The organism is Salmonella sp. NW722, from assembly GCF_051702785.1.
In the GTDB taxonomy this organism is placed as follows: Bacteria; Pseudomonadota; Gammaproteobacteria; order Enterobacterales; family Enterobacteriaceae; genus Salmonella; species Salmonella enterica.
The window spans coordinates 346029-403699 of the sequence record NZ_JAMMIN010000003.1; the positions used below are offsets into that span (position 1 = coordinate 346029).

The window sequence follows — 57671 nt, forward strand, 5'->3', positions numbered from 1 at the left end:
TGCGGGTATCGGTTTGACGCGGCATCGGCGCGGGCGCCCACGCCACTAAACCATCCAGCATATGGTCAACGCCAAAGTTACCCAGCGCGGTACCGAAAAATACTGGGGTAATTTCCCCTGCCAGGAACAGCTCTTCATCAAACTCGTTAGATGCGCCCTGCACCAGTTCCAGCTCGTCGCGCAGTTGCTGCGCCAGGTCTTCACCGACGGCGGCGTCCAGATCCGGGTTATTCAGCCCTTTAACGATGCGCACTTCCTGAATGGTGTGGCCCTTACCGGTCTGATACAGATAAGTTTCATCTTTATAAAGGTGATAAACGCCCTTAAACAGCTTGCCGCAGCCAATCGGCCAGGTGATCGGCGCGCAGCCGATTTTCAGCTCATTTTCCACTTCATCCAGCAGCTCCATCGGGTCGCGGATGTCACGGTCGAGTTTGTTCATAAAGGTCAGGATCGGCGTATCACGCAGACGGGTAACTTCCATCAGCTTACGAGTCCTGTCTTCAACACCTTTTGCGGCGTCGATCACCATCAGACAGCAGTCCACCGCCGTCAGGGTACGGTAGGTATCTTCGGAGAAGTCTTCGTGCCCCGGGGTGTCCAGCAGGTTCACCAGACAGTCGTGATACGGGAACTGCATCACCGAGGTGGTGATAGAGATACCACGCTGTTTTTCCATCTCCATCCAGTCAGATTTTGCATGTTGGCTGGAGCCACGGCCTTTTACCGTACCGGCGGTCTGAATCGCCTGTCCGAACAGCAACACTTTTTCGGTAATGGTGGTTTTACCGGCGTCCGGGTGAGAAATAATGGCAAAAGTGCGGCGTTTGGCCACCTCTTGCAAATAAGGAGACAACGTCATAGTCAAATCTTCTTGAGTAAGCGCGGCGTTTGACCACGCATGTTGAATACGAAAAATGCGGCTATTTTACCCATCAACCTGGGGGAGGCAATCAGTGTTTACACAGGAGCTGCTCCAGTTCGCTTAATGACGCCACAGTCCAGGTTGGATGGATACCCGCGGGCTGCTCGCGATGATGCGCGTTAAGCCAGCAGGTCGACAGTCCGGCGTTAATGCCGCCAAGAATATCGGATTCCGCGGTATCGCCAACCATTAATACGCGCGAGCGGTCAGGATTCCCCGCCTGCTCCAGGGCGTAGTTAAAGATTTTCGGATCGGGCTTCGCGACGCCAACCTGCTCGGAAATCACCAGCAGATCGAAATACTCGCGCAGCCCGGTGCGCTCCAGACGAGTTTGTTGTAGCGCGGTAAAACCGTTAGTAATAATACCGATTTTAGCCTGCCCGCGAATCGCATTAAGTAGCGAAACGGCGCCCGGCAAAGGAGAACAGATCTCCGCCATCGCACTAATAAAAGCGTCATTCAGCAGCCCCGGCGCAACGTTTAGCCGTTCAGCCCAACTTTGAAAGCGCGCGTGCTGCAATTGTAATGAGGTAATCGCGCCGTTCTGATAATCCACCCATAGCGGCTTATTCACGGCCTGGTAATCCTGGAAATCCTCAGCGGTAAAGGTGACGCTATAGTCAAGGAACATCCGCTGTAAGCCGGTGAAAGAATCAAACGTAAACAGCGTTTCATCGGCATCAAAGAAAATCCAGTCCCACTTCATCATTACACCTTGCCTCTTTTATTACATGCTTATCGGTAACGCCATGATGATGGCGTCCTCATGCCCTTGTGCCGTGGGATAGTAATTGCGGCGAATCGTCGCCTCGTTAAACCCCAGACTTTCATACAGCGCGATGGCGGCAGCGTTAGAGGCGCGTACCTCCAGCCATAGCGTTACAACCCCACGTTTTTCCAGTTCATCAATCAGATGCTCAAGCAGCATACGCCCCAGCCCCCGACGCTGAAAATCCGGATCGACGGCAATATTGAACAGCGTCGCTTCGTCCAGCACCACCTGTGTAATGGCAAACGCGGCCATTCTGTCATCAGCGGTCAGCTTAAGGTTGAGATACCGTTCGCCCTGGTTGCCGAAAAACGTTTTTTCGCTCCACGGAAACGCATGAGCGCGTTGCTCAATCTGCCAGGCTGCGGGGAGATCGGTCGTGCTGAGGATAGAAATCGTGTTCATGTTCGCAGATTTGTTGCCATAGTGCGGCGCGTGCCGCCGGGTTTGCCCGGAGTTCATTAAACGCCGGCGTCGTGACCTGAGCGCCTTCGAGTTGGAGCGGCGCGTCAGTTCCTAACCGCCAGCTATTACAACGGCTGCCCTGCGGCAGCATGGCGACGCGCTCAGGCGCCAGGGGTAAAACCTGATCGGGACTCACGGTCAACGCGCGTAAAATATCGCGCATTAGCGGCTCGTTCAGCGCGGGTAATTCCTCTGCAACCACGATCAGACGAACGTGCGCGGGAAGGGAAATCGCAATCTCGCCCTGTAGCGCGCCAGGACGTCGCAGCGCCCACTGCGTAATACCCAGTTGCTGTAACTGCCAGTCTCGTCGGGATGTCATAGCGAAACGCTCCTGTAATCAGGGGCGCAAATATAGCAAATCTGTCGAATCTCCGCCATCAAACTACTATAATCGCCGCCAGTCTGAATTAAGGAGCATTCCATGTCTGCTTTTACCCCGGCAAGTGAAGTCTTGCTGCGCCACAGTGATGATTTCGAACAAAGCCGTATTCTTTTTGCCGGAGATTTGCAGGATGACCTGCCCGCGCGCTTTGAATGCGCCGCCAGCCGCGCGCATACGCAACAGTTTCACCACTGGCAGGCGTTAAGCCGCCAGATGGGCGATAACGTCCGTTTTAGCCTGGTCGCGCAAGCCAGCGATGTCGCTGACTGCGATACGCTGATCTACTACTGGCCGAAAAATAAACCCGAAGCGCAGTTCCAGTTGATGAATATTTTGTCGCTGATGCCGTCTGGCGTCGATGTTTTCGTCGTAGGGGAAAACCGTAGCGGCGTGCGTAGCGCCGAACCGATGCTGGCGGACTATGCGCCGCTGAACAAAGTAGATAGCGCGCGACGTTGCGGCCTTTACCATGGTCGTCTGGAAAAGCAGCCGCAGTTTAGTCTTGAATCCTGGTGGGCCGAGTACAACATCGACGGGCTGACCATCAAAACGTTGCCGGGCGTATTCAGCCGCGACGGACTGGATGTCGGTAGCCAACTGCTGCTGTCTACGCTGACGCCGCACACCAAAGGTAAAGTGCTGGATGTCGGCTGCGGCGCTGGCGTGCTTTCCGCCGCGCTGGCCAGCCATTCGCCGAAAGTGCGCCTGACGCTGTGTGACGTCAGCGCTCCGGCGGTGGAAGCCAGCCGCGCCACGCTTGCCGCTAATGGTCTTGAAGGCGAGGTATTCGCCAGCAACGTCTTTTCGGAAGTCAAAGGACGTTTTGACATGATCATCTCCAACCCGCCGTTCCACGACGGAATGCAAACCAGCCTCGATGCGGCGCAAACGCTCATTCGCGGCGCAGTGCGCCATCTGAACAGCGGCGGAGAGTTACGCATCGTGGCGAACGCCTTTCTGCCCTATCCTAAGATTCTGGATGAGACTTTTGGCTTCCATGAAGTCATCGCGCAAACCGGGCGCTTTAAGGTTTATCGTACCGTGATGACCCGTCAGGCGAAGAAATAGTTGGCCTGATAAGCGCAGCGCCATCTGGTTGCATGTGCCGGATGGCGACGCAAAGCGTCTTATCCAACCTACGTCTCGCGCCCATTTTTGCAGCAATCAATCTATCCCATGCAATTAACTATTGACGAATAGCTGAAAACCACTAGAATGCGCCTCCGTGGTAGTGATTCTTTTCAAGAATCGATGGTATGCGAAGGTGGCGGAATTGGTAGACGCGCTAGCTTCAGGTGTTAGTGTCCTTACGGACGTGGGGGTTCAAGTCCCCCCCCTCGCACCAAAACCACGTTGATATTGCTCGCACTGGGCGAAGGTGGCGGAATTGGTAGACGCGCTAGCTTCAGGTGTTAGTGTTCTTACGGACGTGGGGGTTCAAGTCCCCCCCCTCGCACCAACGAGGCGATATCAAAAAGTAAGATAACTGTGCGAAGGTGGCGGAATTGGTAGACGCGCTAGCTTCAGGTGTTAGTGTCCTTACGGACGTGGGGGTTCAAGTCCCCCCCCTCGCACCAATTATCTTATCCTTCCTTTGTCTCTTCATTTTCATCCCTGATTCCAGTTCATCATTGCCAACATCATGCCGCCAATAAGCGCCATACACGATGGCAGCAGTACAAAATGCCGTAATTGTTTGTGATACAACATCAGCGCAGACAGTAGCAATCCTGATACAATCAACAGCTTCAGCGCATCAGCTGACAGGCCGATAAACGCCAGTCCAACGATAATCACTCCAGGCAATAACACGCCCCATCCGCTGCCTAACGTCCGCTGCAACATGGTTTCACCTCTGGAATTGATAATGATAACCAATATCATATGATATATTTTCTCATTTGTCAGCCAGAGTGAAAGCTAAAGAGATGAGTTTTACTTAACGGTTGATGACACGTATTCAGTAAGGTGATAAATTGTCCGACTGTTAACGTAAAAACAACAACACCTCGCTTTAGGCGACCTTTTCTCATACGTTATTTTCATGTTGGCGCCCGATTCCGTGTATATCACCGATAAATAACGACAATTACCCATGACAACACCATCCTGGCGGTCGCTTCGTATTAAGAAGTATCAGTTTTCTTTACGTCTTTTCTTGTTTCTCAACGCCGTGTCGGCGCTATTTACTCTCATTTTCCCCCTTTATCAAATCAATGTATTTTGCACGCCAATGATCGGGATAGTGGTCCTGAGCGTATTACTGTTGATATGGCATGGGAAATATGGGCAAAAAAGAATTAATCTCCCCTTTATCTCCCTACTCTTTGGGGGAATATGGGCGGCGCATATTGCGCTAAAGTATCCGGCGTTAGGCCATTATGATTTCTCTTTTTTACTGATTTCCCTGCTTAGCGTTCTGTTTATCGGCTCGATAGCCTTTGCCGCGAATATCGTCGCGTTTACGCTCTATTCGCTACCGCCAGTCGCGGTCTGCCTGTGGCTGAACGGCAATGAACAAGGTTTGCGAATTCTCTATTTGCTGGCCCTGCCAATGGTGGGAATCGCTATTCAACATGTTATCCAGAAACGCTACGATAATTTTGCCCAACAGCTCATGTTTAAGCTGCTGGCCGAGCGGGAAACCCTCAATGGCCTGAGTATGCTTGATCCATTAACCGGCTTATATAACCGCCGTGGCCTGCAAAATCGGCTGGATACGTTACAGGCGCCGGGCAGCCATGAACACTACGTCCTGCTATTGGATATCGATCATTTCAAAGCGTACAACGATCACTACGGTCATATGATGGGCGATCAGGCGTTAATCCGCGTCTCAGCGGCAATTCGGGACGCCGTGCGATCGCGCGATGTCGTCTGCCGTTTTGGCGGGGAAGAATTTCTGGTGTTGCTGACCACCGCCGAACCACAGCAAGCCCGCGCTACCGCAGAACGTATCCGACAGGAAGTATACGATCTTAAAATCCCGCATATGTTTAACGAAAGCGTCGCCACCAATGTCACTGTCAGTATCGGCATTGCGCCCCTGACGGATCGCAATATCGGAGACGCTATCGAAAAAGCGGATAAAGCGCTCTACGAAGCCAAGCATCTTGGACGTAACCACATTCTGGTCAGCGACGACATGCGCGCCCTATGAATCCTGCTGACGTAATCGTGCTACGCCAACAGCGTTAACCATAAACCGCTTGCCATCGTTTATCGCTATCGATAGGATTAGCAATCATTATCATTTAGATTAACATCATTAAACTGCGCTATGGCCTACCGTTCCGCACCGATTGCTGACGATATTATCTGGCGAGCCGCTCCCCAGCCGGAAGACGCCTCGCTGGCGGACGCAGTACGCGAGACGATCGCCTCTACCCGTAAGCACCTGTTGGACTTCATCCGGCTGGATGAAACGCCGCCGCCAACGGCGATGACTCTTGCCCAGTGGACGCGCCCCGCGGCGTTTCGTTCATTGCTGGCCGCCTATTCCGATCACATCTATCGACACACGCCAGGCCTGCCACGTGAAAATAAGCCGTTACTCTCCCTGTGGGCGCAATGGTATATCGGGCTGATGACGCCGCCGCTGATGCTGGCATTACTGACGCAAGCGCGCGCTATCGATGTCTCGGCAGAACATATTCACGTTGAATTTCATGAAACCGGGCGCGCCGCGTGTTTCTGGCTTGATGTGCATCAGGATAACCTGGCGACGGGGCGTTCCCCTGAAGAACGAATGGAAACGCTGGTAGTCTCCGCACTACAGCCGGTCATTCAGGCGCTGGAGGCGACTGGCGACATCAACGCGAAACTTATCTGGAGCAATACCGGTTATTTAATCAACTGGTATCTGACTGAGATGAAACCGCTGCTTGGCGAAGCCCTGCTGGCAACGCTACGCCAGCGCTGTTTTTTTGAAAAGCAGCTATCCGACGGTCAGGATAACCCGCTGTGGCGGACCGTCGTAATGCGCGACGGTCTTCTGGTACGCAGAACCTGCTGCCAACGTTACCGCTTACCTGACGTACAGCAGTGCGGCGACTGCACGCTAAAGTAAACCGCTTTACGTTGCCTTCAGTTATCGTCACGGCTTACTGCTGCTGGCCTGTCACATTATTATATTTACAGCGGCGCTCTCCGTATGCCAAATTACGTTTTGCCATTTTTGGGTCTACCGTGGCTATTGGTAAGGTCTCAGGAGAGAAGAATGAGTCTGCAATCTGTACGGCAATTTCTGGCCGATCATGCTCCCGATATTGAAATTATCGAATTAAATCAAAGTACAGCGACTGTCGAGCTGGCAGCCAAAGCGCACAACGTAGAGCCAGGGCAGATAGCTAAGACGCTCTCGCTTAAAGTAAAAGACACCATTATCCTGGTGGTCGCGAAAGGCGATGCCCGCCTGGATAATAAGAAGCTTAAAACCACTTTCGGCGCAAAAGCGCGTATGTTGAGCAGCGATGAAGTGGTCAATGCAACCGGACATCCTGTCGGCGGCGTATGTCCTTTCGGGCTGGAGCACCCGCTGCCCGTTTATTGCGACATCTCTCTGAAGGGGTATAACGAAGTATTGCCTGCCGCAGGCGCCACGCACAGCGCGGTACGCATCACGCCGGAAAGAATGGCTGAACTGACATCGGCGACCTGGGTAGACGTGTGCCAATAACGTGCCTGGCACCCTGCTTCCCCGAACAAGCACGGCGCATCCGGCGCGGGCTATACCCGATGCTGGAGCGCGGTAGCATCGCCGGCGCGCAGATATAACAGAATATCCGCCGCATCGAGTAACCCGGCATCAGAACTCACGCCCAGCTTGGACATCACATTAAACTTATGCGCCCGGATAGTCTTAATGTTACGTTCTAACTGGACGGCAATTTGCGGCATTGAGTAGCCGTTCGACATGAAACGCAGAATCTCCCGCTCGGTTGGACTAAGCATACAATTCTGGTGAAGTTCCCAAAGATTGTCTGTACGCTCCGTTGTCCGCCGGGCGCTATTAAGCGATGTAAATAAGGCATCCTGTAAAACATCCAACGGCGACGCTTTGCTGATGACCCCATCCAGCGGCAGCGGGGATAATGCGCTGATTAAGCGGGCTTCAGCATCATCATCGGCAATCACCAGACGCCGCATATGGGGATAATTTATCGCCAGTTCCGTCAGGCTGGATAATCCTGTCCGGCGTTCAGTTCTTAACGCAGAAAGAGAAAAAATAACGGCAGAAAACGGCGTCTTTAGCGCAGCCTTATAAAACGCGGATGGTTTTGAAAAAATATGAAGCGTATGTCGGCAATCCGGCATTGCATCAAATAGCCCTTTAATACCAATGGTGCTCATCACGCATTTTTCTACGAGCGCAACATTTCTCTTGCTGATTCTGTTTTCCATTCCATGGTTTCTCCATATACCGAAGGTAGGTTCAATTCTCTGGCTCCCTGAGAACTGTTTATCCATGCATACATCTCTGCATTACTGTGTATTGATAAGCGTCGCATGGCGCTATTTTTTTGGGCGCTAATTGTTTTATTACTTTTTTTAAGTAACGCCGCAATTTGATTAATGCCCCACCCTTTTCCTAAAAGGCGTAATACTTTTCGTTCAGACAGCGTAAGGACAATCGGCCTGTCGTGGGACTGCTGAATTTCAGACGGTACCTGAGGCGATAATAATGTTTTGCTTATTCTTTCTGAGCGAGCGTTTCCCGCATGGATAACGCTAATAAGATTCTCGATTGGCTCTTCGTCTGAAAGCAAGGTGCTGACGGGGCCCATCAGGAGATCAACTGCATGTGGATAGCAGGATTTAGGAACCAGAAATATCCAATGTATGTCGCGATATTGCGAGATTAAGCTATAAAAATATTCGCAGATAGCGCGGGAAGAGGCATTGTTAACTGCTAAATCAGCAATAACTAAATTACTCCGGCGTAGCTGTAGCAGCGTTAGCTCTTCTATCGTACGGCAATACGCCAGTTTATAATCGGGGAAATTACCTGTTATAGCCCCTTTAAGACCTTCCTGTATAAGAGGGGTTTTACTGATAATAAGTCCATTTTTGCAGCATCCTGGCAGCATAATTCCTCCGCACCCACGCCGCCCCCTTTCATTGCCCCATTAATAAAAACACTATTAACAATGATCGCAAAGAAATATAGGCCGAGTGGATTAATTATCCTTGTTTTATTTTTAAATATCTAACATTGATTGCGCTACAATCCACATAGCACAAAAACATGAAATCACTATCGCATAGTTACTCATAAAACCAGAAGCAAGACAATTAAATTAACTAAATTTGCACATTAGCAATTCTAACGAAAACGCATCATATTAATAAATTTAAAATATGAGTTCGTCCTTCATTCATATTGCTGAGTCCTAAAACAAAAGCCCAACAATACTGTCTACCATCCATAAAACCCATGTAATATCTGCGAATTACACTAAGGTATGCCTATTTTTACGCCCGCTGCTCACGCCATTGTGGTTAAACCATTAATGCATATCGTTGATAAAATTCACCACATCATTGATTCAAAAATGAGCGGCCAGGCTGGCATAATGCCTCTATTCTGGAAACGGACATACGAGAACCGTCGCCCATAAGGATATCCTGTCTGTGACGAAGCGCACGTCTCAGGAAGCTTATGCGTTGCGTCTGGTAGTTGACGTTTTTATCAACAAGAAATTGATCTTAACCAACGCCATCATGCCTGCGCTTCGTGTTAAAAAGAAAGCCTCTGTCATAGTGGCGGCGCATAGAATGTCTTTTCGGACAGGACGAGTCATGCAAGAAGAGCAATCAATTCAACGAGCAGTAACACGGTTATGTATTCAATGCGGGCTGCTTTTATTGCAGCACGGGGCGGAAAGCGCACTGGTTGATGAGCTTTCCACCCGACTCGGTTTGGCGCTCGGTATGGATAGCGTCGAAAGCGCGATCTCCTCTAACGCCATTGTACTGACGACCATTAAAGACGGACAATGTCTGACATCGACACGTAAAAACCAGGATCGCGGCATTAATATGCACGTCGTCACGGAGGTTCAGCATATCGTTATCCTCGCGGAACATCGTCTGCTGGATTACAAAGGCGTGGAAAAACGCTTTAGCCAGCTCCGCCCGCTGCGCTATCCGCGCTGGCTGGTGGCGTTTATGGTCGGTCTTTCCTGCTCCTGCTTTTGTAAGCTGAATAATGGCGGCTGGGATGGCGCGGTTATCACCTTTTTCGCCAGTATGATAGCCATGTATATTCGCCAGATGCTGGCGCAGCGGCATTTACATCCGCAGATCAATTTTTGCATTACCGCCTTTGTCGCTACCACGATTTCCGGGCTGATGCTCACCCTTCCCGCCTTTAGCCAGACGCCCACTATCGCCATGGCGGCGAGCGTACTGCTACTGGTGCCGGGCTTTCCGCTGATTAATTCCGTCGCAGATATGTTTAAAGGACATATTAATACCGGGCTGGCGCGCTGGGCTATCGCCAGCCTGTTGACACTGGCCACCTGTGTGGGCGTAGTGATGTCAATGACAATATGGGGGCTACGAGGATGGGTATAATCGACTTTTTACTGGCGCTAATGCAGGACATGATCTTGTCTGCGATCCCCGCCGTCGGGTTTGCGATGGTCTTTAATGTTCCCCACCGGGCGCTTCCGTGGTGCGCGCTACTGGGGGCGCTGGGTCATGGCTCGCGTATGCTGATGATGAGCGCTGGCTTTAATATCGAATGGTCGACGTTTATGGCTTCGCTGCTGGTCGGCAGTATTGGTATTCAGTGGTCACGCTGGTATCTCGCTCACCCTAAAGTGTTTACCGTCGCGGCCGTGATCCCGATGTTTCCGGGGATTTCCGCCTATACCGCGATGATTTCCGCAGTAAAAATTAGCCATCTGGGCTATAGCGAACCGATGATGATTACGCTGCTGACCAATTTTCTGAAAGCCTCTTCCATTGTTGGCGCGCTCTCAATTGGCCTCTCTGTACCGGGATTATGGCTGTACCGCAAACGCCCCCGCGTGTGAATGGTGGAACGCCTCCTGCTGTTCTTACAGGTCTGTGTGGTACTATAAAAACAGTCGCCCTTCTCGGTTGTTGTTCCATATTGAGAAACATTATGTCTTCCAGAATTTTAACGTCGGACGTCATCGGTATTGACGCCCTTTTACACGATCATCATGCTGTGCTGGCGAAGTCAACGGGCGGCGCAGTGGCGGTATTCGCTAATAATGCGCCTGCCTTTTATGCCGTGACGCCTGCACGCATGGCTGAACTGCTGGCGCTTGAAGAAAAGTTATCACGTCCGGGAAGCGATGTGGCGTTAGACGCGCAATTTTACGAAGAACCCGAAGCCGCCCCCGTTGCGATTCCCTGCGGAAAATTCGCCATGTATCCCGCCTGGCAACCGGATGCGGATTTTCAGCGTCAGGCTGCCCTTTGGGGCGTGGCGCTTCGGGAGCCAGTCACCGCAGAAGAGCTGGCGGCGTTTATCGCCTACTGGCAGGCGGAAGGTAAGGTTTTTCACCATATCCAGTGGCAGCAAAAGCTGGCGCGCAGCGTGCAAATCAGCCGTTCCAGCAATGGCGGAATGCCGCAGCGCGACATCAATAGCGTCAGCGAACCTGACAATCATATTCCACCAGGTTTTAGGGGGTAACGATGAAAAATGTTGGCGACCTGATGCAACGTCTACAAAAAATGATGCCTGCGCATATTACGCCGGCGTTTAAAACGGGCGAAGAACTACTGGCCTGGCAGAAAGAGCAAGGCGAGATCCGGGCGGCGGCGCTGGCGCGGGAAAACCGGGCGATGAAAATGCAGCGCACCTTTAACCGTTCCGGCATTCGACCGCTGCATCAAAACTGTTCGTTTGATAACTATCGGGTTGAGTGCGACGGACAAATGAACGCGTTAAGCAAAGCCCGACAGTACGTTGATGAATTTGACGGCAATATCGCCAGCTTTGTCTTTTCCGGCAAGCCGGGAACCGGTAAAAATCATCTCGCCGCGGCTATTTGTAACGAGCTGCTGCTGCGCGGAAAGTCGGTACTGATTATCACCGTAGCGGATATTATGTCAGCGATGAAAGACACGTTCAGCAATCGGGAAACCAGCGAAGAGCAGTTGCTTAACGATCTGAGTAACGTTGATCTGTTGGTGATCGACGAGATCGGCGTGCAGACCGAATCCCGCTATGAAAAAGTGATCATCAATCAAATTGTCGATCGTCGTTCCTCGTCAAAACGTCCCACCGGCATGTTGACGAACAGCAATATGGAAGAGATGACGAAAATGCTTGGCGAACGCGTCATGGACCGTATGCGTCTCGGCAACAGTTTATGGGTTAATTTTACCTGGGACAGTTACCGCAGCCGGGTGACGGGTAAAGAGTATTAAATTGCAACGTGCGCCAGGGCGATACAACGCCTGGCTGGCATAACACAGGTGATTACCATGAATACAGCGAAACATGTTCTGTGCTGCACGGCGATCGTCAGCGTACTGATTTCCACCAGCGGTATTGCCGCCAGTCAGTTAAGCGCTCAGGGCGCGAACGCACAGCAGGGCGGGATGTCGCTTTCTGCGCTAACCGGTCTGCTCAGCAGAGGTGCCCAGTCGCTCAGCGCCGATAATATGAATAATGCCGCCGGTATTTTGCAGTACTGCGCCAAACAGAAACTGGCGTCCGCTACCAACGTGGAAAACGTTAAAAATCAGATTCTGAACAAGTTGGGGTTGGATACCACACAGCAGGAGCAGGACACTAACTACCTGAACGGCCTGCAAGGGTTGCTCAAGACGAAGGACGGCCAGCAGTTGAACCTCAATAATATCGGCAGTACGCCGCTGGCGGAAAAGGTGAAAACCAAAGCTTGCGATCTGGTGTTGCAGCAAGGGCTGAATTTCCTCTCCTGACTGCGCTTTTCTGACCGTGCGCCACGCCGGGACGCCCTGTTAAAAGCCGTGTTTTGGCCCTTTACCCGCCAACACGGCATTAACCCGATTTTTCTCTTCGTCTTTTCCTGTTATTAACCGCTATGGCAGGAAGTGATGCCGATCAAAAAACCAACTTTCTAAACTCATTCTAAATAACAGCGCCGTGTAAAGTTATTAGAATTGCAGCAATGTGACATCGCTATTACATTGTTAGAAATTTTTTCCTGCCAGCGATAAGCCTGGTTTATTGAGGATCGTCAGTTGTCCGAGTTGCTCTCTGTCGCTCTGTTTCTCGCCTCTGTGCTGATATATGCCTGGAAGGCGGGCCGTAACACCTGGTGGTTTGCCGCCACTCTCACGGTGCTGGGACTTTTTGTCATTCTGAATATTACCCTGTATGCCAGCGACTATTTTACCGGCGACGGGATCAACGACGCAGTGCTTTATACGCTCACGAATAGTCTGACGGGAGCGGGAGTCGGCAAATATATTCTGCCGGGAATCGGCATTGCCCTGGCGTTAGTGGCGGTATTTGGCGCGCTGGGATGGATACTACGCCGCCGCCGTCACCATCCTCATCATGTCGGTTACAGCCTGCTGGCGTTACTGCTGGCGTTAGGTTCGGTCGACGCCAGCCCGGCGTTTCGCCAGATTACCGAACTGGTAAAATCACAAATGCGCGATGGCGATCCGGATTTTGCCGTTTATTATAAAGAACCAGCAAAAACCATTCCTCATCCGAAGCTCAATCTGGTCTATATCTACGGCGAGAGCCTGGAACGGACCTATTTTGATAATGACGCGTTCCCCAATCTCACGCCAGAGTTGGGCGCGCTGAAAAATGAGGGGCTGGATTTCAGCCATACCATGCAACTGCCGGGAACGGATTACACCATCGCCGGGATGGTGGCTTCCCAGTGTGGTATTCCGCTGTTTGCGCCGTTTGAGGGCAATGCCTCAGCGTCGGTTTCCAGCTTCTTCCCGCAGAATATCTGCCTCGGCGATATTCTGAAAAACTCCGGCTACCAGAACTATTTCGTGCAGGGCGCTAACCTGCGTTTTGCCGGGAAAGACGTGTTCCTGAAATCACACGGATTTGATCATCTGTACGGCGCTGAAGAGCTAAAAACGGTGGTGGCGGACCCGTCTTATCGTAACGACTGGGGCTTCTACGACGATACGGTGCTTGATGAGGCATGGAAGAAATTTGAAGCGCTTTCCCGCTCAGGCCAGCGGTTTTCGCTGTTTACGCTGACCGTAGATACTCACCACCCGGACGGGTTTATCTCACGCACCTGCAACCGTAAACGCTACGATTACGACGGCAAGCCCAACCAGTCCTTTAGCGCCGTAAGTTGCAGCCAGGAAAACATCGCCGAGTTTATCAACAAAATCAAAGCGTCACCGTGGTTTAAAGATACCGTTATCGTCGTCTCTTCCGACCATCTGGCGATGAACAATACGGCCTGGAAATACCTGAATAAGCAAGATCGCAACAATCTGTTTTTCATTCTGCGCGGCGATAAACCGCAGCAGGAGACGCTGGCGGTCAAACGCAACACAATGGACAACGGCGCAACGGTGCTGGATATTCTCGGCGGCGATAATTTTATCGGTCTGGGACGTAGCAGCCTTTCCGGGCAGTCGCTGTCGGAAGTGTTCCTGAATGTAAAAGAGAAAGTGCTGGCGATGAAGCCGGATATTATTCGCCTGTGGAATTTTCCAAAAGAGATAAAAGCGTTCACTATCGATCGGGACAAAAACATGATCGCGTTTTCCGGCAGCCACTTCCGCCTGCCGTTACTACTGCGCGTATCGGATAAGCGCGTCGAGCCGTTACCGGAAAGTGAATACTCCGCTCCGCTACGGTTCCAGTTGGCCGACTTCGCCCCGCGCGATAATTTCGTTTGGATCGATCGCTGCTACAAAATGGCGCAGCTATGGGCGCCGGCGCTGGCGCTCTCCACCGACTGGTGCGTCTCGCAGGGGCAGCTTGGCGGGCAGCAAACCGTACAGCATGTCGATAAAGCGCAGTGGCAGGGTAAGACGGCGTTTAAAGACACGATGATCGATATGGAACGCTACAAAGGCAACGTCGATACCTTAAAGATTGTCGATAACGATATTCGTTATAAAGCCGATAGCTTTATCTTTAATGTGGCGGGCGCGCCGGAGGAGGTGAAGCAGTTTAGCGGCATTTCCCGGCCGGAGTCATGGGGGCGCTGGTCAAATGCGCAGTTGGGCGATGAGGTTAAAATCGAATATAAAGCGCCGCTGCCGAAAAAGTTTGATCTGGTGATCACCGCCAAAGCCTTCGGCGACAACGCGAATCGGCCGATTCCGGTACGCGTAGGCAACGAAGAACAGACGCTGGTGCTGGGTCACGATGTGTCCACTATCACGCTGCATTTCAACAACCCGACGGACGCGAATACCTTAGTCATTGCGCCGCCCGCTCCCGTCGCCACCAACGAAGGTAATATTTTGGGCCATTCGCCGCGCAAATTGGGGATTGGCATGGTGGAGATCAAAGTGGTGAATGTTGAGAGTTAAAAGAGAATGTCATATATGCCGGGTGGCGGCTGCGCCTTACCCGGCCTACACATCATCTTTATCAATAAACTGGCGCACAGGCCTGATAAGCGAAGCGCCATCAGGCACTGTATATATTACACGCCCCTTTCTGTTAATAATCGAACTGACGGTAGTAACGACGAATATCCAGACTGTGGCCGGTATATTTCTCGAAGTGCGCCGCCAGCCGATCAACCAGCAGTGTCGAGACGACGCAGGGCGCCATGATCCAGCGGAACTCATCATCAATGCCGTCCAGCGCATACGCTTTCGGATCAATCACCACCAGGTTATCGGTAATCTTACTGGCGAAGCGTTCCACGCGCTCGTCCAGCTCGCGGCATTTACTCTCGCCTTTGACCAGAAATAACGGCACCTCTTTTTCCAGCAGCTCCAGAGCGCCGTGGAAAAATTCCGCAGAGCTGACGGGGCGCGTGCGCTTCCACTGCATCTCTTCCAGGATACACATGGAGAACAGATAGACCTCGCCCCACATCTCCGCGCCGCCGACCCACATCATATAATCGCTGTTATGATAACGGCTGGCGATAGCGTCCGCCTGCGGATCAAATTTTTGTTTCGCTTTCAGCAGATTCGCCGGCAGAATTTCCAGTTGGCTGGCGAAGCGATCGTAACTGGCGAATTCGTTATTGCGCGACAGCACGCGGAAAAACAGCCAGTACAGCAGCATATATTCATATTCCACGCCATTTTTGTGACGCATCGGAATATGCCATGTCGCCGCCTGCGCCAGCGGAGAGTCCGCATTTTTGGTAATAGCGACTACGCGTATTCCCTGCGCTTTACACCACTCGGCGATCGCCACCGATTCTTTGGTATCACCGGATTTAGACAGCGTAACAACCACAGAGTCTTTATTCAGCCGCTTATTTCCTTTATGAATTAATTCTGCCGCCTGCTCAACATAAACCGGCAACGTCGTTAATTCTTTGGCAAATTCATTAATTGCCATCATTGGCGCCAGTGAACCGCCAACAGAGGCGAAAAATAAAGAACTGAACCCGGCCTGATAAATCTCGTCAGCAACCTGTTCTGCCTTCTGGCGCGCAGCGATGATCTCACGAGCACTCGTCAGGTACTCGTCCTGATTAAAACCCAACATATTTTTCTCCTGATTGTTCAGATTTTACTTTTTAAAACGCGATCGAAATCGTCAAAAATGCGTACCGAAAGGTCGATGCCTTTCAGTGAGGCGATATGAAACGCCATGAGTTGTACCGGCACAATCAACAGCAATGGCGAGAAATGGTGATCAACCGCTACATCCAGCGCAAGCGTCTGGTCATCCTGCGCCGCCTTCGCCAGCGTGAGAGTAAAGGTTTTGGCGACCGCAGGCGTCATATACTCCCGTAGCGCCCTGGAGCGCGCGTCGGGCCGGTCCTCAAAGAAGAACATCACGTGTTCCGCATTGGCTTCCAGATACGGGCCGTGCATATAGGCTTCCAACTCAAACCCGCTTGAGGGAACACGTACCGTCTCGGTAAATTTAGTTTCCAACTCTTTTGCCACCCCAACCAGCGCGCCGTAGCCTATCGCCACAAAACGCGTCCCGTTTCGTAAAACGGACTGGTGCTGGTGAATAAACGCTTCCGTACGCACGATAACCAACGGCAGGGTTGCCGCGATGCGTTGAAGCTGCGCCACATACTCCTCGACCTGCGATTCCGTCAGTCGCTGCTGCTGACGGGCAATTAACAACGCGATAAGCAACAGATTCAGTACCGTCGCGCTAAATCCACGGGTAACAAAGCCGACGGACTCAATCCCGGTCAGAATATCCAGTGGATAATCACTGGCCTTGCCAAGAGGGCTTTGCGGATCGGCGGTCAGAGCGAATACCGGACGTCCCTGCGCCTGAACTTTACGCATCGCCTCCAGGGTAGAAGCGCTTTTCCCGCTCTGGGAAATAGCAATAACCATATCGGCTTGCGGATCGCTATTCTCATACTGGCTAAAGGTGTACGGCTCTTTAATATCGATAGAGATACCGCAGCGCTCAAAGAAATAACGGGCGCAAAAGGCGGCATTCAATGACGATCCGGTGGCTAATATCAGTATTCGTCGTAACGTTTTTTGGCTGGCGAACCGCGATACTTCTTCCAGCGACTGGCGATGGCGGCGAATAATATTCGCCAGGACGTCAGACTCTTCGTTAATATAGGTCAGCATGGTTGGTGACATTGTGTATCCCTCTTAAAATAACCCTATCCAGGAACCGAAAATTCCCACCAGCGCAATACCGCCAATGATGGTTAACGGTTTCACTTTTTTCCCTAACAGCCAGTACACAATGGCGAAGCTAATTAACGGCAGCAGACAAGGCATGATGTCGTTAATAATGTCCTGGACATGGGTTTTCGCCTCTCCCGTACCAAACGTAATGGGAATGGTGATATCAATCATGGAGGCCGTCATCGCGCCAACCACCATCAGACCGATAATCGAGGCGCCATAGGTTAGGCTTTCCATCATTCCGCTTTGCTGAATACGTTGCAGTACGCCGGTTCCCAGCACATAGCCCCAGCGGGTAAAGAACCAGCGGGCCAGAATATGCGGTACGTTAAACACCAGCAGAAATAAAATCGGCCCCAGAATATTGCCTTTCAGCGCCAGGCTGGTACCGATGCCAGTGGCGATAAGACGCAATGTTCCCCAGAAAAAAGAGTCGCCAATACCCGCCAGCGGCCCCATTAACGACGCTTTGACGTTATCGATAGAACTGGCGTCCATCTCTTTCTGCTGGCTATTTTTCTCCTCCATCGCCACGGTAATACCGAGGATCAACGTCACAATGTGCGGCGTGGTATTAAAGAAAGCCAGATGGCGTTTTAGCGCTTCGGCAAGATCTTCTTTTCGGCTATACAGTTTCTTTAATACCGGAATGAGCGTATAGACGAACGCCAGGTTCATTTGTCGTTCATAGTTCCAGGAAAACTCCATCTGGAATGACCGCCAGAAGACGCGGCGTAAATCACGCGCGGTGACCAGACCAGTGGTTTCCGCCTGCTGGCGGTCTTTATCAGAAATCATCTTCATCGTCATGAGACGCTCCTTGCGCAGGTGCCGGTTGCGAGGCCGCAAATTTCGGCATATTGACCATCACGACGGCGACGATCGCGCCGAGAATCGCAATACCCGTCACCGGAATTTTTAAATACGCCATTAAGACAAAACCGAGGAAAAAATAGGGGGCGACCTTTTTATTAATTAATAAGCGCGCCAGCATGGCAAAACCCAGCGCGGGAATAATACCGGTGGCAACGCTTAATCCATGTTTAATAAATTCTGGAATGGCATCCAGAAAACCTTTAACCATATTCACGCCCGCTAAATAAGAGACCGTGACGATAATCCCCAGCGTCAGCGACAGCCCAATGCCGGAGATTAAATGCATACGCTCAATGCCCCGGGTATCCCCCATCTCAGCGTAAGCATCGGCTTTATGACAGAGCAACGGAATAAACATTCCGTTATAGATATTTTTCACAATTAACGCCAGTGTCGCGATAGGCAAACCTAATAACAGCGCGGTTTCCGCCCCAGCGCCGGAATTAATCGCAAAGGCCACACCTAAAATACCGCCAGTGACCACATCCGGCGGCAGCGACGCGCCCACCGAAAAGGAACCGATAAACGCCAACTCCAGCGTCGCGCCCATCACAATTCCGGTTTCCATGTCGCCCAGCACCAGTCCGGTTAAAAGTCCGGTCACGATAGGTCTGGAAATCAGCGACGTCCCTAATGCATATTCAGACTGGGCGATAAACGCCACCAGTCCAAGTAAAAGCGCCTCTACCATAATATGTCCTCAGGAGGGTATCCGCTCAGGCAAAAAGTTGTTTACGATCGTTAGGCACCAGCCGAATTTCTATCTCTACTCCGCCAGCCGCCAGCTCCCGAAGTTGAGTCATTTCATCCGCTAACAGATTGATGGCTTTAGCAATATTCTGGCTCCCTTCACGTACCTTCGTGCCGCCTAAATTAATGCTTTTAATGTCGGGTAATTCGCGCGCCAGCCGGTACGCATCCGCCACGGATTCAACAACAATAAAAAGTTTATATTTATCGGTAACGCCGCTTTTTATCGCTTCAATTGAATCGGCAATATTTTTAATAACCAGCTTCACCGCGGGCGGCTTCGCCATCTTAATGGTGGTTTTACGCAGGTCATCATTAGGTACGCTGTCGTTGGCAATTAAAATACAGTCTGCGCCAACGTACTGCGTCCAGGAAAAGGCGACCTGTCCATGTAATAAACGATGATCCACCCGTAAAAAAACAATCATGACGCTTCCTCCCCTTAAAAATCTTTATCGCTTTGCATGGCGCTGGTGATAGTTTGATTGCAGTACTGAATATTTTCTTTTGAATCCGCTAACGCCGTCATTATGGTATGCGTGGTATTGCCATCGTTTTCCGACATAAAGAGATCGATAACCAGCGGCAGGTTAATCCCTGCCAGCAGATGAAAATTTTCCCGTGATAAATAACGGACAAATTCGTTATTCACGCTGCCGGCAAAAATATCGGTCAGCGCAATAATTTCATCTTCCGGCGGGATCCGGGCAATTAGCGCATCTACCTGCTGGCTTAAATCCACGCTCTCTTCAACGTAAGCGCACAGCGTCCAGACATTTGACCGTTTGCCTAAAATCAGCTCCACGGAGTTTAAAACCCCGCTGGCCAGCGTGCCGTGGCTGGCGAAAATATAATGTCTCTTCATCCTGACCTCTAAAACACATTCCACTGTGATAAAAGAGAGCAAGCGGCGTGCCAGAAAAAGTGGCGCGCCGAAAAAAGATGAGGGTTAACAGAGGGAAATCGTTAAAACTGTTGATCTTGCTCGATAAGTTCTGTTTCGAAGGTCAGGATATTATGGATATAGCCAAGCTCGGCGGTGGGGATTTTGACACTGTAGTTACTCTCAATGACACTAAACGCTTCCCGTAGCCGATTCAGTTCCTGTTCCGGACACTGTTGCCCACTCCAGGCAGTAATGCCCGCATGGCGGATCAGACGCTCAATCAGGCAACTAATATGCACATAGAGCGCCACCTTTCTTTCATTCGAGACGGTAACGCCCGCCAGATGCTCATAGCGCAGCAGAAACTGCTCAACGTGGTTGATGACTTTGCTGGTGTCGAGGATGGTGACGGATTCGATCACTCGTCGGAGCGAGAAGTTTTTCAGCAGCAGGTTGTTGATCTCCGCCACCTGCTCCGGCGTGGTCAGCGAACCAAACAGCCGCATCAGATAGTGATTCCCCTCGCCGGAGATCAGCGAGTCGAGCGAAATCCACGGCACGCTGGCGATGTGCGGGTCCAGCGTGCCGACTATCGCCAGTACGTCGTAGCGCATAAATACCGGCTCCTGGGTTTTATTGCTCGCCAGCATCGCATAATCGCAGGCGACGACGTCAATCTCCAGCGCCTGTGGAATACTGGCGCTCAGTAATGCGCAAAGATTCGTCGCCACACCGATACCGGTCGCGCAGGAGGTCAGTATGGCGCGCGGTTTGTTGCTTTTCGGCCAGTAGAGCTGATACTCGACCGGCACATCCCGGGCGATATCGCGGGCGATCTCTTCAATAAAATGCCCCTGTAAAATACGCTCCCCTACATACAGGGCCATGCTGGTCGAGACGTTGTTGATAATCGTCACTGGCGTGGAAAGCGCGCGATCAAAATGACGATGAATGGCCTTGAGCGATCCCATATCCACCAGAATCATCAGGCCGGAGGCGAGCGGATGCTCTTCCAGATAGCGCATCACCTGTTGCGCTATCGCCTCCGGCGTGACGTCCAGCGGCATATCGAACGATTCAAAAATCGTATTTTTCAGTAGCCGGTTGGCGACGTTGGCGATACTGCTGGCGGTGGCATAGCCATGCGCCAGAATCACCGCATGCGTCACCTGTTTTTGGTTGTTAGCCCCCTGTTTATGCAGCCAAAGCGCCAGCAGCAGCATATCAATGCGTCTCGGCTCCAGATCCAGCTTCTGGCCCAGCGTCTCCAGAATTTGTAAACAGAAGCTGTACAGCAGCGGATATTTCTGGGCGAGGAAGGCGTCCAGTTGGCGGATCTGCTCGCTGTTGAGACGAGAAGGCGCCAGTGCGGTACGATGGATTAAATAGTGGCTAAGCGCGTAAATACAGTTGCCGTTAAGCTGCATATTGAAGCGCTTCTCCAGACGATAAAACTCTTCCCGCACCTGGCTTGTAATTAACAGCAACCGCTGTGAGTGCACATTATCGTCGCCGGTAAAAATCAGGCGATCGAAGAGGGTCTCAATTTCATCGCCCATTCTTTTTTGTACCGTCTCCCACCCCTCTTTCCCGCTACGTACCAGTTCGTATAGCGCCAGCACATGACACTGCGTATCATGGATCATGCCCTGCATCTCGTCGCGGGCGCGCAGCAGCCAGGTCAGGTTCGTGTCGGGCGAGATGCTCACCGGCGTGTCGTCCGCCAGCGGTTCATTCAGTGACGGCAATGCCGACAGCATGGCATCCGGCAGATCGTGCAGCGACACGGTAACGGTTTCCTGCCCAGGCTTTTTCGCCCATGCCGTCGCCACCGCATACTTCACCACATTTTTCAGCTCGCCGACGTTGCCGCGATAAACATATTGATTGAGGATCTGCAACAAACGCGGTTTGAGGATAAGCGTGGCCGAAAGTTTTTTCGCCTCCGTCCAGAAAAACAGTAAGATCAGCGCCTCTTTTTCCTGGCGGCTACGGTGCTGGAGATCCGGCAGGTTGACCTGAATCGGGATGCGTCGCAAAAATGTCGTCAGAAAGGTACTGTGTATCTCTTCGGTCGTCGCAAATACCAGACGTACCGAAACCGGATGCCCCTGCGCGGTGTCGCCTACCCGATAAATTTCACCACGATCGAGCCAGGTAAAGAGCTTCTCCTGCCCTTCGGCGCTCAGCCGGTGGACTTCATCCAGAAATAACATGCCGCCGTCAGCCGCCTCGAATGCGCCCGGTCTGTCGCTCTGCGCGCCGGTAAACGCGCCCTTCACATAGCCAAAAAGATTCGCCGCCAGCAGTTCGGGATTGCTCGCATACTGGGCGCAATTAAAACTGATAAATGGCGCATCCGGCGACAGAAGCGCCTGGGCGATGGCATATTCGTGCATGAGCTGCGCCAGATAACTTTTCCCGGTGCCGCTTTCGCCGGTCATCAGTAGCGGCAGTCCGCCGTCGGGATAAAACAGCGCGGTTTTCAGTTGCTCAATCGGGCGCTTCAGGCTTTCGTTATGGCCAATCAATAGGGAAAAGTGATCGTCCGGCGCGCACTCCTGCTCCCCGTGCGCTAACAGCTCCGCGACGCTGGCGTATTCATTACGCGAAAGGGTAAAAAACTGTTGGCTAAATGCCTGCTTATGAAGGAAATAGACGGGACGGGTATTGATTTTGCAGAGCACGCCCTGCGCCACCAGTTGGTTCAGATAATGGCTGGCGGTATTACGCTGCATATTAAAATGCTGCGCCAGATAGCGCGCGGTAAACACCTCACTGACATTTTCCGGATCAAAAAAATCCGTTTGGTTCATCAGGAAAGCAAGCAGGGCATCTTTGCGCATCGTATCCTCTCACGATTACCACATCAGCAATTATGATGCCGCGAAACAAGGCTCTCCTGCCGTGCGTTCTCTCGCTTTATTCATTTTTTGTGGATCACCGCACACCTTCACTCAACGTTGGATTAGCGCGCGATATCAGAAAAGAGAGGAGGAAGCGGCGCACGGCCTGGCGTATGAATCACGCTGCGCCATGCGCCTGATGCTGGTTTAAAATCGGCCTGCGCGGACTGCCAGGCCTGGTAAGCGCTACGCCATCAGGCAAAAGTGTGAACATCTCATCCGGCCTACGATCATCTGTAGGCCGACTGTTCACCATACGCCCTTAAAATGTTTCCCAATTATCGCTGCCGTCGGCCACTGCGGCCTTTGGTGACGACACGGCTGCCGGGGTTTTTACCGCAGCCACTTCACGCGCACGCTGCTGTTGCTGGTGAATACGGAACACCGCGACGGCCTGGGTCAGACGGCTGGCTTGCTCTTCCAGCGCCGCAGCCGCGGCGGCGGACTCTTCCACCAGCGAGGCGTTCTGCTGCGTTACGCGATCCATCTCCGCTACCGCCAGGCCCACCTGGTCGATACCACGGCTTTGCTCGTCAGACGCCGAGGCAATCTCGCCCATGATATCGGTCACGCGGGTCACTGCATTGACGATCTCATCCATGGTTTCACCGGCGCTTTCGACCAGCGTCGACCCCACATCAACACGGCTCACGGAATCCTCAATCAGACTCTTGATCTCTCGTGCCGCCTGCGCGCTACGCTGGGCCAGATTACGGACTTCACCGGCCACCACCGCGAACCCGCGTCCCTGCTCGCCTGCGCGCGCCGCTTCTACCGCCGCATTCAGCGCCAGAATATTGGTCTGGAAAGCAATACCGTCGATTACGCTGATAATATCGGCGATTTTCTGCGAACTGGAGGCGATATCGCGCATTGTTTGTACGACGTTATCCACCACTTTGCCGCCTTTTTGCGCTGTTTCAGAGGCGCTCAATGCCAGGTGACTGGCCTGACGGGCGTTTTCGGCGTTCTGTTTCACGGTCGCGGTCAGTTGTTCCATACTGGCGGCGGTCTCTTCCAGAGACGCTGCCTGCTGCTCAGTACGGGAAGAGAGATCGTTGTTGCCCATCGCAATCTCGCTGGCGCCGCTATAGATCGCATTCGCGCCGTTACGTACATCGCCAACGGTACGCATCAGTTCACTTTGCATATGACGCAGGTTTTCAGCCAACTGCCCCATTTCGTTGGAGCCTTCCACGTCGATACGCTTCACCAGATCGCCGCTGGCGATATGACGAATGCTTTCAATCAGACGATTCATCGGGGCGATAAGCGACAGTTTGATGCCGAACCAGACGGCGATAATGACCACCAGAACGGCAATCAGCACACTGACCAGTACCCACATCGCCTGGTTGTAAGAACTGTTGTTATCCTCAACAGCAATATCGTACAGACGATCGTTTTGCTGCATATAGGCCATGTACTGCTTCTCAAAAGCGTCCTGATAGCTTTGAGTCGGTTGATCAAAAAACTCGTTAATCTTACCCGCGCCAAGAAGCTGAATAAGCTCCGCCAACGCGCCGTGGTAGATATCATAGGTTCGTTTGATCTCAAGGAAAGCCGCTTCACTCTGACGTGGATCGCGCGGTAACGACTCATACTGCGCCCAGTTTTTTTCGGTGAGCTTCAGCGTATTGGTCGCCCCCTGCATCAGTTCAGCGACAGTTGCGCCGCTGCCAATATTGCTCTGGTCCATCATCCAGCGGATACCCGCGCGATTCAGGGTATTACGCGTTTGCAACAGCTCCACCCAGGTTGCATTCAGGGCAGACTGCTGCTGACGAATAGTTTGCAATACGGTGAAGTTTTCTTTGTCATTCTTCAGCGAGTTGAAGAACAGCCCGCCGGATGTCAGTTGTAAAAGGCCAAATAGCGCCAATACCAGCAGTAAGCTGGTAACAATTTTAATTCGCTTTAACATGTTTTCTCTTTCCGCTAGACAGATACAGAATTTTCGGCCTGGAAAGGGAAAACTTTATGGGATGCGCGCCATTAATATCACGATTAGCTCAGTTAAGTCGTTATGACGCCCCGCGCAACAAGGATCGTCCCATTTTATATCGTGATCTCAATCACATAAAATAGCCCACGCCCTCCTCCGCGAAACCGCTTACCGGTACGTCCGACCGCTTAAACCGCCATACAACCACTCACTGATTTACCTAACTTTACGCGCGCGATGATCTGGCAAGATCCTCTCAGCATAGCAGTCAATTTACCTCCTCAAACACGAACTCAATGTCCACCCAGCTTCGGCTGATAATTAAACTTACAACCAGGTTTTACTATGGATACGAAAAAGATATTCAAGCACATACCCTGGGTGATTCTCGGAATCATCGGTGCTTTCTGCCTCTCGGTCGTTGCCCTACGTCGGGGTGAACACGTGAGCGCCCTGTGGATCGTGGTCGCTTCCGTTTCCGTCTATCTGGTGGCTTACCGCTACTACAGCCTGTACATCGCCCAGAAGGTCATGAAACTCGACCCGACGCGCGCGACGCCGGCGGTTATCAATAACGACGGCCTGAACTACGTGCCGACTAACCGCTACGTGCTGTTTGGTCACCACTTCGCCGCCATCGCCGGCGCAGGTCCGCTGGTCGGGCCGGTATTGGCCGCGCAGATGGGCTATCTGCCGGGGACACTGTGGTTGCTGGCGGGCGTGGTGCTCGCGGGCGCAGTGCAGGACTTTATGGTGCTGTTCATCTCTTCCCGCCGTAACGGCGCCTCTCTTGGCGAGATGATCAAAGAAGAGATGGGTACCGTTCCAGGCACCATCGCGCTGTTCGGCTGCTTCTTAATCATGATCATCATCCTCGCGGTGCTGGCATTAATCGTGGTTAAAGCGCTGGCCGAAAGCCCGTGGGGCGTCTTCACCGTCTGCTCCACGGTGCCGATTGCGCTGTTTATGGGCATCTACATGCGCTTCCTGCGTCCGGGACGCGTAGGCGAAGTCTCCGTTATTGGTATCGTGCTGCTGGTGGCGTCTATTTACTTCGGCGGCGTGATTGCCCACGACCCTTACTGGGGCCCGGCGCTGACCTTTAAAGACACCACCATTACCTTCGCGCTGATCGGCTACGCCTTTGTTTCCGCGCTGCTGCCGGTATGGCTGATCCTCGCCCCGCGCGACTATCTCGCTACCTTCCTGAAAATCGGCGTGATCGTCGGTCTGGCGCTGGGGATTGTGATCCTCAACCCGGAACTGAAAATGCCGGCATTGACGCAATATGTCGACGGTACTGGCCCGCTGTGGAAAGGCGCCCTGTTCCCGTTCCTGTTCATCACCATCGCCTGTGGCGCCGTCTCTGGCTTCCACGCGCTCATCTCTTCCGGTACCACGCCGAAACTGCTGGCCTGTGAGACCGATGCGCGTTTTATCGGCTACGGCGCGATGCTGATGGAGTCCTTTGTTGCGGTGATGGCGCTGGTGGCGGCCTCGATCATTGAACCGGGTCTCTACTTCGCGATGAACACCCCGCCAGCAGGTCTGGGCATTACCATGCCAAACCTGCACGAGATGGGCGGCGAGAACGCGCCGCTGATTATGGCGCAGTTGAAAGACGTTACCGCACACGCGGCGGCGACCGTCAGCTCCTGGGGCTTTGTGATTTCCCCGGAACAAATCCTGCAAACGGCGAAAGATATCGGTGAACCGTCAGTATTGAACCGCGCAGGCGGCGCGCCAACGCTGGCAGTAGGTATCGCGCATGTGTTCCACAAAGTCCTGCCGATGGCGGATATGGGCTTCTGGTATCACTTTGGTATTCTGTTCGAAGCACTGTTTATCCTGACCGCACTGGATGCGGGTACCCGTTCCGGCCGCTTTATGTTGCAGGATTTGCTGGGTAACTTCGTCCCGTTCCTGAAAAAAACCGATTCTCTGGTCGCGGGTATCATCGGTACCGCAGGCTGCGTCGGTTTGTGGGGCTATCTGCTGTATCAGGGCGTGGTCGACCCGCTGGGCGGCGTGAAGAGCCTGTGGCCGCTGTTCGGTATCTCTAACCAGATGCTGGCCGCCGTGGCGCTGGTGTTGAGCACCGTGGTACTGATCAAAATGCAGCGCACCAAATACATCTGGGTGACAGTGATCCCGGCGGTATGGCTGCTGATCTGCACCACCTGGGCACTGGGCCTGAAACTGTTCAGCGCCAACCCACAGATGGAAGGTTTCTTCTACATGGCAAACCTGTATAAAGAGAAGATTGCCAACGGCACCAACCTGACCGAGCAGCAGATTGCCAACATGAACCATATCGTGGTGAACAACTACACTAACGCTGGTTTGAGTATTCTGTTCCTGGTGGTGGTGTACAGTATTATCTTCTACGGTTTCACCACCTGGATGAAGGTACGCAACAGCGATAAACGTACCGATAAAGAAACCCCGTATGTGCCCGTGCCGGAAGGCGGCGTGAAGATCTCTTCACACCACTAAAACTGATGCCGGGTAGCGCACAGCGCTCCCGGCTAGTGTAGGCCGGATAAGGTGCAAGCCGCCATCCGGCTTTATTCATTAACAGGACGGCAGAATGTTTGATACTTTAGGTCAGGCAAAAAAATATCTCGGCCAGGCGGCAAAAATGTTGATTGGTATTCCGGACTACGACAACTATGTCGAGCACATGAAAACTAATCATCCCGACAAGCCGTACATGACCTATGAAGAGTTCTTCCGCGAACGTCAGCAAGCACGTTACGGCGGCGATGGCAAAGGCGGTATGCGCTGTTGTTAATGGAGAGACTATGACCCCGATTGCAGTTACCCTACTTACCGGTTTTCTTGGTGCCGGCAAAACCACCCTACTACGCCATATCCTCAACGAACAACATGGTTTTAAAATCGCCGTTATCGAAAACGAATTTGGCGAAGTCTCCGTTGACGATCAACTGATTGGCGATCGCGCCACACAGATCAAAACCCTGACTAACGGCTGCATCTGTTGTACCCGCTCCAACGAGCTGGAAGATGCGCTATTAGACCTGCTCGACAGCCGCGACCGCGGCGATATTGCTTTCGACCGCCTGGTGATTGAATGCACCGGCATGGCTGACCCCGGCCCGATTATTCAGACCTTTTTCTCCCATGACGTATTATGCGAACGCTACCTGTTAGACGGCGTGATTGCGCTGGTCGACGCGGTGCACGCTAACGAGCAGATGAACCAGTTCACCATCGCTCAGTCGCAGATAGGTTACGCCGACCGTATCCTGCTGACCAAAACCGACGTGGCAGGCGACAGCGAGAAACTGCGCGAGAGGCTGGCGCGTATCAACGCCCGCGCCCCGGTTTACACCGTGGTACACGGCGATATTGACCTGAGTCAGTTGTTTAATACCAGCGGCTTTATGCTGGAAGAGAACGTGCTGGCAAGCCAACCGCGTTTCCACTTTATTGCCGATAAACAGAACGATGTGTCGTCAATTGTGGTGGAGCTGGATTACCCGGTGGATATCAGCGAGGTTTCGCGGGTGATGGAAAACCTGCTGCTGGAATCAGCGGATAAACTGCTGCGTTACAAAGGGATGCTGTGGATCGACGGCGAACCCAACCGCCTGCTGTTCCAGGGCGTGCAGCGTCTCTACAGCGCCGACTGGGACAAACCGTGGGGCGACGAAACACCGCACAGCACGCTAGTGTTTATCGGGATCCAGTTGCCGGAAGACGAGATCAGAGCGGCGTTTGCGGGGTTAAGGAAGTAAACGGGCGCAGAAAAGCCGGGACCGCACAGGAGATTGTATGCCCCTTATCCGAGATATACACCAACGCTTCTGGCGTCTGCCACAACTGCCGTGGCTGGAGCTACGTACCACCAGTGAAAGCCGTCAGGCCTATAAGCGCCACAGCCACCCGCAACTGTCGCTGGGCGCGATCATCGCCGGAGAAACCCGCTGCATCAGTAACGGGCAAGAGTATCTGTTACGCCCCGGCGAGCTGATCCTGATCCCCCCGCAATCTCCACACAGTTGTAACCCGCTCCACGAGCGACCACGCAGCTATCATATGCTGTATCTCGATGCGGACTGGTGCCTGACGCAGCTTCCCCATTTGCCGGCGGATAGCCGCCTGCATACCACGCAGCCACAGTTGCAGGACCCGCAGCTTTTCCAGCTTTATCAGCAAATTGTGACGTCTATTACTCAGCAGCAAACCGCCGGACTTCCGGCGCTTATTATCCACCTGTTGCGCGCCCTGCCGCTACAAAGTGCCGACGCCGAACCGCCATGCGCCATCAGCCGCCAGTTGGTTGCCCGCTTAGTCAGCAACCTTCAGGAACCGCCGACGCTGGACACACTGGCGCAGGAGTTTGCGCTCCGTAAGGAGACTCTGATTCGCACTTTTAAGCAGGATACAGGCCTGACTCCTGTCAGCTTTACCAATATGGCCCGCATTGAATATGCCCGGCACCGATTGCGCGCCGGGGACGATATTGCCGATGTTGCCTATCAGACCGGTTTCGCCGATCAAAGTCATTTCCACAAAACCTTCGTCAGCTACACGGCGGCAACGCCGCGTCAGTACGCGCAGAACAGATCAATATCCGACAATAAATAGCGCATCCGCAGGTATAGGCTGACCTCAGTATCATCACTGAGGTTACTATGGAACAGGTTACAACGTTATTTCCCCCGGCGTTTCCCGCACTGGCGCTGGCGCATTTTATGGCGCTGCTCAGCCCGGGTCCGGACTTCTTTTTGCTGGTCGGTTACGCCGTACGCTATCGGCTGCGCGGCAGCGTCGGGCTGTGCCTCGGCATTGCGGCGGGAAATGGGCTCTATATTCTGCTGGTGGTGATTGGGTCAGGGCTACTACGTCAGACGCCGCTGCTCTTTACCATCATCGAACTATTGGGTGCCGCCTACCTGCTATGGGTGGGCCGTCAACTGTTGAAAAGCCGCGCCGGGCCGCTGGAGTGGCGGTACGCCGCATCAGCATGTCCGTCACTGGCAAAACAACTATTACTGGGGCTAGGTTCATCGCTGTTGAATCCGAAAAATGCTCTGTTTTATCTGGCGCTAATGACCGCCCTGCTGGGCCCAAACGTGACCGTTACACAACAGGCCATATGTGGAATCTGGATGACCAGCGTAGTGTTACTCTGGGATCTGCTGCTGATAACGCTTATCGCCCTGCCGCAAATTCAACGTCGTCTGGGTAATCTTGTCTGGAAAATTGAACGCGCCGCCGGCGGCATTTTGATCGCCTTTGGCTGCTGGATTGTATGGCAGTTCATTACAAGTTAAATCGATGAGGGGCAGCTTTATACGGTGGTCAACGTTGCCCGGACAGATGAATAGGGTCTGCATCATTCGAACCCTTTCCTTCTTATAATGCCGACGCCGCCATAAATTAACCTGCCCCCAGAAACCAATAAAGCGACTAAATAGCCGCTTTATTCTCATCACCAAATATAATATCACCTCTCATCCAGCGGCTTATTTTCATTGGTTTTCAGCTGGACTTTTCTTCTGTAAGACGCGCAAATTGCTGTAACAGCGTCGGATGGCGCTAACGCTTATCCGACCTACGGCCCGCTGCCCGGTAACCACCTGCTGTCGGGCTTATAACATATCTCACCTCCAAAAGCCCGATTTCCGCTTTTATCTCTTTTCACATAACGTATGATAGTGCGCAGAAAATTCAGGAGGGATCCATGAGCGATATCCAGCTTTTCCGCCTCGGTGGCGGGAAAGTACAAGAACTACCGGGCAAAGCCGCAGCCATTGAAAAAGATCTGCAAATGCTGATCGAATCCCATATGGAAACGTTCCTTGGCGTCCGCTTTCTCGAGACCGAATACCACACGGGTAAAACCCATCGTGGGCGAATTGATTCCCTCGGCCTCGATGAAAATAACTGCCCGGTGATTATTGAATATAAGCGCCACAGCAATGAAAACGTCATTAACCAGGGGCTCTTTTATCTCGACTGGCTGCTCGATCATAAAGCGGAATTTCAGTTGCTGGTGATGGAGAAAATAAGTAAAACCGCGGCCAAAGCCATCGACTGGTCCGGCACACGGTTAATCTGTATTGCCGCCGATTTTAATAAATACGACGAACATGCCGTTCAGCAAATCAACCGCAATATCAACCTGATTCGCTACAAGCTTTTTGCCGACGACCTGTTAATGCTGGAACTGGTTAACGCCGTGGTCGAAAATAGCCCTCAGTACATCATCGCGAACGGTTCCGTCAGCAGCGGTAAACGCCATACCCGCACGCAGCGCGAACAGCTCTCTTCGGCCTCTCCCGCGCTGCTTTCATTATATGAACAGCTAAAAAGTTATGTGCTGTCACTCAGTGATGAGGTTCAGTTTAAAGAGCTTAAGCTCTATGACGCCTTCCGCCTCATTCGCAACTTTCTGTGCGTAGCCGTTTATCCCGTGACCGACCCACACCTACGCCTGTGGCTGAAAATCAATCCACAGCATATCCAGCTTGAAGAAGGATTTAGCCGGGACGTCACAAACATTGGCCACTGGGGAACCGGCGACGTCGAATTGATTGTGCGTAACGAACATGATCTGGATAAAGCCAAGCTGCTGATCGAGAAAGCCTGGCAAGAAAATTAGCGTTCCAGGATACCCGCCTACTGGAGAGGTTAAGATAAGATTATCCAGCCTTTCCAGTTTTACTGGCTCTTATCTGTTATTCCACATCCTTCCTTTCCAACCCAATATCCTTTAACTGCTCGTCACTCATTCGTCGCAGCGCCTGACAGGCCCGCTTACGAAGCCACCACCTTTTTAGCGCCCGCCTGAGCTGCACAAAGCCAATGAATGGTTGTCTGGGGCGGTTCTCGTAAAATTCCATACCGGCCTCCGCATAGAACAGAAAATGCGGGCATCATGAATGTCTGTACAAACAATACCGGGATAAAAAGCACGGTTAGTGCAACGTGGATAAATAAGGAGGGCAATTGAGGGGGTTTTGTTCGCTTATTTCGTTCTGATTTAAGATCCGCGTCCTTCGCTGCAAAAAGCCAGGCCCCTCCCGATTTCAGAGGGGCAACAGGGATTAGCGGCGCACCACTACCAGCTTCTGGTTCACAAACTCCTTAATCCCCAGATCCGATAGCTCGCGTCCGAAGCCCGAACGCTTAACGCCGCCGAACGGCAGCTCCGCTGCGGTGTCAGTCAGCCAGTTGATATAAACCATCCCGGTTTCAATCCGGGAGGCCATGCGTTTAGCACGCTCAATATCCTGACTAAACACCGCGCCGCCCAGGCCGTAGTGGGAATCGTTAGCGAGTTTTACCGCCTCGTCATCGTCTTTCACCACATACATCTGCGCCACCGGGCCGAAGAACTCTTCAAAGTACGCCGGGTTGTCACGCGTAATATTGGTCAGAATCGTCGGCTCAAAGAAGTTGCCTTTGCTTTCCAGCGGCTTGCCGCCAACGTGCAGCGTCGCGCCATTTTTCACCGCTTCCTCGACCTGTCTGGTCAATGTTTCCAGCGCATCTTTCGACGACAGCGGCCCCAGTTCGGTAGAAGCGTCCATCTGATCCCCCACCTTCACCTTCCTGAACGCCTCGGTGAACTGGCTGAGGAATTGATCGGCGATTTTCTCATGCAGGATAAAGCGCTTCGCCGCCGTACATACCTGCCCCGCATTAGTGAGCCGTGCCTGCACGCCAATTTTCACCGCTTTCTCAAGATCGGCATCGTCCAGCACGACGAACACATCGTTCCCGCCCAGTTCCAGCGTCGATTTTTTAATGTGCTTCGCCGCCTGTGCCGCCACGGCGCTCCCCGCTTTTTCAGATCCGGTCAGCGCCGCGCCCTGCACGCGCGGGTCGGCGATGATGTTCGCCACCTGATCGGAGGAAATAAACAGGTTGGTCCATGCGCCTTCCGGCGCGCCGGCTTCACGCACCAGATGGGCAAACGTCTCGGCGCAGTGCGGTACGATGCTGGCATGTTTCGCCAGCACCGGGTTACCTGCGGCCAGGTTCGGCGCCAGCACACGCATCAACTGATAGTACGGGAAGTTCCACGGCTCAACGGCCATGATGACGCCAATCGGATGATGTTCTACCCACGCGTCGCCAAACTCGGTTTTATAAGGCACCGGGGCAAGAAACTGCTTCGCGTTATCCGCATAATAGCGAGCGATCTGCGCGCATAGTTTGACTTCGCCACGGCTTTGCTTGATGAGCTTGCCCATCTCCTGGCTGGCGATTTTTGCCAGTTCTTCAACACGGCTGTCGATCAAGTCAGCCAGCTTATGCAGTACCGGCAGACGTTGGTCAATCTCTCCTTTGGACCAGTCGGAGTGATAGAGCGCGTCAGCTTTTTGCAGCGCGGCTTCAATATCCGCGTCCGTGTGCGGGGGGTACTCTTTAATGAGCTGATTATTGGCAGGATTCACTGTCTGGTAAGCCATATCACATGTCTCCTTGTTATCGTCATTAAGGCAGCCGTAAATGCCGCTCAGAACAATAAGGGTAGTAGAGATGGCTGGCGCTATCGGTAAAGTTCGGTATATTCGTGAGGTTATCAGCGATAATTATAGAGAGCGTTGCCCGGCGGGCACCGGGCCTGCAACATTCAGACTGGAACCGCGTTAGTGGCTAACATCCTGAAGCTCTTCAGCCGTAAGGCCGGTGAACCGCTGGACAGTCTCGCGGTCAAGTCCGTCCGCCAGCATCTGTCTGGCGATACGCAATGCGGCAACATGCTGACCTTTTTCCAGCCCTTTTTCTAATCCTTCTGCTAATCCTTCCTCCAGACCGACCTGTCTTCCTTGCCGTTCCCCTTTTCTGCGATCCGCTGCGCGGATCCTCTCTATCAGCGTCATCAGTCTCTCCTTAGTGTGCGGGACATGCCCTACCACATCACGAATAAACGTGGTGAAACGAGGCGTATGTCCGTGCTGAATCATAAGATAATTAAACAGCGCTTTAAGCTGCCTGTCATTAGCGCAACCAGTAACTAACAGCGAAGCAATCCGTTCAACCAGTCCCAGCAGGTCGCGCTGGCGGATATGTTTTTGGATGAGCTCCAGCAGCGCAATGCGGCGGTGCTGCATAATGTCATCATCCGATACCACCGTAATGTCGACCAGCGGAAAGGCAGCGGCATAGAGTCTTCTTGCCACTTCCGGGTTCGCAAACTCATCCAGCCAGCACAGCGAAAAAGGATACGGGCTATCAACACCGTGATAAAACAGCATCGGCACCACCAGCGGAAGATGCTTATGCCCCGCATCCAGATGCTGTTGCATTGCCGCCATCGCATACCGCATCAGCCGAAACGCCATATGCGCATCCGGCGTGCTCTGATGTTCAATCACGACATAGATATAACCGTCGCCCTCGCGCGTTTTCAGCGACCAAAGCACATCGGAATAATAGGCTCGCAGATTTTTTTCAATAAAACTGCCGGGCTCCAGCTTTAGCGTCCGCAGGTCGCAAAGCTGGCGTAACGACACCGGCAGATGAATCTCCATAAAATCGCGTGCGGTTTCCGGGTGGCGCAAAAAGGTTTTAAACACCGCATCATGCGGTGTTGAGGTCGTCGATTTTTTCATGGCGCTCCGTCACCCCAAACCAGGATGCTGCGACTCTACCTCCTGAAAATTCCTTTCTCATCCGTACCTTTTCAGCATTGCGAGGCGCGACGGAAGATAAATCCTGTTATCTGTAATGCATATGCATTTTCGGAACTGAACACGCAAAATACCAGCCTGCGCGCCCTGCCTTTATCTTTATTAACCAGACAAACTCTTTTGATTAACATCAAAATTTAATTACACTTAATGTGTATATTTTCCGTGCAACGTAAATTTCCCGAGGTGTGATGTGCTGATTGTTATCTGTAATCGCCACACGTTCTGACGAGATTCAGAACGCGTCTCTTCCTGTCTGTGTTTTCACCGGCAGCGTTTTTGATTACATGAAATTCAGTACATCCGCAGCCGCTGTTTCCATCGCCTGCCTGACGTCACGATGACGGTATTGAGTTTCGCTGTCCCATCATGGGGTTCTCCGACATGGAGCGCATTTTTTATGCAACGGATTATTCAGTTTTTCTCCCAACGCGCCACAACGTTATTTTTCCCGATGGCGCTGATTTTGTACGATTTTGCCGCCTATCTGACGACGGATCTGATTCAGCCTGGCATCATTAACGTCGTGCGCGATTTTAATGCTGACGTCAGTCTTGCGCCGGCCTCGGTCAGTCTCTATCTGGCGGGCGGAATGGCGTTGCAATGGCTTCTGGGGCCGCTATCCGACAGGATTGGCCGCCGGCCAGTGCTGATTGCAGGGGCATTAATTTTTACTCTCGCCTGCGCGGCAACGCTGTTGACGACCTCAATGACGCAGTTTCTGGTTGCCCGTTTTGTGCAGGGCACCAGCATTTGCTTTATCGCAACGGTCGGCTACGTCACGGTACAGGAGGCCTTCGGTCAAACCAAAGCCATTAAGCTGATGGCGATTATTACCTCCATTGTGCTGGTCGCGCCGGTTATCGGCCCGCTCTCCGGCGCCGCGCTGATGCACTTCGTTCACTGGAAGGTACTGTTCGGTATTATTGCGGTGATGGGACTGTTGGCGTTGTGCGGCCTGCTACTGGCGATGCCAGAAACGGTGCAACGCGGCGCGGTGCCGTTCAGCGCGGTGAGCGTACTGCGCGATTTTCGTAATGTGTTTCGCAACCCGATTTTTCTCACCGGGGCGGCGACGCTGTCGTTGAGCTACATCCCGATGATGAGCTGGGTGGCGGTGTCGCCGGTGATCCTGATCGATGCTGGCGGGATGAGTACTTCGCAATTCGCCTGGGCGCAGGTGCCCGTATTCGGTGCGGTGATCGTGGCCAATATGATCGTTGTACGCCTGGTGAAAGATCCAACCCGACCGCGTTTTATCTGGCGCGCCGTACCAATCCAGTTAAGCGGGCTGGCGACATTACTCCTCGGTAATCTTCTTCTGCCGCACGTCTGGCTTTGGTCTGTGCTGGGCACCAGCCTGTACGCGTTCGGCATTGGCATGATTTTCCCGACGCTGTTTCGCTTCACGCTTTTCTCCAACAACTTGCCAAAAGGGACGGTTTCAGCCTCGCTGAACATGGTGATTCTGACGGTGATGGCGGTGTCGGTCGAAGTTGGCCGCTGGCTGTGGTTTCACGGCGGGAGACTGCCATTTCACCTGCTGGCAGCGGTGGCCGGGGTGATTGTGGTCTTCACTCTGGCGACACTATTACAGCGCGTGCGCCAGCATGAGGCGGCAGAACTGGCCGCTGAGAAGTAAACACTCTGCCGGATAGAGGCTTATCCGGCAAAGGATAACCTGATGTTTTTTGCACGTTCCTGCCGTCTGGCTCTATCCTTAACCCTATGAATAAAATCGCCGAACTCAAACGCGCCAAACGCCTGGCGCTCTCACTGTTGCTGATAGCCGCCGCGACGTTTGTGACCACGCTTTTCCTGCCGCCCAGTTTTTGGGTGCTGGGCGTAAAAGCTATTGCCGAAGCGGCGATGGTTGGCGCGCTGGCGGATTGGTTTGCCGTGGTGGCGCTGTTTCGCCGCATTCCCATTCCGTTTATTTCACGACATACGGCGATTATTCCCCGTAACAAAGACCGAATCGGCGAAAATCTTGGGCAATTTGTGCAGGAGAAGTTCCTTGATACGCAGTCGCTGATCGCGCTAATCCGCCGCCATGAACCCACGCTGCTTATCGGAAACTGGTTCAGCCAGCCGGACAACGCCAGCCGGGTCGGGCAGCATCTGCTGCAAATTATGAGCGGCTTTCTGGAACTAACCGATGACGCCCGTATTCAGCGGCTGCTCAAGCGAGCGGTGCATAAGGCGATTGATAAAGTGGATCTTTCCGGCACCAGCGCCCTGATGCTGGAAAGCATGACCAAAAACGATCGTCACCAGGTGTTACTCGATACGCTGATCGCCCAGCTTATCGCCCTGTTACAGCGTGACAGCTCCCGAACATTTATCGCCAGACAGATCATACGCTGGCTGGAAACCGAGCATCCGTTAAAAGCGAAGATTCTGCCGACCGAATGGCTGGGAGAACACAGCGCTGAACTGGTCTCCGACGCGGTAAATTCTCTGCTGGATGATATCAGTCACGACCGCGCGCATCAGATTCGTCATGCCTTCGATCGCGCGACGTATAGGCTGATCGATAAACTTAAACATGATCCGGAAATGGCTGCCCGGGCAGAAAACATTAAAAGTTACCTGAAGGAAGATGAGGCGTTTAACCGTTATCTCGGCGAGATCTGGGCGGATCTACGCCAGTGGTTAAAAACAGATATCAACGCCGAAGACTCGAAGGTAAAGCAGCGCATCGCTCATGCCGGACAATGGTTTGGCGAGACGCTGATCGCCGACGACGCATTACGCGCCTCGCTTAACGGTCATCTGGAACAGGCCGCGCACCGCGTCGCGCCGGAGTTCGCCGCCTTCCTGACGCGCCACATCAGCGATACCGTAAAAGGCTGGGATGCGCGCGATATGTCGCAGCAGATTGAGCTTAATATCGGTAAAGATTTGCAGTTTATCCGCGTGAACGGCACGCTGGTCGGCGGCGCTATCGGTCTGGTGTTATATTTACTGTCGCAAATACCGGCACTGCTCAGTATCTAAGAAGGGGAAGGCGCAATTCTCGTTCAGATTAACTGCCAAACCCCGCACGTGGGAGGCATTAATTTAATGCCATTTCCCACCGATGCCCCTCTTCTCAATCCGTTATTCGCCTGCGCTTCACTTTCTTTTCTTGCAAATTTGAAACATTAATTTTACTTTTTATTATCATTTACAACAACAATCCGGCATTCCTGCCTTACTTTAGCAAAGAGAAAAACCATGGTTTATGCTCAGAGCGCTTCACCTCGCCATCCCATTTTTACGGCGCTTTTCGGTATGATGGTATTGACGCTGGGGATGGGAGTTGGCCGCTTTCTGTATACGCCCATGCTGCCGGTAATGCTGGCGGAAAAGCAGCTAACGTTTAATCAGCTCTCCTGGATTGCCAGCGCCAATTATGCAGGGTACCTGGCGGGAAGCTTACTGTTTTCCTTTGGCCTTTTTCATCTCCCCTCTCGTCTACGCCCCATGCTGCTGGCTTCGGCGGTCGCCACCGGTATTCTTATTCTGGCCATGGCGATATTTACCCAACCCGCAATCGTCATGTTGGTGCGCTTCCTGGCAGGCGTCGCGAGTGCGGGAATGATGATTTTTGGATCAATGATTGTGTTGCATCATACCCGCCATCCGTTTGTGATCGCCGCGCTCTTTTCCGGCGTCGGGGCCGGGATTGCACTGGGTAACGAATATGTCATTGGCGGTTTACATTATGCGCTTTCGGCCCATTCGCTATGGCTGGGGGCCGGAGCGCTCGCCGGTATATTGCTATTAATCGTGGCAATGTTGATTCCCCCCCGCGCTCATGCGCTGCCGCCTGCGCCCTTAGCAAGAATCGAAAATCAGCCTATGCCCTGGTGGCAACTGGCGCTGTTGTACGGTTTCGCCGGATTCGGCTACATCATTGTCGCTACCTATTTGCCGCTGATGGCGAAAAGCGCGGGCTCTCCGCTACTCACGGCGCACCTTTGGTCGTTAGTCGGCCTGGCGATCATTCCCGGCTGCTTCGGCTGGCTGTGGGCGGCAAAACATTGGGGCGTCCTGCCATGCCTGACCGCGAACCTGTTGATCCAGAGCGCCTGCGTGCTGCTGTCTCTCGCCAGCGACTCATTGTTGCTGTTAATACTGAGCAGTATTGGTTTTGGCGCCACGTTTATGGGCACAACCTCGCTGGTGATGCCGCTAGCCCGACAACTCAGCGCGCCGGGCAATATTAATTTGTTAGGCCTGGTGACGCTAACGTATGGTATTGGGCAAATTCTCGGTCCGCTCGCCGCCAGTCTGTCAGGCAATGGCGCGTCGGCAATTATCAACGCCACGCTTTGCGGTGCCGCGGCGCTCTTTTTTGCCGCGCTGATCAGCGCCGCGCAGCAGATAAAACAAAAACGGTTTGTGATACGTGAATAAGCGGTAGAGTAAACCCACGCTCTCCGCACCAGGTTGTATCTTTAATGCTATTCGCGGCGCAATGCGGATCTGTTTTTAATAGCACATCCTCAACACGTTATTTCAAGGTAAAGATGCCACTAAAAACTATACTTATTCTATGGTTTTTAGTGTTATCAAACTGCCTATTATTTTATATACCCTTCCTACTTCAAGTTGCTTATGTGTTGGCTACGGATTACCCGGCCCATCTATGGGCCTCGCCCTGACGGGCCGTTGCTCACCCCAGTTACATAGTTATCTATGCTCCTGGGGACTCACTCCCTTGCCACCTTTACGCAACTCGAATTATTTTGGCTATATATTCCATTATGATGATTATCGCTTCCTCTCAAATCATCACAATTATAAATAAATCACATCATGAAATTAATTCGATTATTCGTTTTTTATTACCTGCCCGTAGGATTCTTAGGGCGCAAGCTGACCTATCAGCGGCTACTGACCTGACCGTGACAATTCCTCTTAAGGCGTGAAAAATTACAGTAAAAAAGTAAAATTTAGGTTAAAAAATCCTATTTTTTAACAACGATAATTAAGTGGCGTGAAATTGACTAACGTCAAATTTATTTCTCCTTTTTTCCTGCTCTCAGCTCCGGCCTGCGTCAACACCTGTTTCTTTGCTTTTTTACCTCGCGTTATACCGTCCACGGTTCCCCGCGCCTCCGGCAGTAGCGAGGATGGTGATTTTTCGCGCTGCTATGCAAGAAACGCATAGCACGATACATACTTGCATTTTGCCCTTACCCTCATGACTGATAAGGTCTTTCTGTTTCGGGCTTTTTGGCCTGTGGCTACAACCAACACATCATCAAAAAAATTCGGGGATCGCTATGGCGCAACAAGACGGGGCGGCCATGCCGCTTGATACAGAAAAGGTCGGGATAAAGGGATACCTGGCGTTTTTTCTCACCATTATTTTCTTTTCCGGCGTATTTTCCGGAAGCGAAGGCTGGTGGCGCGTTTTTGATTTTACCGTACTCAACGGGTCATTCGGTCATGTGACCGGTACGCAGACCTTTCGCGGCGCGGGCGGAACGGGCGCGAAAGATGGCTTCCTTTTTGCGCTGGAGCTGGCGCCGTCGGTTATCCTTTCTCTGGGTATCATCGCGATTACGGATGGACTGGGCGGTCTGCGGGCGGCACAGCAACTGATGACGCCCATCCTGAAACCGTTGCTTGGCATTCCCGGTATTTGCTCACTGGCGCTGATCGCCAACCTGCAAAATACCGACGCCGCGGCGGGTATGACCAAAGAACTGGCGCAGGAAGGCGAAATCACTGAACGCGATAAAGTGATTTTTGCCGCCTGGCAGACCAGCGGCAGCGCTATTATCACCAACTATTTCTCCTCCGGCGTTGCAGTATTCGCCTTTCTGGGAACGTCAGTCATCATTCCGCTGGTGGTCATTCTGCTATTCAAATTTATCGGCGCAAACCTTTTGCGCGTCTGGATTAACATCGAAGAACGCCGTCACCCTGCGCAAGGAGCCCAATCATGACGACTCAGGTACGTAAGAATGTCATGGATATGTTTATCGATGGCGCACGCCGCGGTTTTACCATCGCCACGACCAACCTGTTACCCAATGTGGTCATGGCATTTGTCATTATTCAGGCGCTGAAAATTACCGGTCTGCTCGACTGGGTAGGCCATATCTGCCAGCCCGTGATGGCGTTGTGGGGGCTTCCCGGCGAAGCGGCTACGGTGCTTCTGGCTTCGCTGATGAGTATGGGCGGCGCCGTTGGCGTGGCGGCCAGTCTGGCTACCGCCGGCGCGCTAAGCGGCCACGATGTTACCGTACTACTGCCAGCCATTTACCTGATGGGAAACCCGGTACAGAATGTCGGCCGCTGTCTCGGTACTGCCGAAGTCAACGCCAAATATTACCCGCATATTATCGCAGTCTGCGCCATCAATGCGCTGCTGTCGATCTGGGTCATGCAGCTTATTGTTTAATAAGGAGTTATCATGCCTGATTTATCCGCCGCGGAGTTTACCTTATTACAGGGTGCGCACCTGTTTGCGCCAGAAGACCGGGGCATCTGCGATGTTCTGCTCGCGAATGGCAAAATTATTGCCGTCGGCGCTGACATCCCCAGCGATATCGTACCGGACTGTACGGTGATTAATCTTAGCGGTCGTATGCTGTGCCCGGGCTTTATCGACCAACACGTTCATCTGATCGGCGGCGGCGGCGAAGCGGGGCCGACGACGCGGACGCCGGAAGTCTCCCTGAGCCGCCTGACGGAAGCCGGGATAACAACGGTCGTCGGCCTGCTTGGCACCGACTCCGTCAGCCGTCATCCCGCGTCGCTGTTAGCCAAAACGCGAGCGCTAAATGAGGAGGGGATCACCGCCTGGATGCTCACGGGCGCTTATCACGTTCCGTCGCCGACCATTACTGGCTCGGTAGAAAAAGACGTCGCGCTGATCGATCGCGTCATTGGCGTGAAATGCGCAGTCTCCGACCACCGTTCCGCCGCGCCCGGCGGGAATCAACTCGCCAGCATGGCCGCCGAATCACGCGTTGGCGGCCTGCTGGGCGGTAAACCCGGTGTCAGCGTTTTCCATATGGGCAGCAGCAAAAAAGGGTTACAGCCGCTGTATGACATCCTGGAAAACAGCGACGTGCCGATCGGTAAACTACTGCCTACCCACGTCAACCGTAGCGAATCGCTTTTCGAGCAGGCGCTGGCGTTTGCGCTTAAAGGCGGCGTGATCGACATTACCACCAGTATCCCGGATCCCGTCGCGCCGGCGGAGGGCATTGCCAGAGCGGTAAAAGCCGGCGTCCCGCTTTCCCGAGTGACGCTCAGTTCAGACGGCAACGGCAGCCAGCCGCTATTTGATGCTGCCGGAAATCTGACGGGTATCGGCGTCGCGGGCTTCGAAAGTTTGCTGGAGACGTTGCAGACGCTGGTTAATCACTACGGATTCAGCCTGACCGATGCTCTGCGTCCGCTGACGACCAGCGTAGCCGCCTTCCTCAGTCTGGACGGCAAAGGCGAAATCCGTCCCGGTAACGATGCGGATCTGCTTGTCTTTAGCGAAGATTTACGCATTGAGCAGGTGTATGCGCGCGGCAAACGCATGGTCAATGAGGGGAAAGCCTGCGTAAAAGGTACCTTTGAACCGGCGTAATTCCTGCTAGTTTCAGGCTGCCCCATCGCGGCATTCTGAAAGAGGACGGGATAAGCGGTTGTCAGCCGCCCGAATGGACGTAGAATGCCCCTTCGGGCGGCTGACAGGATAACGGTAAATGGATGTAACTGGAGCAGGTTTGCACAATATTGAGACAAAATGGCTATATGATTTTCTGACGCTGGAAAAGTGCCGCAATTTCTCTCAGGCCGCCATTATCCGCAACGTATCGCAACCCGCTTTTAGCCGGCGGATTCGCGCCCTGGAACATGCCGTGGGCGTTGAACTGTTTAACCGACAGGTCTCGCCGCTACAGCTTTCCGAACAGGGTAAAATCTTTCACTCCCAGGTTCGCCACCTGTTACAGCAGCTGGAAAGTAATCTGACCGAACTGCGCGGCGGCAGCGATTATACGCTGCGTAAAATCAAGATTGCCGCCGCCCACTCGCTCTCCCTCGGCCTGTTGCCGACCATCGTTAAGCAGATGTCGACGCAGTTTACCTACGCCGTTGAGGCGATAGATGTCGACCAGGCGGTGGATATGTTACGTGAGGGGCAAAGCGATTTTATCTTTTCTTATCACGATGAAAATCTGCAACAAGCGCCGTTTGATAACATCCGCCTGTTTGAGTCGAGACTGTTTCCGGTTTGCGCCAACAATGGCCGGGGCGAGCCGCGCTATACGCTTGAGCAGCCGCACTTTCCCCTGCTTAATTACAGTCAGAACTCCTATATGGGCCGGCTGATAAATCGTACCCTGACTCGCCATGCTGAACTGAGTTTCAGTACATTTTTCGTCTCTTCGATGAGTGAATTGTTAAAACAGGTTGCGATGGACGGCTGCGGAATCGCCTGGTTGCCCGAGTATGCTATCCGTCAGGAGATTACCGACGGACGCCTGATAGTGCTTGATGCCGACGAACTGGTTATCCCGATCCAGGCTTATGCTTATCGCATGAATACCCGCATGAGTCAGGTAGCCGAAACATTTTGGCGCGACCTGCGTGGGCTTCAGGCCGCGCTGTAAACACCTCAGGCGGTAAGGCGTTGTTCCCCGGTCAAAGAGGCGCGGGTGTCTGGCCAGGACTCATACCAACGAATCGCCGCGCGCACCAGCGACGCTGTGGAATCAATCATCGGGCACGCTATCGCGCGTTCATGTCCGGCCACAATAAGCGGAATTTCGGTACACCCCATAATAATTGCCTGAGCGCCACGGGCAATAAGGCTATCGATTTGCGGCAGCAGCAGCGCTTGCGCCGCAGTTTTATCGCCACGTTTAAGCGTATAAATAGCCTGCATTACCAACGCCTGCCCCGCGTCTTCTGGCTGAATTAACGTCAGCCCCCGCGCCAGCGCTTTCTTTTGATATAACCCGGTCGCCAGCGTCGCATTGGTCGCCAGCAGACCAACGTGCCGCGCCGATGGCGGAATATCCCCCAGGGTAGCGTCCAGGATACTGATCATTCGCGCTTTCGCGACGTTCTGTAAATCATCAAACCAATAATGCGCAGTGTTGCATGGGATAACGATACACTCCGCCCCGGCGTCTTCCAGCATATGCAGATAACGCTCCAGATAACGGTATGGCGAAGGCCCGCCGGATAACAGACATGCTGTACGATCGGGAATATCAGGGATAGAGCTGACAATGAGCGGGATGTGTTGTTGATCACAACTGGCATGTCGCAATTCAACAAATTTTTCCAACATATCCGCCGTTGCCGCAGGTCCCATCCCCCCCAGTATCCCAATGGTGTGTTTCATCGCTTTTCCCGCTTATTTACGTCAAGGTCAGAAACACACTATCAACTTGATGTGTATATAAAAAATGCCGTTTTATTAGCGGCTATGCGTAAAAATCATAACGGGTGTAAGGGCCATGCGTTATCGCCTTTTCAGGCAATCGATTGGTTACATGAGCGCTCATCAGCCTTCGCAAGCCGCTAAATGCCATTTCGCTATACAGCATCGCCCACTGCGAGTCCGCAAGCTTGTTTTGTCCTCATCGCCACAGCGCCTGTCGGTGAAGGGGCCGCCGTGTTTTGCTTTTCGACGCTAATGCGGGAATATCCCAGCGAATATGGCTATAAACCAAATCCACGGTCTCCGTGGCGCTGCCTTCGGCGTCGCCATGATTGCTCATGCGTGAAATTCGCACATTGGTGAGCGTATAAATAATAAATGGCAGCATTGCGCCCTTATCACGACGGCATAATGTCAGCACGCCTTCTTTCACCGTTTTCCCGTTACAATAGTGCTCATAGAGGCCAGGCGTAGCAAGATCGACAGGCTTTGTCAGCGTCAATCCTCCAATATATGTCCCTCTCGCTTCGCCGGACTCCCGTTTTGTCGGGTTGTGGTTGTAAGCAATAAGTTTTATTTGGTTTTCAAAACCTTTGATCCGGCTTTCGCCTTCAATACCGTCCAGTTTTAAATAGATGGCGTCCATCCCCCCTCCGTGATTATCATGCGGCAAAGCAGGCTGACAAGGACGGAACGCCAACAATGAAAGAACGTTCCATTTTCCAGCCATTTCGTTGGTGTCTCTGTATACCAGATTAAATACTGACAATCTGCTATAACTGGATTCTTGCTAAATACCTTCTGCCATCAACAATCCATTTTACAATAGCGCTACTGACCTGAAATCTATTACGCCAGGCATTCAAGCATCGTTTCCTGAATAACCATAGCCGCTATAAGAACCATATCAAAAAAGAAATATCAATATCATTTCTTATTTTTATCCGAGAAATTACTTAATTCCACAGAATCGGAATATAGACAATTCTTATTCCTTTTCACATCAATGGGTTTTTAGACTTTTGTCATATCGAAAACAACCATTCCAATAGAACATATTTACTATGTGAATATATTTAATGTTTTTATCGCGCACAGTGTTATCACAGTAATAAATGATTTGCATCAAAAATGCGCCTTTCAGCGCCACGTATTTTTGGGCAGCAAATTATAAAATCGCGTTTCAAAGTCAGTAACATGTTCTCTGTTCAGGCGATATGACTTTATGCCCGGACGACACGCCAGCCGCTTTACCCTTACGTTTAGTCGTGATACGTTAGATCACATGAACACGAAACGATCCAACGCTACGCAACGTCATCTCCGCTGGTGGCTGCCTTCCTGAAGGCGGCACGGATCACTATCCCTCTTTAAGTAGCCGCCGAAAGGCGGCTACTGTGTTTCGGGACGTCTTTCGGCTTTACAGTAAGCATAAAGGAGTCCTTAATGAACACCCTTCCCATCATTCTGACTGGCGATCGCCCCACCGGCTCGTTGCACCTCGGCCATTATGTCGGTTCACTGCGCCAGCGCGTCGCGCTACAGCAGGATCACCAACAGTATGTCCTGATTGCCGACCTGCAGGGACTCACCGATAACGGCAGTAATCCGCAAAAAATCCGCGATAATATTCCGCAAGTGTTAGCTGACTATCTGGCCGTCGGCATCGATCCCGCGCTGACGACGATCTGCCTGCAATCCGCGTTACCCGCCCTCGCCGAATTAACGGTGCTGTATATGAATATCGTTACCGTCGCCCGAGTGGAGCGTAATCCTACGGTAAAAAATGAGATTGCCCAAAAAGGCTTTACCCGTTCCCTGCCGGTCGGGTTCATGGCGTATCCCATTAGCCAGGCGGCAGATATCACCGCCTTTAAGGCCGAAATGGTACCGGTTGGCGACGACCAATTGCCCATGATTGAGCAAACGAATGAGATCGTTCATAAGATGAATAGTCTTTTCTCCTCGCCGGTATTGCGACCCTGTCAGGCGCTCCTGAGCGATACGGGCCGTCTGCCAGGCATTGACGGCAGCGCCAAGATGTCGAAATCGCTCGGCAATACCCTGCTTCTTTCCGCCAGCGAAGAGACCATCCACCTTGCGGTCAGCGCGATGTACACCGATCCCAATCATTTAAAAATTAGCGATCCGGGAAAAATAGAAGGTAACGTCGTCTTTACGTGGCTGGATGCGTTCCATCCGGATAAAACCAAAGTCGCGGCGATGAAAGCACATTATCAACAAGGCGGATTAGGCGACCGTGTCTGTAAAAATGAGCTGGAGACCTGCCTGCAAGAACTGATCGCGCCCATACGCGAACGACGGGCAACCTTTATTGCAGATAAGGGAATGCTAATGGAATTGCTGAAAAAAGGTAGCGAGCGGGCCCATGAGGTCACTCAAAAGACGTTACAGGAAGTAAAACGTGGACTGGGCCTGCCCACGCTATTCCAGGTATAATCAGGCATCAACGTTGTCCAGCGGCCATGACTCAAACAGATAGCCATCAAAGTAGATGTCATCAACATTGGAAAACTCCAGCAGACGCTGCTTCACGTTTTCCAGGTGCTGCCACATCGCCAGCTTCGCTGCGCGGGCGTCTTTCTTAATTAACGCCGCGAGGATCTGCTTATGATCGACCAGCCACTCCTTACGGTAAAGCGTATCGCCCAGATGGCTATGAAGCTGGAGCCACATCGGATTATTTTCACGCCATTGCCAGGACTGACGGAAGAGCTCTACCAACATACTGTTATGGGTCGCTTCGGCAATGGCCAGATGAAACTGCATATCGCCGCTTTCTGAGCCGCCCGGCGCGCTGGAGGCGAGCTCTCGCTCTTCCAGTTGTAACGCCTGGCGCATTTTAATGATGTCCTCGCGGGTGGCCTGCAGAGCGGCAAATTCAGCGATATTGCTTTCCAGCAACTGACGCGCCTGCAACAGTTCAAACGGCCCGGCGTCATTACAGTGATTGACGTCAGCGCCTTCCATCTCGTTATTAACCGCGCTGTCGAGCACGTAGATCCCGGCGCCGCGGCGGACTTCAACCAGACCTTTAATTTCCAGCATGATCAGCGCTTCACGCACGACGGTACGCGTCACATTGAGCCTCTCAGCGATCTCTCTTTCCGGCGGCAAGCGCTCCCCGGGGCGGTACGGCGTCTGAACAATCAGATCCCGTATCATTGCGCCCACTTCCTGGTAAGGTCTTTGCTGAGAAGTGTTTGATTTCATATTGGTTGTGCCCGTCCGATGCGATTTCCCGGTATCAGACTATAGCATTTGTAAAGAGGGATAGCACGCGTAGCACACCAAAAACGCGAAACTGGTCAACCAACAAAACAATAATGCGCCCCGTTTCGTTAGTGAAGCCAGATAAAAGGAAAGGCAGTAGACAATACACAACTGATGTTCCATCTTTAGCCCTGATGCCTGAATATGAACAGCATATTGGTTTACCAATATAAAATTTATCAACCAAAAATCAGGCCATAAAATGTGTCTGTACATTGACAGGAACAATGCCTCTGACATAGCGTGATCGGCGAAAATCCAGCCGCTCTCTTTGTATCAAGAACGCGTTATGATAAAAGACACCGTGTTTTTCGCCCCAGGCGTATCCGGGGGAAGCAACGCCTCCAGTTTGTCGAGCCGCCATCGCCGGGCAGCGATTATTCTGCATGAAATTTATGGTATTAACGCTCATATCCAACGCGCAGGCCATGAATGGATGACGCGCGGATTCGACATCTATATTCCCGCGCTGTTTCCTCACCATACCCCCTTTCGCTATGAACAGCAGGAGGAGGCTTACCGTCACTTTTCAGCAAATGTCGGCTTTGATCCCGCCGTCGTTACCACGTTACTCCACGATCTCAGAACGCAGTATGAGACGTTAATCGTCGTAGGATATAGCGTCGGCGCAACGCTCGCATGGCTAAGTGCAGCCAGTGGGTTATGCGATGGCGTCATTTGCTATTACGGTTCCCGTATACGCCAGTACCTTCATCTTGCGCCTCTCTGTCCGGCACTGGTTATTATCGCGCGTTATGAGCCGGCGTTTGATCCCCTCGCCATGCGACAGACGCTGGAAAAGCGCCCCCGGGTGCAGTGTAAAATGTACGATGCGCGGCACGGGTTCTGTGATGCTGATAGCGCCACCTTTGATGCCGCCTTATCTCATCAGGTAATGGACGATGTGAGCGCATTTATTCGCGACATCACCTGTGCAAACACATCGCCCGATTTTCAGCTTTAGTGGAGACTTTTTTCAACGAGCTGTTCCAGTTTTTTCAAAGCCTGTATATCTGCGGCATCAAGACCATAACGTTGCAGCGTTTCAGCGGGATGATAACTGACTAACGTTCGCCCATCGGCTTGCTGGCTAATGAGCACCCGAAACGGTAAATCCAGCGCCAGTTCGGGATGCGCCAGCATGAGAGGCGTTCCGCCTTTAGGATTGCCAAAGACCAGAACCGTTGTCGGCGGCATTTTCAGGTTAACATTCTGTGCCGCTCTGGCATGATCAAATTCCCCAAATAACACCAGACCGTGATCGGCGACAGCGTGCATCAACCGCGCTCGGGTCTGCAAATAGTCATAAGCGCTGTAGGTTTTAACCATGGTTATCGCTCCATCCTCTGTTGCAAAGCCAGGCCTTATTAAGATTAACATCAGGGTTACCGCCAATAAAAAAGGCTTTAAAATAGTGCTCATTCTTCTCTCTCCCTGACCCAATACCCATGAGTAAATGCGACACAGATGATATGCAGTTTAAAAATCAGTCATCGTACTGTACCCCTTATTATTGCACTGAACAGCTCATCACTAAAAAAACAGACGGCAGAACAAAAAATTCCGACGTCTGAACAAATTCAAATAACGATGATGCAGTCTGACTGAGCGACAGCGCGATCATTATTATGGCGCGACACCATCTTCTTCAGCCCGCTGGGTAAGAAAGAATATACTCCGCTCAGTAAGATAATAAATACTACAGGCCAACTCTTCAGAGATACGGAGCATCATTGCGTAGTGATGATGCGATTTTTCTGGCGCCATCGGCAGAAATATTTCTGACTCCAGCACGTTACTTAAAAAATGAAATTTATGTGCATATTCAGCAGATATAACGCCTCTCGCCATCAGATTAGTCATTAAGGTATTTAAACTATCTTGTTCATGATATACGATACCTTTTCTCTCATGAATTCTGAGAAGAACGCTTCTGAAGACTGCATGACATTCCTTTACGACACAGGCAAAATCATTAAGCATCAGGCGATTATACGCTTCCATAAGATCATATTCGACAAAGCCATACTCTCCAGGAGAGTACAAATAATAACATATGTTTTTAAGCCGTTTTATTCTGCGCAGCCTTACAATTCTACCATTTTCATATCGATATTTTAAACTATGCTCATGAAATATATTATTTAATTCACTAATCGCCTTATCCGGTTCTAACCCAAGCGTAACTTCATAGGTTCGAAGGTAGGTATCTATATAGTTAAAAGCAAGCTCAATGGTATCAATATGCTTTCTTTTATCATCTGTTTTTAATAACAGATTACTCATTTCATCCAGATATGACGTTGAATGCGCATATAAGGTGAATAAGCCATACTCTTTGCGCAACGTTTTACATATTCTTCGATAAACTTCGTCAGAATGACTATTATGATAGCAGTATAATGTCATATCATAAAAAGAGGAGCAATTTCCTAGCGTATTGATAATCAATAAGATTATTTGCTCGCGTATTTCTAACGGAATATCTTCATATAACAGATCGCTATGCCTTAGTGAGTATGGTCTAAAGGTGTGCATTCCTCCTCCTGTAACCGCAACAGAAAAAAATACGCTATGAATAGCGTCACATTACTCTAATTCAGTGGTTCAGGTATTAATATCAGCTCAACAGTGAGTCATTTTTTCTTATTTTTTAATGGTGTTGAGTGAATATTTACATTAAATATAAATGATAAGCAAAGTAAAGAGGCTTGCGTAATTATGATGCTACTGACAAAGAGACCAGGGTCTTCGTATCGGATGAAACGTGAGATCCCATTAATGAATGGGATCTATTTTATTATTACTTCCTGTCAACCCACTTTTTCAACTACAAAATTATCCTGACGAACAAAATCAATAAGCAGTTCTATAGTCCCTAACCCCCATTGATTCGATATAGCAATACGCTCACCGGACGGCAACTCAATCAACGCATCTTCCTGCATATGATATCTGTTTTTCCTTTTTTCAGGGATCTGCTCAACCAGTGCTACTGTTCTTTTCTGTAAGTCTTCACTCAATTTATTCTTGAGATCATCTATATTCGCAGGATTATGTTTATTAATCCAGTCAGTGAAAAGTTCAAGTGCAAGCTTCCGTTTATTGAAGGTTTTTCCTTTATATTTATATAAGGAATAATCCCTCTCCGACTTTTGACTGCTAATAATTTGTTCCGTGCGTTTCTCTCTGAATCTGACCTGATATTCTTCCAGTTCAGGGACTGGTATTATTTGTTCAGCATTAATCAGCACTTCACCCTTAAAGTTGTAAGGCGTTAAGCGAACACAGCGAATATCGACACCTTTATCTCTTAGCCATATTGCGGTTGTCGTTAATTCTTTACTGAAATCCGCTGATGCCAGAACGATGCGAATATCTTTACCAAAATCAGCGAGTTCGTTTTCTTCTAACTCCACAAAATCCAGTAACTTCTCTTTTGCATTCTCATCGATCCCATGCTTCCAAAGATATGCCTGATAATATTCGCATGCTTTCGCAAAACTCATCGTTGAAATCATTGCCGCATACCTTAGCGCCTGCAGTTCCATATGCGCGCCGATTTCATCACGTTTCAGTTCAATGACAACCAAATTGGCCTGCTTGTCAATCGCTAATAAATCAATCCTCCGCCGACTATCCTCCCAATCAGAGAATTCTTCGGATATGACAAGGCAGCCCGGCGCGACAATATCAATATTCTTCTTGATAGCCTCCTGAAGATCATAGCGTTCCTGCAGCCTTTCGATGGTGAAAGATGTTTTTTCAAGGGTAGTCAGTATTTTCTCAGAGATATTGTATAGCGCCACATTATATTCCTTTTGTTTACTCTACAGATAATTGTAACCCATCGCCCTTTGTCATTCTGCTGGCTTGCGCAAAGAATCCATACAATATCATCACTGGTGCGAAAATCTGGATTATCCATGGCATTCAGCCTTCACTGAATGCCACAGACAAGGGTTATTCAACTAAAGCTCACCTGTCCCTTAGTCCTTCTTTCATTCCGTTGCGTCGTTGCCATACCAGCACACTTAAACGTAAGGTGAGCTTATTGTTTTTATCGACGGGTCAGAACAATCCTTCGCCGGTCATACAGTGTTTCAACTGAGAGCTGCAAATCATATTTTGCATTCTTCAGTTTTCGCGATTTAAGCATTTTCACCGTGACGCCACTTATTTGCCCTGTTTCAATCCGTCTCTTGATTTCGGCTGCGCTTAACAGGAGTTGCTTCTTCAAAATCGACAGCAGGCTGACCTGAAAAGAACGGGAAATCCTGACGCTAACACTGACCTGCTTGTGGGAGGCGATACTGACCAGCCACCGTTCCTGAATGTGAAAATCAGGCTGCCCCGATAATTCAGCATTGTTTCGCTTCAGGATCGCGTTGTCATAAGCAAAATATTGCACCGTGGCAGCATCATTCGCCATCAGTCGGCCATAAAGATCGCGGTTAATTTTGCTGACTGGCAGACGCGAGAACAGGGAGATATTCCAGGTGTAATCGCAGTGTGTGCATTTATAGATACTCCAGACATCGAGTACCTTCTTTTGCGAATTAACCCGAAATGCCCCAGAAGGCGTGAAGTCCCGTTTTACGCTGCATGAAGGGCAACGTTTCGCTATGCGCTGATACCCCACAGGAGTGACAGTCCATATGACTTTCATAACGTACCTTTTTTAACCCATACAAAACCGGATCCGAACTCAGCGGACCATAAATGTTTATGTATGAAAAATATTTAAGTGATATTTTTCAGTGGGTTAAAAAAAAGATTTCCAACGCAACAACCCTGTCAATGGCTAAAAAGATACGTCGAGACTATCAAAGCGGCCATTATCGGGTATATGAGTTTAATCAATATTCATTATGGTAATTGTGTGATCTATCCAACTGACTTACTAAACGCATGATCCTCCCTTTGAGATCACACTTTTCACTCCCGGTTATTCACTTACAGAAATCAGGTGTTATCATTCACGACGTAAATACCTTTCAACTCAACCCGAGGCTTTGATGCTGGAGAATGTCATCATCTGATAATCAGTTCCCCGACCTTTTCAGGCCGGACTGATTATCAATGTGCCGAAATCGAATGCGGACACCGCAGTGTGTTTGCACGTTTTGCCTATGATGATTAAACAGGTTCTTCAGTATGAATTTATCCCGTCAGGAACAACGTACCTTACACGTTCTCGCCAAAGGCGGACGCATTATGCACATCCGCGATGCGTCAGGCCGCGTCACCGCCGTTGAGTGCTATAGCCGCGAAGGGCTGTTGCTCGCCGATTGCACGCTCGCTGTATTCAAAAAACTCAAAACCAAAAAGCTGATCAAATCCGTTAACGGTCAGCCCTACCGCATTAATACAACCGGACTGAACAACGTTCGCGCCCAGCCTGACAATCGCTAAGGAGATGATGATGGATATCAGCGCCGTTATTTTTGCAACGCATCGCATTCGGCTATTACCCGATGAAGGCAAAATCCCCTGGGACGAGCCAGCCTTCAGCCAACGCATGCTGGAAAATCATCTGTCACAGGACCACGACTGGGCCAGCCGCCGGCTAACTGTGATTGAGCAACAGGTAACATGGATTACCCGTCAGTTACCCGCTGGCGCCCGCATTCTGGATCTCGGCTGTGGACCCGGTTTTTATACCCGCCTGTTAGCGGAGCGTGGGTTTCACTGCACAGGCGTAGATTTCTCTCCGGCATCCATCACATGGGCTCGCCAGCAGGCGCAAGCCGCAAACCTGAATATTGACTACATTCAGCAGGATATTCGTACATACCACCCCACGGAACCTTTCGATTTCATTATGATGACGTTTGGGGAACTGAATGTCTTTAGCGCTGCGGATGCGCAAAGCCTCATCAGTCATTGCGCGCAGTGGTTGAAACCGGACGGCAAACTGCTTGTTGAAGTGCATACCTTTGATGAAGTTAAACGCCAGGGCATGGCGCAGCCAGGCTGGCAGCGTTGTCCGCACGGCCTGTTTCTTGCCATGCCTCATCTGCTGTTAACGGAAAATGCCTGGGATGAAGAGGCCCAAACCAGCTCAACGCAGTTCTGGGCGATAGCGGAAAACGGCTGTACCACCCGTTTCGGCAGTCAAATGAAGGCCTGGCGCGATGATGAATATATCAGCCTGCTTGGTGATGCTGGCTTCACTGTGTTGCAGCGCCCGGACAGTCACACCTGGCCGGTCGGCGAGACTTTTGCAGGCAAGCTGTTTGCGCTGCTGGCTGAAAAAGCCCCTCCCGCTGAGGGAATAGCCCTCAGTAAAAGGAATAACCCAATGGATATCCCACGTATTTTTACCATTAGCGAAAGCGAACACCGTATCCATAATCCGTTTACAGCGGAAAAGTACGCCACGCTGGGCCATGCGTTACGCATGAAACCAGGCACACGGATTCTCGATCTCGGTAGCGGTTCGGGTGAGATGCTCTGCACCTGGGCTCGCGATTACGGTGTTACAGGTACTGGCATTGACATAAGCCCGCTCTTCACCACACAGGCAAAACAACGTGCAGAAGAGCTCGGCGTCAGTGAATACGTACATTTTATTCATAACGACGCGGCCGGTTATATCGACGAGGAAAAATATGACGTGGCGGCCTGCGTAGGCGCCACCTGGATTGCGGACGGTGTCGCGGGGACAATAGATCTGCTGGCCAAAAGCCTCAAACCTGGCGGGATCATTCTCATCGGTGAACCGTACTGGCGTCGGATCCCCGCAACGGAAGAGATCGCCCACGCCTGTGGCGTCTCATCCGTCGCCGATTTTCGCCCCCTGCCCGAGCTGGTCGCCTTTTTCGACCAACTCGGCTATGACGTAGTGGAAATGGTGCTGGCAGACCCGCAAGGCTGGGACAGATATGAAGCCGCGAAGTGGATGACCATGCGCCGCTGGCTGGAGGAAAACCCTAACGATGAGTTTGCGCAAGAGGTTCGAACAGAACTGACGGTAGCCCCCAAACGTCACGTCACCTGGACGCGAGAATACTTTGGCTGGGGCGTATTTGCGTTAATCGCGCGATAACGTGAAGCAGGAGGTATAGCCTACAAGAGGTATACCTCCGTTTAAAAGTATGCAACAAATTAACGCGGCTCAAGGCGGGAATATATCGTCTTAGAGACTATCCCACCAGGCGTTATTGGCGCAGCCAGTTTGGACACGGACAGCGCGCAAAAACCGGAGCGTACACGTAGTACGTGAGGATTTTGAGCACTGCCCAGGTCCAAAATGGCAAGTAAAATAGCCCTAATGGGATAGGCTCTTAATTTCGCCATTAAGTTTCTGCCACAATATGTCGCAAGACGTGCAAGCGTTCCACCTCACCTGATGAGCGACACCACCATCAATAAGACGTTATTGCTGCAATTCAATTATTAAAAATAAAAAAAAAGAACCAGAAGAAAATTAAAAAATGACTTACCCACCATATTAGCCATTGTTAAAATCAAAGTCCCCCCCGTAAAAGCTGGATGTTTTTATTTCTCATAGACGAGAATTTATATATTATGATATAATGCGGCAGAAAAACATGCAGGTTATTAACCTGCCATTAATGTAAATAATTTTTTGAGGAGATGTTTCCAGTGGGACGTAAATGGGCAAATATTGTTGCTAAAAAAACGGCTAAAGACGGTGCAACGTCTAAAGTATATGCAAAATTTGGTGTAGAAATCTATGCTGCGGCTAAACAAGGTGAACCAGACCCGGAATCAAACTCAGCTTTAAAATTCGTTATTGAACGTGCGAAACAAGCACAGGTTCCAAAACATGTTATTGATAAAGCCATTGATAAAGCCAAAGGTGGCGGAGATGAAACGTTCGTGCAAGGGCGTTATGAAGGCTTTGGACCCAATGGTTCAATGGTTATCGCTGAAACGTTGACGTCTAATGTTAACCGTACGATTGCTAATATCCGCACAATTTTCAATAAAAAAGGCGGGAATATCGGAGCGGCAGGTGCTGTCAGCTATATGTTTGACAATACTGGAGTGATTGTATTTAAAGGAACAGACCCTGACCATATTTTTGAAATTTTGCTTGATGCTGAAGTTGATGTTCGTGATGTAACCGAAGAAGAAGGAAACATCGTTATTTATACTGAAGCTACAGACCTGCATAAAGGAATTGCAGCGCTAAAAGCAGCTGGAATTACTGAATTTTCAACAACAGAATTAGAAATGATTGCCCAATCAGAAGTTGAACTTTCACCAGAAGATTTAGAAATCTTTGAAGGACTTGTTGATGCCCTTGAAGATGATGATGATGTGCAAAAAGTATATCATAACGTTGCAAACCTCTAATTATAAATTAAACAAATCTGTCTCTATGGCAGATTTGTTTAATTTATAAAGCTGTTATAAAAAAGTCTATCTGGCCAGATATATAGATCTTTAAATTTATGTGTCTTATCACGACCTGATCTGACACATAGCTTTGAAAGATTGAGAGTTACCGGTTTTGATATAGTGTCGAATCCTTATATAAAACATGAGGTAATTTTCATGTTTCATACGACGAATCCCGTCAGCAAGCTAAGCAAAAGCCAGCAATATCGGGCTACTTACAATCTCCCTGTGCTCTTTAAGGCACCGCCCTTATAAATTCTGCTTGCGCTCGTAATGGTTCATCTGGCGCTCTACGCGTCGCTTGACTACAGGTGTGACTCCACCAGCGCGCTACAGACCATAGTGCGAGAACCGTGGCCGATTACTTTGATGCCTTTGATGTGGAGCTATTTTTTACAGATAACGTATACCCCACTCAAAATACTCCCCCAGATCAATGCCCTCCTCTGAACACCTCCCTCTTGTGCCATTCCACAAACCGTTCACCCGGATAATTTTCTTTCATCTGCGGCAACGCGATCTCTTTCCCCGCAAAATCCCAGAACAGCCGCTGTACCACACCGCCACCATTCACCGCGTCGGAAACCACCACGCGCATATTTTCATCCAGGCCAATCGAACCACGATCGAACGCTTTATGATGAATTGCGCACAATGCCAGGCCATTAGGTACTTCACAAGGGCCATGGTTCTGCTTCCATCTGATATGGGCAGCTTCCAGAGCAATTGGCGCATTGTCGTGGCGCATGTTGAAGCCGCAGATCGCGCACTGATAATTGTAAGCACGTAGCACCATCTGGCGGAACTTCGGATCGCGTTGACGGAGAGAGGTGCGAATATCAAAACCCATCTCGTCAGCGATGTCTTCCTGAATACTGGTCGGAAAATGCGCCTCAAGGAGCTGCTGCGCCAGCGCGTCGATTAGCTTACGTTTTTTTGTTACCAGCGCGAAATTGACGGCATCAAACCCACCAGCAACATTATATTCAATGAGTTCACGTTTAGGTGGCTGGCGGCTACCGCTGGTTGAGCAGAATTCTGCGTTTTGCAATTCCCAGAAACCATCGCCCTTCAGACGCCAGAACGGCATATCCGGGCGCTGTTCACGGCGCTGTGGCCCATAGCGCTCCAGCAAATCCAGCAATTGCTCATGAATTTCAGAACCATAATCAAATAGACGATCGTGCCCCTGCCGATAGTGCGAGAGGACATATAACAGCAATAACGGCTTATGCGGCGCTCGCTGTTCGCCTTTGCGCCAAATAGTAATATTTGATATCGCTTGCTTTAGGGTTTTGTCAGAGGTCATTACGTTGAAGAATTCATGAGCACATAGTTGCGATGATGCTCGCAACTATATGTACATTCAAGACATTATTGCAGACATACTTTTTGTCTATCGGCTCTGTACTAACAGTTAGCATTCTGATAACAATGGAAAAAACACAGCGCTCAACCGAGAAAGGTAGGTAACTTCTGGATTTCAGGCATAAAAAAGATCTCAGTTGAGGTCCATTTACATGCTCCTGGTGCGAAGGCCGGACTCGCACATCGATACTATCCTTATGATCTTCAGACATTAAAAATTACCACAAAGGTCATGATACCATCAGTCCCTATTGGTGTTAATCGAACATTTTTCATAAAAAATATTCGATTCATTCTAAAACGAAATGATTACAGCCTTACCTTAATAGTGAGACAAGGTGGGGCATTGTCTCTGTACATCATACTTAAAAAATTGTATCTTTGTGCACAAAAAATTCATTACCCCCCTGCAAGTATTATCACTTTATAATAAGGATATGTAGATGGCATTTATGAATTTAGGATTATTAAAAACCTTAAACGCAACATCAGGTGCATTTTCCATTGTTACGAACAGAGAAGCTACCGGTGATCGAAGTATTACATTAGATCGCTATGAAAAAGAAGTAATGGCAGAAAAATATGATTTAACAAGAATTGTTAGAAAAGGATCATACATTGAGGAAACAAGATCAGTACGATTAAAATTCATCACTTTCACTGACTATCAATTAAATAATTTTGAATATAACGATATCCCTATCGTCTATCCTAAAGAAAGTGGAAACGAAATTAGGCTATATATGCAAGGCAGATTAAGATTCCAAGGAAATACAAATGATGTATTCCTTATATTTAATAGGCAGGAGAATGATGTACCTATTATAGGTTTCTTATCACCGTTACAATGGAATCAACTGCTAAGGCAGGCAGAGAAAAA

General features: G+C 51.2%; 56 protein-coding genes, 3 tRNA genes and 1 pseudogene (2 of these 60 cut by a window edge). 34 read left to right on the plus strand and 26 right to left on the minus strand.

All coding sequences use genetic code 11. The features are described 5' to 3' along the window. The 4 genes from prfC to NA330_RS09320 form a co-directional block, all read right to left on the minus strand. A protein-coding gene (prfC, locus tag NA330_RS09305) for a peptide chain release factor 3 (protein WP_000175965.1) crosses the window boundary here: on the minus strand, nt 1-862 show its 5' portion. Its footprint begins 728 nt before the window's first position; 862 of the gene's 1590 nt are visible here — the first part of the coding sequence; its start codon is at nt 860-862; its stop codon lies off the left edge, out of view. Nucleotides 863-953: 91 nt separating this feature from the next. After that, nucleotides 954-1631: a pyrimidine 5'-nucleotidase gene (yjjG, locus tag NA330_RS09310; protein WP_000870686.1), complete on the minus strand. Its 678-nt coding sequence runs from the start codon at nt 1629-1631 to the stop codon at nt 954-956. Between the two features lie 21 nt (nt 1632-1652). Continuing rightward, nucleotides 1653-2099: a ribosomal protein S18-alanine N-acetyltransferase gene (gene rimI, locus NA330_RS09315; protein ID WP_001092435.1), complete on the minus strand. Its 447-nt coding sequence runs from the start codon at nt 2097-2099 to the stop codon at nt 1653-1655. Beyond that, nucleotides 2044-2481 carry a DNA polymerase III subunit psi gene (locus NA330_RS09320; protein ID WP_000203996.1) on the minus strand — a complete coding sequence of 146 codons (438 nt, stop codon included), beginning with the start codon at nt 2479-2481 and terminating at the stop codon, nt 2044-2046. Before NA330_RS09320 ends, rimI begins: the two co-directional genes overlap by 56 nt. Before the next feature lie 102 nt (nt 2482-2583). On the opposite strand from NA330_RS09320, the gene rsmC reads away from it, so the two are divergent. The 4 genes from rsmC (at nt 2584) to NA330_RS09340 (ending at nt 4121) form a co-directional block, all read left to right on the plus strand. Continuing rightward, a complete protein-coding gene (rsmC, locus tag NA330_RS09325; protein ID WP_023138543.1) occupies nt 2584-3612 on the plus strand; it encodes a 16S rRNA (guanine(1207)-N(2))-methyltransferase RsmC in 1029 nt (342 codons plus the stop codon). A gap of 190 nt (nt 3613-3802) precedes the next feature. Then, a tRNA-Leu gene (locus NA330_RS09330) sits at nt 3803-3889 on the plus strand. 27 nt (nt 3890-3916) lie between these two features. After that, nucleotides 3917-4003, plus strand: a tRNA-Leu gene (locus tag NA330_RS09335). Nucleotides 4004-4034: 31 nt separating this feature from the next. Further along, nucleotides 4035-4121, plus strand: a tRNA-Leu gene (locus NA330_RS09340). 31 nt (nt 4122-4152) lie between these two features. Here the strand turns inward: NA330_RS09340 and NA330_RS09345 are convergent. Next, nucleotides 4153-4389 (minus strand): DUF1435 domain-containing protein, encoded by a 237-nt coding sequence (locus tag NA330_RS09345; protein WP_000941877.1) that lies wholly within the window; start codon nt 4387-4389, stop codon nt 4153-4155. 250 nt (nt 4390-4639) lie between these two features. Here NA330_RS09345 and NA330_RS09350 point away from each other — a divergent pair, with 250 nt between their 5' ends. The 3 genes from NA330_RS09350 (at nt 4640) to NA330_RS09360 (ending at nt 7222) form a co-directional block, all read left to right on the plus strand. Next, entirely contained in the window at nt 4640-5704 is a 1065-nt protein-coding gene (locus NA330_RS09350; RefSeq protein WP_023203373.1) for a GGDEF domain-containing protein, read from the plus strand. A 120-nt stretch (nt 5705-5824) separates the two neighbouring features. Next, on the plus strand, nt 5825-6613 hold the full coding sequence (gene fhuF, locus NA330_RS09355; RefSeq protein WP_023241831.1) for a siderophore-iron reductase FhuF: 789 nt from the start codon (nt 5825-5827) through the stop codon (nt 6611-6613). Between the two features lie 150 nt (nt 6614-6763). Next, nucleotides 6764-7222 (plus strand): YbaK/EbsC family protein, encoded by a 459-nt coding sequence (locus NA330_RS09360; protein WP_000058276.1) that lies wholly within the window; start codon nt 6764-6766, stop codon nt 7220-7222. Between the two features lie 50 nt (nt 7223-7272). Here the strand turns inward: NA330_RS09360 and bglJ are convergent, their stop codons facing one another. Together bglJ and NA330_RS09370 are read right to left on the minus strand one after the other, a co-directional pair. Beyond that, complete coding sequence (gene bglJ / locus NA330_RS09365) at nt 7273-7947, minus strand: DNA-binding transcriptional activator BglJ (RefSeq protein WP_000431546.1); 675 nt, start codon at nt 7945-7947, stop codon at nt 7273-7275. Beyond that, nucleotides 7908-8633 carry a response regulator transcription factor gene (locus NA330_RS09370; protein WP_000936662.1) on the minus strand — a complete coding sequence of 242 codons (726 nt, stop codon included), beginning with the start codon at nt 8631-8633 and terminating at the stop codon, nt 7908-7910. The genes bglJ and NA330_RS09370 overlap by 40 nt, the downstream gene beginning before the upstream one ends. Before the next feature lie 712 nt (nt 8634-9345). Between NA330_RS09370 and NA330_RS09375 the strand changes: the two genes are divergently transcribed. The 6 genes from NA330_RS09375 to opgB all read left to right on the plus strand — a co-directional run bounded on the left by NA330_RS09375 (nt 9346) and on the right by opgB (nt 15051). Continuing rightward, entirely contained in the window at nt 9346-10122 is a 777-nt protein-coding gene (locus tag NA330_RS09375; RefSeq protein WP_001747536.1) for a threonine/serine ThrE exporter family protein, read from the plus strand. After that, the gene (locus NA330_RS09380) at nt 10113-10586 is read left to right on the plus strand and encodes a threonine/serine exporter (RefSeq protein WP_000511329.1); all 474 of its coding nucleotides are present in this window, start codon (nt 10113-10115) and stop codon (nt 10584-10586) included. Before NA330_RS09375 ends, NA330_RS09380 begins: the two co-directional genes overlap by 10 nt. A 92-nt stretch (nt 10587-10678) precedes the next feature. After that, nucleotides 10679-11218, plus strand: a complete 540-nt coding sequence (dnaT, locus tag NA330_RS09385) for a primosomal protein DnaT (protein WP_000098573.1) — start codon at nt 10679-10681, stop codon at nt 11216-11218. Between the two features lie 2 nt (nt 11219-11220). After that, nucleotides 11221-11958, plus strand: a complete 738-nt coding sequence (gene dnaC, locus NA330_RS09390) for a DNA replication protein DnaC (protein WP_000799924.1) — start codon at nt 11221-11223, stop codon at nt 11956-11958. 57 nt (nt 11959-12015) lie between these two features. Continuing rightward, on the plus strand, nt 12016-12477 hold the full coding sequence (locus NA330_RS09395) for a DUF2501 domain-containing protein (protein WP_023203371.1): 462 nt from the start codon (nt 12016-12018) through the stop codon (nt 12475-12477). 282 nt (nt 12478-12759) lie between these two features. Further along, on the plus strand, nt 12760-15051 hold the full coding sequence (gene opgB, locus NA330_RS09400) for a phosphatidylglycerol--membrane-oligosaccharide glycerophosphotransferase (protein WP_023241832.1): 2292 nt from the start codon (nt 12760-12762) through the stop codon (nt 15049-15051). Between the two features lie 133 nt (nt 15052-15184). Here opgB and NA330_RS09405 read toward each other — a convergent pair whose 3' ends face one another. The 7 genes from NA330_RS09405 to NA330_RS09435 all read right to left on the minus strand — a co-directional run bounded on the left by NA330_RS09405 (nt 15185) and on the right by NA330_RS09435 (nt 22683). Further along, nucleotides 15185-16195: an SIS domain-containing protein gene (locus NA330_RS09405; protein WP_000900314.1), complete on the minus strand. Its 1011-nt coding sequence runs from the start codon at nt 16193-16195 to the stop codon at nt 15185-15187. A gap of 17 nt (nt 16196-16212) precedes the next feature. Beyond that, entirely contained in the window at nt 16213-17274 is a 1062-nt protein-coding gene (locus tag NA330_RS09410; protein WP_023195053.1) for an SIS domain-containing protein, read from the minus strand. Nucleotides 17275-17286: 12 nt separating this feature from the next. Continuing rightward, on the minus strand, nt 17287-18135 hold the full coding sequence (locus tag NA330_RS09415; RefSeq protein ID WP_000178065.1) for a PTS system mannose/fructose/sorbose family transporter subunit IID: 849 nt from the start codon (nt 18133-18135) through the stop codon (nt 17287-17289). Then, nucleotides 18113-18892 carry a PTS mannose/fructose/sorbose/N-acetylgalactosamine transporter subunit IIC gene (locus tag NA330_RS09420; protein WP_000228863.1) on the minus strand — a complete coding sequence of 260 codons (780 nt, stop codon included), beginning with the start codon at nt 18890-18892 and terminating at the stop codon, nt 18113-18115. Before NA330_RS09420 ends, NA330_RS09415 begins: the two co-directional genes overlap by 23 nt. A 25-nt stretch (nt 18893-18917) precedes the next feature. Next, on the minus strand, nt 18918-19379 hold the full coding sequence (locus NA330_RS09425) for a PTS sugar transporter subunit IIB (RefSeq protein ID WP_000634729.1): 462 nt from the start codon (nt 19377-19379) through the stop codon (nt 18918-18920). A gap of 14 nt (nt 19380-19393) precedes the next feature. Continuing rightward, nucleotides 19394-19816 (minus strand): PTS sugar transporter subunit IIA, encoded by a 423-nt coding sequence (locus tag NA330_RS09430; protein WP_023241833.1) that lies wholly within the window; start codon nt 19814-19816, stop codon nt 19394-19396. 101 nt (nt 19817-19917) lie between these two features. Next, nucleotides 19918-22683, minus strand: coding sequence for a sigma 54-interacting transcriptional regulator (locus NA330_RS09435; RefSeq protein WP_023241834.1), 2766 nt, complete (start codon nt 22681-22683; stop codon nt 19918-19920). A gap of 136 nt (nt 22684-22819) precedes the next feature. On the opposite strand from NA330_RS09435, the pseudogene NA330_RS09440 reads away from it, so the two are divergent. Then, nucleotides 22820-22894, plus strand: a pseudogene (locus NA330_RS09440) (GNAT family N-acetyltransferase); the annotation flags it as partial. 111 nt (nt 22895-23005) lie between these two features. Here the strand turns inward: NA330_RS09440 and tsr are convergent. Beyond that, complete coding sequence (gene tsr, locus NA330_RS09445; RefSeq protein ID WP_023234384.1) at nt 23006-24667, minus strand: methyl-accepting chemotaxis protein; 1662 nt, start codon at nt 24665-24667, stop codon at nt 23006-23008. A gap of 366 nt (nt 24668-25033) precedes the next feature. Between tsr and btsT the strand changes: the two genes are divergently transcribed. The 6 genes from btsT to NA330_RS09475 all read left to right on the plus strand — a co-directional run bounded on the left by btsT (nt 25034) and on the right by NA330_RS09475 (nt 31322). Next, entirely contained in the window at nt 25034-27184 is a 2151-nt protein-coding gene (gene btsT, locus NA330_RS09450; RefSeq protein ID WP_000379929.1) for a pyruvate/proton symporter BtsT, read from the plus strand. A gap of 94 nt (nt 27185-27278) precedes the next feature. Continuing rightward, the gene (locus NA330_RS09455; protein ID WP_000460616.1) at nt 27279-27482 is read left to right on the plus strand and encodes a YbdD/YjiX family protein; all 204 of its coding nucleotides are present in this window, start codon (nt 27279-27281) and stop codon (nt 27480-27482) included. Nucleotides 27483-27492: 10 nt separating this feature from the next. Further along, nucleotides 27493-28449 (plus strand): GTPase, encoded by a 957-nt coding sequence (gene yjiA, locus NA330_RS09460; protein ID WP_017441752.1) that lies wholly within the window; start codon nt 27493-27495, stop codon nt 28447-28449. A gap of 37 nt (nt 28450-28486) precedes the next feature. Continuing rightward, nucleotides 28487-29302, plus strand: a complete 816-nt coding sequence (locus NA330_RS09465; RefSeq protein ID WP_001128426.1) for an AraC family transcriptional regulator — start codon at nt 28487-28489, stop codon at nt 29300-29302. A 47-nt stretch (nt 29303-29349) separates the two neighbouring features. After that, complete coding sequence (locus tag NA330_RS09470; RefSeq protein ID WP_000438687.1) at nt 29350-29991, plus strand: LysE family translocator; 642 nt, start codon at nt 29350-29352, stop codon at nt 29989-29991. 410 nt (nt 29992-30401) lie between these two features. Next, a complete protein-coding gene (locus tag NA330_RS09475) occupies nt 30402-31322 on the plus strand; it encodes a DUF5655 domain-containing protein (RefSeq protein WP_001280242.1) in 921 nt (306 codons plus the stop codon). A 76-nt stretch (nt 31323-31398) separates the two neighbouring features. Here the strand turns inward: NA330_RS09475 and yjiS are convergent, their stop codons facing one another. Beyond that, entirely contained in the window at nt 31399-31563 is a 165-nt protein-coding gene (gene yjiS, locus NA330_RS09480; protein WP_000397915.1) for a DUF1127 domain-containing protein YjiS, read from the minus strand. Here yjiS and NA330_RS09485 point away from each other — a divergent pair. Continuing rightward, on the plus strand, nt 31530-31673 hold the full coding sequence (locus NA330_RS09485; RefSeq protein WP_001595639.1) for a hypothetical protein: 144 nt from the start codon (nt 31530-31532) through the stop codon (nt 31671-31673). The two genes, yjiS and NA330_RS09485, sit on opposite strands and share 34 nt — an antisense overlap. Nucleotides 31674-31767: 94 nt before the next feature. Here the strand turns inward: NA330_RS09485 and NA330_RS09490 are convergent, their stop codons facing one another. After that, a complete protein-coding gene (locus tag NA330_RS09490) occupies nt 31768-33138 on the minus strand; it encodes an NAD-dependent succinate-semialdehyde dehydrogenase (protein WP_023241835.1) in 1371 nt (456 codons plus the stop codon). Nucleotides 33139-33318: 180 nt separating this feature from the next. Continuing rightward, on the minus strand, nt 33319-34284 hold the full coding sequence (locus tag NA330_RS09495; protein ID WP_017465689.1) for an Rpn family recombination-promoting nuclease/putative transposase: 966 nt from the start codon (nt 34282-34284) through the stop codon (nt 33319-33321). Between the two features lie 478 nt (nt 34285-34762). On the opposite strand from NA330_RS09495, the gene mdtM reads away from it, so the two are divergent. The 7 genes from mdtM to hypT all read left to right on the plus strand — a co-directional run bounded on the left by mdtM (nt 34763) and on the right by hypT (nt 42977). Next, nucleotides 34763-36004, plus strand: a complete 1242-nt coding sequence (gene mdtM, locus NA330_RS09500; RefSeq protein WP_001188918.1) for a multidrug efflux MFS transporter MdtM — start codon at nt 34763-34765, stop codon at nt 36002-36004. A gap of 86 nt (nt 36005-36090) precedes the next feature. Next, a complete protein-coding gene (locus tag NA330_RS09505) occupies nt 36091-37362 on the plus strand; it encodes a DUF445 domain-containing protein (protein WP_023241836.1) in 1272 nt (423 codons plus the stop codon). Nucleotides 37363-37581: 219 nt separating this feature from the next. Then, the gene (locus NA330_RS09510; RefSeq protein WP_023241837.1) at nt 37582-38766 is read left to right on the plus strand and encodes an MFS transporter; all 1185 of its coding nucleotides are present in this window, start codon (nt 37582-37584) and stop codon (nt 38764-38766) included. A gap of 872 nt (nt 38767-39638) precedes the next feature. Beyond that, nucleotides 39639-40307 carry a nucleoside recognition domain-containing protein gene (locus tag NA330_RS09515; protein ID WP_023241838.1) on the plus strand — a complete coding sequence of 223 codons (669 nt, stop codon included), beginning with the start codon at nt 39639-39641 and terminating at the stop codon, nt 40305-40307. Then, nucleotides 40304-40765: a YjiG family protein gene (locus NA330_RS09520; protein WP_000211979.1), complete on the plus strand. Its 462-nt coding sequence runs from the start codon at nt 40304-40306 to the stop codon at nt 40763-40765. Before NA330_RS09515 ends, NA330_RS09520 begins: the two co-directional genes overlap by 4 nt. A 12-nt stretch (nt 40766-40777) precedes the next feature. Then, entirely contained in the window at nt 40778-41950 is a 1173-nt protein-coding gene (iadA, locus tag NA330_RS09525) for a beta-aspartyl-peptidase (protein WP_023241839.1), read from the plus strand. 118 nt (nt 41951-42068) lie between these two features. Next, nucleotides 42069-42977 carry a hypochlorite stress DNA-binding transcriptional regulator HypT gene (hypT, locus tag NA330_RS09530; protein ID WP_023194439.1) on the plus strand — a complete coding sequence of 303 codons (909 nt, stop codon included), beginning with the start codon at nt 42069-42071 and terminating at the stop codon, nt 42975-42977. A 5-nt stretch (nt 42978-42982) separates the two neighbouring features. On the opposite strand, the gene NA330_RS09535 is transcribed toward hypT, so the two are convergent. Together NA330_RS09535 and NA330_RS09540 are read right to left on the minus strand one after the other, a co-directional pair. Next, the gene (locus tag NA330_RS09535) at nt 42983-43717 is read right to left on the minus strand and encodes an aspartate/glutamate racemase family protein (RefSeq protein ID WP_000683247.1); all 735 of its coding nucleotides are present in this window, start codon (nt 43715-43717) and stop codon (nt 42983-42985) included. 238 nt (nt 43718-43955) lie between these two features. After that, complete coding sequence (locus tag NA330_RS09540) at nt 43956-44486, minus strand: Hcp family type VI secretion system effector (protein WP_000907671.1); 531 nt, start codon at nt 44484-44486, stop codon at nt 43956-43958. Nucleotides 44487-45202: 716 nt separating this feature from the next. On the opposite strand from NA330_RS09540, the gene trpS reads away from it, so the two are divergent. Then, nucleotides 45203-46216, plus strand: coding sequence for a tryptophan--tRNA ligase (gene trpS / locus NA330_RS09545; RefSeq protein WP_023241840.1), 1014 nt, complete (start codon nt 45203-45205; stop codon nt 46214-46216). On the opposite strand, the gene uxuR is transcribed toward trpS, so the two are convergent. Then, nucleotides 46217-46990, minus strand: a complete 774-nt coding sequence (gene uxuR / locus NA330_RS09550; RefSeq protein WP_017441743.1) for a Uxu operon transcriptional regulator — start codon at nt 46988-46990, stop codon at nt 46217-46219. A gap of 349 nt (nt 46991-47339) precedes the next feature. On the opposite strand from uxuR, the gene NA330_RS09555 reads away from it, so the two are divergent. Continuing rightward, entirely contained in the window at nt 47340-48014 is a 675-nt protein-coding gene (locus NA330_RS09555) for a dienelactone hydrolase family protein (RefSeq protein WP_023241841.1), read from the plus strand. Here NA330_RS09555 and NA330_RS09560 read toward each other — a convergent pair. From NA330_RS09560 to NA330_RS09575, 4 genes are all read right to left on the minus strand, one after another. Beyond that, nucleotides 48011-48472 carry a DUF302 domain-containing protein gene (locus NA330_RS09560; protein WP_001654330.1) on the minus strand — a complete coding sequence of 154 codons (462 nt, stop codon included), beginning with the start codon at nt 48470-48472 and terminating at the stop codon, nt 48011-48013. The two genes, NA330_RS09555 and NA330_RS09560, sit on opposite strands and share 4 nt — an antisense overlap. 204 nt (nt 48473-48676) lie before the next feature. Next, on the minus strand, nt 48677-49588 hold the full coding sequence (locus tag NA330_RS09565; protein WP_023221008.1) for an STM4504/CBY_0614 family protein: 912 nt from the start codon (nt 49586-49588) through the stop codon (nt 48677-48679). 275 nt (nt 49589-49863) lie between these two features. Beyond that, a complete protein-coding gene (locus NA330_RS09570) occupies nt 49864-50859 on the minus strand; it encodes a membrane protein (RefSeq protein WP_001240360.1) in 996 nt (331 codons plus the stop codon). Nucleotides 50860-51110: 251 nt separating this feature from the next. Continuing rightward, nucleotides 51111-51719: a DUF1062 domain-containing protein gene (locus NA330_RS09575; protein WP_000864866.1), complete on the minus strand. Its 609-nt coding sequence runs from the start codon at nt 51717-51719 to the stop codon at nt 51111-51113. 488 nt (nt 51720-52207) lie between these two features. On the opposite strand from NA330_RS09575, the gene NA330_RS09580 reads away from it, so the two are divergent. From NA330_RS09580 to NA330_RS09590, 3 genes are all read left to right on the plus strand, one after another. After that, nucleotides 52208-52465: a YjhX family toxin gene (locus tag NA330_RS09580; RefSeq protein ID WP_023241842.1), complete on the plus strand. Its 258-nt coding sequence runs from the start codon at nt 52208-52210 to the stop codon at nt 52463-52465. Nucleotides 52466-52469: 4 nt separating this feature from the next. After that, nucleotides 52470-54101: a class I SAM-dependent methyltransferase gene (locus NA330_RS09585; protein WP_077943748.1), complete on the plus strand. Its 1632-nt coding sequence runs from the start codon at nt 52470-52472 to the stop codon at nt 54099-54101. Between the two features lie 560 nt (nt 54102-54661). Next, nucleotides 54662-55378: a YebC/PmpR family DNA-binding transcriptional regulator gene (locus NA330_RS09590; RefSeq protein WP_000532939.1), complete on the plus strand. Its 717-nt coding sequence runs from the start codon at nt 54662-54664 to the stop codon at nt 55376-55378. 478 nt (nt 55379-55856) lie between these two features. Here the strand turns inward: NA330_RS09590 and NA330_RS09595 are convergent, their stop codons facing one another. Beyond that, nucleotides 55857-56732 carry a phosphorothioated DNA-binding restriction endonuclease gene (locus NA330_RS09595; RefSeq protein WP_023241844.1) on the minus strand — a complete coding sequence of 292 codons (876 nt, stop codon included), beginning with the start codon at nt 56730-56732 and terminating at the stop codon, nt 55857-55859. 502 nt (nt 56733-57234) lie between these two features. Between NA330_RS09595 and NA330_RS09600 the strand changes: the two genes are divergently transcribed. Continuing rightward, nucleotides 57235-57671 carry the beginning of an HNH endonuclease gene (locus tag NA330_RS09600; RefSeq protein WP_023241845.1) on the plus strand. Its footprint extends 439 nt past the window's final position, so only the first 437 of its 876 coding nucleotides appear in the window; the start codon lies at nt 57235-57237; the stop codon falls past the right edge of the window.

Excerpts from the sequence above, each read along its gene's own strand:
- yjjG (WP_000870686.1), bottom strand. The coding sequence starts at position 1,631 with ATGAAGTGGGACTGGATTTTCTTTGATGCCGATGAAACGCTGTTTACG.
- rimI (WP_001092435.1), bottom strand. The coding sequence starts at position 2,099 with ATGAACACGATTTCTATCCTCAGCACGACCGATCTCCCCGCAGCCTGG.
- NA330_RS09320 (WP_000203996.1), bottom strand. The coding sequence starts at position 2,481 with ATGACATCCCGACGAGACTGGCAGTTACAGCAACTGGGTATTACGCAG.
- rsmC (WP_023138543.1), top strand. The coding sequence starts at position 2,584 with ATGTCTGCTTTTACCCCGGCAAGTGAAGTCTTGCTGCGCCACAGTGAT.
- NA330_RS09345 (WP_000941877.1), bottom strand. The coding sequence starts at position 4,389 with ATGTTGCAGCGGACGTTAGGCAGCGGATGGGGCGTGTTATTGCCTGGA.
- NA330_RS09350 (WP_023203373.1), top strand. The coding sequence starts at position 4,640 with ATGACAACACCATCCTGGCGGTCGCTTCGTATTAAGAAGTATCAGTTT.
- fhuF (WP_023241831.1), top strand. The coding sequence starts at position 5,825 with ATGGCCTACCGTTCCGCACCGATTGCTGACGATATTATCTGGCGAGCC.
- NA330_RS09360 (WP_000058276.1), top strand. The coding sequence starts at position 6,764 with ATGAGTCTGCAATCTGTACGGCAATTTCTGGCCGATCATGCTCCCGAT.
- bglJ (WP_000431546.1), bottom strand. The coding sequence starts at position 7,947 with ATGGAAAACAGAATCAGCAAGAGAAATGTTGCGCTCGTAGAAAAATGC.
- NA330_RS09370 (WP_000936662.1), bottom strand. The coding sequence starts at position 8,633 with ATGCTGCCAGGATGCTGCAAAAATGGACTTATTATCAGTAAAACCCCT.
- NA330_RS09375 (WP_001747536.1), top strand. The coding sequence starts at position 9,346 with ATGCAAGAAGAGCAATCAATTCAACGAGCAGTAACACGGTTATGTATT.
- NA330_RS09380 (WP_000511329.1), top strand. The coding sequence starts at position 10,113 with ATGGGTATAATCGACTTTTTACTGGCGCTAATGCAGGACATGATCTTG.
- dnaT (WP_000098573.1), top strand. The coding sequence starts at position 10,679 with ATGTCTTCCAGAATTTTAACGTCGGACGTCATCGGTATTGACGCCCTT.
- dnaC (WP_000799924.1), top strand. The coding sequence starts at position 11,221 with ATGAAAAATGTTGGCGACCTGATGCAACGTCTACAAAAAATGATGCCT.
- NA330_RS09395 (WP_023203371.1), top strand. The coding sequence starts at position 12,016 with ATGAATACAGCGAAACATGTTCTGTGCTGCACGGCGATCGTCAGCGTA.
- NA330_RS09405 (WP_000900314.1), bottom strand. The coding sequence starts at position 16,195 with ATGTTGGGTTTTAATCAGGACGAGTACCTGACGAGTGCTCGTGAGATC.
- NA330_RS09410 (WP_023195053.1), bottom strand. The coding sequence starts at position 17,274 with ATGTCACCAACCATGCTGACCTATATTAACGAAGAGTCTGACGTCCTG.
- NA330_RS09415 (WP_000178065.1), bottom strand. The coding sequence starts at position 18,135 with ATGACGATGAAGATGATTTCTGATAAAGACCGCCAGCAGGCGGAAACC.
- NA330_RS09420 (WP_000228863.1), bottom strand. The coding sequence starts at position 18,892 with ATGGTAGAGGCGCTTTTACTTGGACTGGTGGCGTTTATCGCCCAGTCT.
- NA330_RS09425 (WP_000634729.1), bottom strand. The coding sequence starts at position 19,379 with ATGATTGTTTTTTTACGGGTGGATCATCGTTTATTACATGGACAGGTC.
- NA330_RS09430 (WP_023241833.1), bottom strand. The coding sequence starts at position 19,816 with ATGAAGAGACATTATATTTTCGCCAGCCACGGCACGCTGGCCAGCGGG.
- NA330_RS09435 (WP_023241834.1), bottom strand. The coding sequence starts at position 22,683 with ATGCGCAAAGATGCCCTGCTTGCTTTCCTGATGAACCAAACGGATTTT.
- tsr (WP_023234384.1), bottom strand. The coding sequence starts at position 24,667 with ATGTTAAAGCGAATTAAAATTGTTACCAGCTTACTGCTGGTATTGGCG.
- btsT (WP_000379929.1), top strand. The coding sequence starts at position 25,034 with ATGGATACGAAAAAGATATTCAAGCACATACCCTGGGTGATTCTCGGA.
- NA330_RS09455 (WP_000460616.1), top strand. The coding sequence starts at position 27,279 with ATGTTTGATACTTTAGGTCAGGCAAAAAAATATCTCGGCCAGGCGGCA.
- yjiA (WP_017441752.1), top strand. The coding sequence starts at position 27,493 with ATGACCCCGATTGCAGTTACCCTACTTACCGGTTTTCTTGGTGCCGGC.
- NA330_RS09465 (WP_001128426.1), top strand. The coding sequence starts at position 28,487 with ATGCCCCTTATCCGAGATATACACCAACGCTTCTGGCGTCTGCCACAA.
- NA330_RS09470 (WP_000438687.1), top strand. The coding sequence starts at position 29,350 with ATGGAACAGGTTACAACGTTATTTCCCCCGGCGTTTCCCGCACTGGCG.
- NA330_RS09475 (WP_001280242.1), top strand. The coding sequence starts at position 30,402 with ATGAGCGATATCCAGCTTTTCCGCCTCGGTGGCGGGAAAGTACAAGAA.
- NA330_RS09485 (WP_001595639.1), top strand. The coding sequence starts at position 31,530 with ATGGTTGTCTGGGGCGGTTCTCGTAAAATTCCATACCGGCCTCCGCAT.
- yjiS (WP_000397915.1), bottom strand. The coding sequence starts at position 31,563 with ATGGAATTTTACGAGAACCGCCCCAGACAACCATTCATTGGCTTTGTG.
- NA330_RS09490 (WP_023241835.1), bottom strand. The coding sequence starts at position 33,138 with ATGGCTTACCAGACAGTGAATCCTGCCAATAATCAGCTCATTAAAGAG.
- NA330_RS09495 (WP_017465689.1), bottom strand. The coding sequence starts at position 34,284 with ATGAAAAAATCGACGACCTCAACACCGCATGATGCGGTGTTTAAAACC.
- mdtM (WP_001188918.1), top strand. The coding sequence starts at position 34,763 with ATGCAACGGATTATTCAGTTTTTCTCCCAACGCGCCACAACGTTATTT.
- NA330_RS09505 (WP_023241836.1), top strand. The coding sequence starts at position 36,091 with ATGAATAAAATCGCCGAACTCAAACGCGCCAAACGCCTGGCGCTCTCA.
- NA330_RS09510 (WP_023241837.1), top strand. The coding sequence starts at position 37,582 with ATGGTTTATGCTCAGAGCGCTTCACCTCGCCATCCCATTTTTACGGCG.
- NA330_RS09515 (WP_023241838.1), top strand. The coding sequence starts at position 39,639 with ATGGCGCAACAAGACGGGGCGGCCATGCCGCTTGATACAGAAAAGGTC.
- NA330_RS09520 (WP_000211979.1), top strand. The coding sequence starts at position 40,304 with ATGACGACTCAGGTACGTAAGAATGTCATGGATATGTTTATCGATGGC.
- iadA (WP_023241839.1), top strand. The coding sequence starts at position 40,778 with ATGCCTGATTTATCCGCCGCGGAGTTTACCTTATTACAGGGTGCGCAC.
- hypT (WP_023194439.1), top strand. The coding sequence starts at position 42,069 with ATGGATGTAACTGGAGCAGGTTTGCACAATATTGAGACAAAATGGCTA.
- NA330_RS09535 (WP_000683247.1), bottom strand. The coding sequence starts at position 43,717 with ATGAAACACACCATTGGGATACTGGGGGGGATGGGACCTGCGGCAACG.
- NA330_RS09540 (WP_000907671.1), bottom strand. The coding sequence starts at position 44,486 with ATGGCTGGAAAATGGAACGTTCTTTCATTGTTGGCGTTCCGTCCTTGT.
- trpS (WP_023241840.1), top strand. The coding sequence starts at position 45,203 with ATGAACACCCTTCCCATCATTCTGACTGGCGATCGCCCCACCGGCTCG.
- uxuR (WP_017441743.1), bottom strand. The coding sequence starts at position 46,990 with ATGAAATCAAACACTTCTCAGCAAAGACCTTACCAGGAAGTGGGCGCA.
- NA330_RS09555 (WP_023241841.1), top strand. The coding sequence starts at position 47,340 with ATGATAAAAGACACCGTGTTTTTCGCCCCAGGCGTATCCGGGGGAAGC.
- NA330_RS09560 (WP_001654330.1), bottom strand. The coding sequence starts at position 48,472 with ATGAGCACTATTTTAAAGCCTTTTTTATTGGCGGTAACCCTGATGTTA.
- NA330_RS09565 (WP_023221008.1), bottom strand. The coding sequence starts at position 49,588 with ATGCACACCTTTAGACCATACTCACTAAGGCATAGCGATCTGTTATAT.
- NA330_RS09575 (WP_000864866.1), bottom strand. The coding sequence starts at position 51,719 with ATGAAAGTCATATGGACTGTCACTCCTGTGGGGTATCAGCGCATAGCG.
- NA330_RS09580 (WP_023241842.1), top strand. The coding sequence starts at position 52,208 with ATGAATTTATCCCGTCAGGAACAACGTACCTTACACGTTCTCGCCAAA.
- NA330_RS09585 (WP_077943748.1), top strand. The coding sequence starts at position 52,470 with ATGATGATGGATATCAGCGCCGTTATTTTTGCAACGCATCGCATTCGG.
- NA330_RS09595 (WP_023241844.1), bottom strand. The coding sequence starts at position 56,732 with ATGACCTCTGACAAAACCCTAAAGCAAGCGATATCAAATATTACTATT.